Here is a 57671-nt window from a genome sequence, read left to right as displayed (position 1 = left end):
GCCGAATTTGGTCCGGCAAAACGCTGGCCGCATTTTCACTACGCCGCACTGGCAGAACAGTTAATTCGCGAAGGGTTTCAGATCCTGCTGTTCGGTTCAGTAAAAGATGGCCCCACTGGCGAAGAAATCATCGCGTCGCTGCCCGAGAAAAGTCGTAAGCATTGCCGCAATCTGGCAGGTCAAACCCAGCTGGAACAGGCTGTCATTCTGCTGGCCCAGTGCCGGGCGGTAGTGAGCAATGATTCTGGTCTTATGCACATTGCCGCCGCGTTGAACCGCCCACTGGTGGCTTTATATGGTCCCAGTAGCCCGGACTTCACCCCGCCGCTGTCGGATCAGGCGCGTATCATCCGTTTAATCAGCGGTTACCATCGCGTCCGTAAAGGGGATGCTGAGCAGGGCTACCATCAAAGCCTGATTGACATCCAGCCTTCACAAGTCCATGAAACATTACGCAGTTTGTTGCGTGAAGCCCAGGAGAGTTCATGCACGTCCTGATTGTTAAAACCTCGTCAATGGGGGATGTGCTCCATACGTTACCTGCCCTGACTGATGCTATGCATGCCCTTCCCGGTATTCGTTTTGATTGGGTGGTAGAAGAAAATTTTGCCCAGATTCCTGCATGGCATCCCGCCGTTGATAAGGTCCTGCCCGTTGCAATCCGTCGCTGGCGTAAGCACTGGTTCGGCAGCGAGCAGCGTGAAGAACGGGTTCGATTTAAACGCGATTTACAGTCTCGCCACTATGATGTGGTGATTGATGCTCAGGGGCTGATTAAGAGTGCCGCACTCGTGACGCGTCTGGCTAAAGGTGTCAAGCACGGTCTGGACAGCCGCAGTGCGCGTGAACCCTTTGCCAGTTGGTGGTACGACAAAAAGCACGAGGTCAGTAAGCAGCAACACGCAGTAGAGAGGACCCGGGAACTGTTCGCGAAAAGCCTGGGTTATGAGAAGCCGCAAACGCAGGGAGACTATGCTATTGCTGGCCATTTCCGCAATGTGGCATTACAGGGTGAAAACGCTTATCTGGTCTTCCTGCATGCCACGACCCGTGATAACAAGCACTGGCCGGAATCCCACTGGCGCGAGTTAATTGAACGGCTCCAGCCGACAGGTTTGCGCGTAAAACTGCCCTGGGGCGCTGAGCATGAGCATCAGCGTGCGATCCGGCTGGCTGAGGGTTTTGAGCATGTAGAGGTATTGCCCAGGCTCACTCTTGAAGCGGTTGCTCAGCAGCTGGCAGGTGCGAAAGCTGTTGTCTCAGTAGACACAGGTTTGAGCCATATGGCAGCAGCACTGGACAGACCCAATATAACGTTATACGGTCCGACCGATCCCGGCTTGATTGGTGGTTACGGACAAAATCAGCATGTTTTGCGTCCTGCAGAGGGCAGCAAATTGGCAGATATTAGCGCTAAGGACGTGGCAGATATGGTTTTTGAGATTACCGCATGAAGAAACTTCATATCATTAATCTCGGCAAAATGGGTGGCGTTGAGCGTCTTTTCCTACAGTACATCAACGATTTTTCTGACGGGCGTGACGATGTTATTTGCATCAGTAACGAGATCGATGATGACATTCGCCGTCACATCCCTCAACAAAAAATCATCTTCGCCAATCGATGGTTAAATAACCTGAAAATAAAAGTCCCACAATTTCTTCGGAAATATTTGCTACAAAAGCGCGTAGAGTCGAGCGATGCTGATGTAATCGTCGTCTGGGATTTGATTCCGGGATTAAGCGCAAAACCTGAGCGGGCAAGTCTGGTTTATTACGATCATGGCTGCTCATGGCGATATCCCAAAAATAAAAAAACGCTGGGCTTTATGGCCATGCTGGATGGTGTCATTTCTGCTTCTTATGCCTCTAATCGCGTGATGCAGCTTCGTTTTAATCTGCCCTGTCCCCATCACGTAGTGATTAACCGCATCATGGTGCCTCAGGGAATCCATTCTGGCATCCGGACGCTAAATAACCCGATCCGTCTCGGCACTGCTGCTCGTCAGGTTAGCCTGAAGGGTATTAGCGTCGCGCTGTTAGCTTTAAAGGAATTACGCCAGCGCGGCCGGAATGTCGTACTGGAAATTGCGGGAAAAGGGCCCGATCATGATGCTTTTGTTGCACTCGCTAAACGTTTAGATATCAGCGAATTCGTTACTTTCAGCGGTTTTCAGCATGACATTGGTGCATTTTTCAATCGTATTGATATTTATCTCAGCACACCTGTCACTGAACCCTTTGGTCTTTCCTGTATGGAAGCACTCTATTTCGGCGTCCCCGTGATATTCCCGATGATCGATGGACAACCTGAAGTGGTCAGGCATCAACAATGTGGCCTGGGGTTGATTCCTTCAGTAACGATTGATGAACATGAAAAATTAACAGGAATTCATGTGGATTTCCCTTATAAGATTTACGATCCTGTGCGGGATGTAATGCAAGACGCCAAACTGGTTTCTCATATTGATTGCGCCGATGCCGTTGACGTTTTATCTCAGCATGAAACCTATCAGCAATACAGTGACACAGCAAAAAACTGGACAGCAGAACATTTTGATTATGCGCTGTTTAAGACAGAATTTAACGATGCTTTAATGGACGTTATAAGAAAAAAATGAAAACTGACCATTTAATTATTAAAAAAGAGGCCTTATCTCGCACTATAAAAATACTTATTTTTATAGGGTGTATCTTTTCCTTTATTACTTCGCCGTTCGGTGGTTCTCTTGGCAGAAATGCGTTTTATCTGACGAGTTATCTCTCTTTTTTATTGGTCGTTTTCAATCTAAAAACTTATCTCGTTAACAAACGCAACCTAATATTACCTGGGGCATTTTTTGCTGTTGGGATTATCAGCATAATCTGGACAGTAATGTATAAACAGCCCGGTGATTTTATTAGTCTTTATCGACAGTACCAGTCGACAGGGCGACTACAGATTGCTGCCGCATTTATTTTACTTGTGACGCTCAATGAAAAAGCAGCCCTGCAAAAAAATACAATCATTGCTGCCATTCTTTGTGGGCTGGTTGTGAACGGCTATGCGATTTACCAGGGCATTGACATGCATATCCATCGTGTAGAGCTGAATTTCGACAGGGCGACGGTTGCCGCCTATATTATTACGGCGGTTAACCTGGTTTTCATTAAAGCGGTCTTACTCTTAAAATCAAGACACAGAGTCCTGCTTTTCCTTGCTGCCTTTACCTTTAGCTATGCTTCGATCGTGCTGACCGGAACGCGGGCCGCGATGCTTGCTTATCCAGTCCTGACCTTGATCATTGTGCTGATGAGTACTCACATCATCAGCCGCCGACATAAAATCATTCTGTTCACGCTGGTCCCTGTGATGATTGCGCTAAGTGCAGCCATCTTCCATAACGTTATTGCTTTGCGCATTCAACAATTTAATGAAGATATTGCGCATAAGCATGAGCAAAAAGGTGAAAACTCGATTATTTCGCGCTTAAGTATGCAAACTGTGGCATTTCGGACAGGCTCAGAAGCCATTTGGGGAGAGTCCGCTGAGCAAAGAGCGGAGGAAGCAAAAGCCATTGTGGCAAAAGAACCCGCACTTTATGGCGCGCTTACTTATCTCACGGTTCACATGCATAACGAAGTAATGGAAACCTTTTCGATTAAAGGCATTCTGGGCGTGCTGGCGCTGATTGGCCTGTATTTCTGTTTATTATATAATGCTCTGCTGCCTTATCGTAATCCAGCGTTGTTGGCCGTGACCATTTCGCTCATAACCTATGGTCTGAGCGACGTCATCTTTTTCAGTACTGAAGGCACATTGATCTATTGCCTGGCTGTCATCATGAGTATCTTACTCATAAAAACATCCGATGGATTACAGGAAACGGAATGAGTCAACACCGGGACTGGCTATTAAGCATCATCATCCCTCTATATAATAGTCAACAATATATTCATTCTTGCCTGACGTCGCTGTTCATTCAGGCAGGTGAGGATATCCAGGTCATCATTATCGATGATGGTTCGACAGATGACTCTGCGCTGCGTGTTAAAGAATTGCTGAGCACAAATCCACCCTGTTCAGTTGAATTTATCCAGCAAACTAATCAGGGCGTTTCTGCTGCCCGCAATGCAGGCCTTCAGGAAGCCAAAGGTAAATTCATTACCTTTCTGGATGCTGATGATTTGCTCAGCAGGAACTATCTCTCAATTATCCGGCCGCTATTGTTAGCCGATGTGGATGACCTGATTGATTTTAATTATGCCCGATTTGAGCACAGTATTCCGGAAGCCACAGATGACGAACTGCCCCAACGCATCGCGTACGATTTTTCAGGTCAGGGGTTGAATTGCCTGAATTCACTCTTTACCCGATCCATGTGGCACCTGTGGAATCGCATTTACAGACGCACTTTGCTGGAAGGTGAGCGCTTTGAAGTAGGGAGACGTTACGAGGACGTGATGTTCACTCCCTTTCAATACCTGAAAACACAAAAAATCGCTCATCTTGAGAACACACTCTATTACTACCGTGATAACAACCACAGTATTACGCGGAATGTACGCAAGAGTGATATTCAGGATATGCTGTTCGCGATGAACAAAATGTGTAAGATGGCGCAGTCAAATAATGAACTGCGCGATCTTGCGGCGGGCATGATCGTTAATTGCTTTAATGAAGCCAAAAGCATGTCGAAAAAAGTTTATGGCTTTTATCATTATGACAATCAGACTAAACACGCAATCAAGTCTGCGGCACGTCTTTGCAAGGGCAGTTGCAAAACAAAAAAATACATGCAAATGCGCTACCCGGAAGTCGACACGTTTTTTTCATGGCTTCGCTACAAAAGCCAATAGCGGGCCTTTAACGTTCCCCCGGTCATGACACCGGGGAATGTTTTTTCTTTAGGGCGTATTCAGTCAGCGTCATGCCCTGAGTGCGTACCTGAAGCCAGCTAAACAGCTGTTCCAAATCATCATACAGACGGTCTATATCAGCGTGGTTTTTGAAGGTCGGGCTCCCGTCTGGCATAAATTCAGACGAATGCAGCATGAACTCAACATAATCATTGCCCTGCGCCAGGGTTTGTTCAACCACCTGTTTCATTTGTGCCAGATTTCCACCCACGGGCCTCAACCAGTTTACCCTTGCTCCTCTTGATTTACCCCGAACATTATCCCAGGCTTTTTTTAGCGTATTTTTTAATGCGCCATGCCGGTACTGAATGCTCATCGGTAATTCTAATAAGGTCGAGTCGCCAGGTTTCGAAATGTCGTTGATATCGACATAATAAGCCTGGTCAGGGAAACCACTGTAATCGGTACCGCCCGTTCCCTGAGGTGCCCCCAACGAATTGCGCCAGTCAACACGTGGTGTGACGGAGCAGTCCACCAGATAACCATGCTCAATTAGTGCGCGTGCGTATATTTCATTAAAGGCCCAGCGACCGGCCCGATGACTGCGCATTTTTGTCTCAAAGGCGGTCTCAAGCAAATCCGTCATACGGGCGACTTTATCCCGCAGGATGTTTTCAGGATATTCAATCAGGTAAGGTTTATAACGCCAGTCATCTTCAGTCAGCGCATAATCAGGAGGACTATACCAGGCGTGCAGATGCATACCGATTTCACCCTGCCCCCGTGAAAGAAGGTCACGCCCGAATTCAACATAAGCCGGATCGCTAACCATTTCATAGTTGGTAAGCCAGGTAGGTTTGAACGCGTATTTTTCGCACAGAGACTGAAAACGTGGCAAAAACCGAACATTGTGCGTAGTGACATTGCCACTGCGATTGCGCCAGATATTATCGCCTTCAGTATCCAGGGTGATTAAAAACGCGGGTTTGTCCATAACTTATCCAACAAGCGGTAGAGATCATCCTGCTATGTTACGCAGGGCAACCGACGCAAGCAAAACTATAATTGTCCACAGCGCGATCTTTATCCGTGGTCAGCCGCTAAGTGATATCCTAGAATAATGCGTTTAATCAGGATGTCTTCATCGTAAAAATACGGTAGAAGTATGGCGATGTTTTCTTGATATTCAGTGAGATACCTCAGAACAGTCCGGTCCGTTTTTTGGTATCCCTTTTATGACGGGAAATGTCAGCGTTGAGATCATGCATAAATTGTCGGCGTTGATGAGGTGGTAAGTTGTCCAAGCGTATTTTGATGATAATTGATGGGTTACCCGGCGGCGGCGCTGAAAAAGTGGTGCTGACGCTGGCTCAGGGTATGATCAATGAAGGACATCGCGTATCGCTTTTTTCACTGCGGGACGTTTGCGATTATGCCCTTCCGGCAGGGCTTGATTATCAGGTTATTCGCGACACATGTCGTCGCCCCTGGCGGAAGCTCACAGAAACAGCTCGCCGTGCCACTCTGCTGGACAATGCCGTCCGACTCAGCGAGGCCCGGGAGGGCAAATTTGATTTAGTGCTCTCACATCTTCATAAAACTGACCGCATTGTAAGCGCTTCGCGTGCACTTAACGCCCTTAAGACCTGGTACTGCATCCACGGCGTCTTTTCAGCCTCTTATCTGGCGCGCAAATCCGGCTTTTCGTTGTGGCTTAAACGTCAGAAAATCCGTCACGTCTATCGTAATCGCCAGGTGATAGCCGTTTCTCAGTATGCGCTTGATGATCTAATTACACGCGTTGGCGTGAAACCTTCCCGGACCGGTGTGATTTTCAATCCTTTTGATTTTGATGAAATCAGACAACGCGCATCAGAACCGTGCCCACTTGCAGGCACTGAATTTCTTCTACATATCGGGCGCTTTCATGAAACTAAACGCCACGACCGTTTGCTGGATGCTTATGCGCAAAGTGGGATTCACGCACCTTTAGTTCTACTGGGTCAAGGCAACGAAGGGGCAAAAGAAAAGTTATATCGTCTGGCTCAACAATTGAGTATTTCAGACCGCGTACAATTTGCAGGCTTTCAGTCGAATCCTTATCCCTGGCTACGGCATGCGCGAATGCTGATTTTGAGTTCGGACAGTGAAGGATTTGGCAATGTGCTGATTGAAGCCATGAGCTGTGGAACGCCGGTGGTCAGCACGCGATGCCCCGGTGGACCTGCAAGTATTTTAACCGGCGATTTAGCACGCGGTCTTTCTGAAATGAATGCCGCCTCGCTGGCTGAAAAAATGCGTGACATCTACGCTAATCCGCCCGATTTGAACCAGGTGGACTTAAGCATCTATAGTCTTTCCACGATTTGTCACCAATATCTGCAGTTAGCGGAGACCTGAACCCTCGCGCTCGCCGTTACTTAATTTTTTTGCTCGTTAGCCGTTCTGTCATCGCCTTAACAGATGACAGGAACGGCATGTTCGAGAGGGGCTATGTCTTATTCAGGACGTCTGAAAAAAAACAGGCGACTCACAGAAGGTTGACTGCCTGTATTCTCCTTTTTGCGAGATCCCCTCGAGTTCTCGCCAGGCGTGGATAACGTATTCCGGGGTGAAATCATTGCTTTCACCAGAAGGTGACTGCAAAATTTTGTATTCACCTGACCACGGATGCCAGCCAAGGGCATCCGTATCACCAAAAAACACGACCTGTTTTTTGTGCAAACCCGCTGCGATATGCATTTGACCGCCGTCACTACACAAAATCTGATCACAGCAATGAAAACCCGCCATCAGATCACGCACTGACCCTGTAGGATAGGCTGCTATTCGTGAAGAATTAACTAACTGTAGGAGCTTTTCAGCACGCGCGTTATCTCCCATATCCTCAGGCCCCAGCGCACCCTGAGGTGACCAAAACAGTAATACGCGAGCCTTTTCATCCTTTAAGAGGTGATGGATAAACGCAGCATAATTATCTATTGCCCAGCGGCGCTTTGCACAGCGACTGCTGATATGCACGCCATAAGTCTGGCCCTCAACGGGAAACAACGCATGTACACGCGATTCTGCCTCCTCCCGCTCTGACTTTGTCAGATAAACTCTTACGGGGGGAACGTCGGGTAAATGAGCGGTTAACGATGAGAGGTAAGAGTAGGTGTGTTCAACCTGATGATTTCCAGAAAAATCTGCGCTACTGAAACTTCGGGTAAACCCTTGATTAGGCTGGCCCGCGCCAATGATATTTGTTGCTCCCGCTAAACGTGCGAGACGCAGGCTGTACCTGCAGGGCACCGGATTGGCCAGCACTACCGCATCAAAACGAGTCTGACGCAACATCCAGAAAATTTTCAAACGATGCCAGTAGACACCCATTGCGCTCTCGTTTTTACTACGGTGTTTGGCTTTTTTATAGACATGTAGCGAATCAATGTGGGGATTATTCAGCACCACATCCTGCGCGACTTTGTTAACCAATAATGTCAGTTTTGCCTCGGGAAAAACCTTTTTAATACCTTCCAGCAGCGGGGTGGTACACACCATATCCCCGATGTTATCGCGCCTGATGACGAGAATATTTTTCATACTGTGCCCAGGTTAAAACAGTCATAGCCGGGCTTTTGATCACCCGCACGCAAAAGTTGCATAAAAAATAATTTCTGCTACTCGTTTATTTGACCCTAAATGCACAAAAAGTTCTGAATGCTTTCGTAATAATGCGGGCAAAGTTCCGCCTAGATTTCACTAAAATGCATAATGCCGTGATACAGAATTCGCCTTTATTGTCCATTATCACGCCGATGTTTAATGCTGGTGCCGGTTTTGAAAGCTTTATCCAGTCTTTACTGGCGCAGACGCTCACATCACTTGAAATCATCATCGTTGATGATGGTTCCACCGATGACTCCGGTAAACAGGCTGACAACTACGCGCAACGCTATCCTCACATTCGGGTCATTCACCAACCAAACGGTGGCGTATCCCGTGCGCGCAATGCTGGCCTGGCAGTGGCTCGCGGCAAGTACGTGACCTTTCCTGATGCTGATGACACCATGAAGCCCGACATGTACCAGACGCTGACAGATATGGCAGAAGCGGATAATCTGGATGTAGCGCAATGTAACGCTGAATGGTTTTTTCCGGCCGACAATGCGATTCAACCGCTAATACCGCTGGAGCGCCTTTCTGGCACGACAGTTCTCAGCGGCCCAGAGTGGCTTAACAAGGCGCTGAAAACACATCGCTATAAGCATGTTGTCTGGCTGGGCATTTATCGCCGTGAACTGATTGAAAAAACAAAACTGGCGTTCGAACCCGGACTACACCATCAGGACATTCCGTGGACGACAGAACTTATGCTCAATGTGCAGCGCGTGCGCTACACCGACAGACAACTGTACCGTTATCATACGCATGACGCTTCAATCAGTAACCGCAAGCGCACCGGACAGGCCAATGTCGAATATCAGCGCCATTACCTGAAAATTGCCAGAATGCTGGAAGAGATTAATGCGCGCTACCGCGATAAAGTTAAAATATACCCGACGTTCCATTATCAGGTAACGCACGAAGCCCTGAGCGTTTGTCACAGTATTCGACGTGAGCCCGATGAGGCTGCGCGTCAGGCGATGATTGCAGATGTGTTCGCGACCGGGACGCACAAACGTATGTTGCGCAATGCACGTGGTATTAAGCAGTGGTATCACCTGCTGCTGTGGCTGGGACGGATTTATTACTGGCGCAGGAAATAAGCGCCGTCACTTGCTTTAACCCCTAAAGGGTTTGCCCTACAATCAGCTCACTGAATTTTGAGAGCATTTGAGTATGACAAGCCCGATTCCAGTCCAGTTTGCACCGAAAAAAATACTGATAATCAAACTGCGTCATCATGGCGACATGCTGCTGACCACGCCTGTCATCAATGCTTTGCATCGGCATTACCCACAGGCCGTGATTGATGTTCTGCTCTATAAAGAAACCCGTCCTATGCTGGAAGCACATCCTGCCATCCGCCATCTGCATGTCATTGACCGCGGCTGGAAAAAGGAAGGTGGCTGGCAAAAATTCCGCCATGAAATGGCGCTGGTCGCTGCCGTCCGCAACTGTCAGTATGACCTGGTCATTAACCTTGCCGATCAGTGGCGCAGCGCCATTATCACCGGTTTATCTGGTGCACCAGTACGTATTGGCTTTGCCTTCACAAAACGTGACAAGGCCATCTGGCGCTGGTGCCACACGCATTTGGTTACCACTGAAAATCATGAGCAATTACACACAGTGGAACAAAATCTGTCCGCACTTTCTCCATTGACTATTCCAGCGGAAGGCATCGGTGCCTCAATGCATTTCAGCCCCGACGATGCGCAAAAAGTGCAGGACAAGCTCCGTCAGCAGCAGGTTGCCGGGGGCTATATTGTTTTACAGCCCACTTCACGCTGGCAGTTTAAATGTTGGGAAGAGGACAAGGTCGCGGCCACCATCGATCAGTTAGCCCAAGCCGATCGCAAAGTGATACTGACGGCAGGCCCCGATGCAAATGAACGGGAGATGGTCGAACGTATTCTGGCACAATGCCATTCCCCTCACGTTATCTCGTTTGCGGGTCAACTCTCTTTACCTCAGTTGGCGGCGCTTATCGCGGGCGCGCAACTCTTTATCGGTGTCGACTCCGCGCCCATGCATATGGCGGCGGCGCTGGATACACCCTGCATCGCCCTTTTCGGACCGACCAAGCTGCAGCACTGGCGTCCGTGGGGAGATAACAATCGGGTGATCTGGGCGGGCGACTATGGATCTCTGCCCCATCCGGATTCTATTGATACCCGGACCGATCAGCGTTATTTATCGGCCATCCCGGTTGAGGATGTCGTGAATGCCGCAAGGAGCTATCTGAATGCGTAAGTTACGTCTGGCCATTGTCCGGCAAAAATATCGTCCTGATGGCGGCGCAGAACGGTTTATCTCACGCGCGCTGGAAGCGCTGGGAAGTGAGCAACTGGATCTCAATATCATTACCCGCAGCTGGCAGGGCAAACCCAACCCAGACTGGCATCTGCACATCTGTAATCCAGGCAAACTGGGGCGGGTTTCACGCGAGCGAGGATTTGCACAGGCTGCGCGGGCCTGCTGGGAGCGGGAGAAGTTTGATATCGTACAAAGCCATGAGCGCATCGCAGGCTGTGATATTTTTCGGGCCGGCGATGGCGTTCACCGTGTCTGGCTTGAGCAACGTGCCCGCATTGTATCACCACTACAGCGCCTGAGTGCCAGCCTGAGTCCTTACCATCGTTACGTTTTGCGGGCGGAAGCGGACATGTTCCAGTCTCCCTCACTGAAAGCGGTGATCTGCAATTCTGAGATGGTAAAACAAGACATTTTGCGCTGTTTTACGCTGCAGGCAGACAAAATACACGTTATCTACAATGCGATTGATGCCACGCGCTTTCAGCCTGCGACCGAGGCCACGCGCCATGCCATGCGGACCCAACTGAATCTGCCCACCAACGCGACAGTGCTGATTTACGTGGGATCGGGTTTTGAACGCAAAGGCCTGAAAGCGGCCATTGAAGCGCTGGCCAACAGTCATCGTTATCTGATTGTGGTAGGCCAGGACAAACAGGTAAAACGTTATCAGCAGTTGGCTAATCAACTGAACTGCCTTGACCGCTTGCGTTTTGTCGGCGTGCAGCAGGACGTACAGCCTTTCTATCATGCTGCCGATGGTTTGCTGCTGCCGACCTTATATGATCCCTTCCCCAACGTCGTACTGGAGGCGATGGCCTGTGGTTTACCGGTCATTACCAGCACCGGCTGTGGCGGCGCTGAGTTTATTCGCGAAGGCCAGGAAGGATTTGTTCGCGATGCGCTGGATATTAAAGGCCTGAACCAGGCGATAAACGCCCTGTCGAGTCTGACCGTCGACGCGCGAATGGGAGAAGCGGCGCGGCGCAGGGTTGAGCCATACAGCCCACAGCACCTGGCGCATTCCCTTACCTCCCTCTATGAGCAGGTGCTGCGTACCCAATCATGATGTGAGATGAGTGATCATGCTGTTTCTGATAATATGCAGTAATCTGACTTTAAACTGCTTTTTTGACGCCAACGTGTCATAACGGTAACTATGACGACCATTTACACCGCATTGCTCTATTTCATTCAGCCACTCATCTGGCTGCGCCTGTGGCTGCGCGGTCGTAAAGCCCCGGCCTATCGCAAACGCTGGGCAGAGCGTTATGGCTACTGCGCCGGAAAAGTGAAGCCGGACGGCATTGTCCTGCATTCGGTTTCTGTGGGGGAAACGCTGGCGGCGGTGCCGTTGGTACGCGCGCTGCGTCATCGCTATCCTACCCTGCCCATTACCGTGACCACCATGACGCCAACCGGTTCGGAGCGCGCGCAGTCCGCTTTTGGCAAAGATGTACACCATGTCTATTTGCCTTACGACTTACCCGGCGCCATTAATCGTTTTCTTGATACGGTAAATCCACGTTTGGTCATCATTATGGAAACGGAGCTGTGGCCTAATATCATCCGTATTCTGCATCAGCGCCATATTCCGCTGGTGATCGCCAATGCTCGCCTGTCAGAACGCTCAGCCAAAGGCTATCGCAAGCTGGGCAAGTTTATGCGCAATCTCCTGCAGAGCATCACGCTGATCGCTGCGCAAAATGCCGAGGATGGTGAGCGTTTTATCCAGCTTGGGCTGAAACGCTCTCACCTGTCGATCACCGGCAGCCTGAAATTCGATATTTCAGTTACTCCCGAGCTGGCGGCACGCGCCGTCACGCTGCGTCGCCAATGGGCTCCGCGCCGTCCGGTCTGGATCGCGACCAGTACACATGAAGGTGAAGAAGCGATTCTGTTGGATACGCATCGCCGTTTACTGGAGACCTTTCCCGATCTGCTTCTGATTTTGGTACCACGCCATCCTGAGCGCTTCAACGATGCGCGCGAACTTACTCAAAAACGTCACTTCAGCTTTACCTTACGCAGTAGCGGAGAGATCCCCTCCAGTTCAACACAGGTTGTCATTGGTGACTCAATGGGCGAACTGATGCTGCTCTACGGTATAGCCGACCTGGCTTTCGTAGGAGGCAGCCTGGTTGAGCGTGGCGGTCATAATCCGCTGGAACCGGCAGCCCATGCTATCCCGGTACTGATGGGCCCGCATACCTGGAACTTCAAAGATATTTGCAGCAAACTGCAGGAGGCACAGGGATTGATCACTGTGACTGACGCGGCGTCGCTGGAAAAAGAAGTGACGAATTTGCTACAGGATGACGACTATCGTCGTTATTACGGTCGCCACGCCGTCGAGGTGCTGCACCAAAATCAGGGTGCGCTGCAGCGCCTGCTACAGTTACTTGAACCTCATTTACCGCCACGGGCTCATTGATGACCGCTACGCGCCAACGCCTTTCAGTGGTGATGATTGCCAAAAATGAAGCCGCCTTGCTGCCTGACTGTCTTGCCTCAGTCAGCTGGGCCGATGAAATTATCGTGCTGGATTCCGGAAGTACCGATGACACCCTCTCGCTGGCTCAACAGGCCGGCGCACAGGTTTTTCAGGCAACGGAATGGCAGGGTTATGGAAAACAACGCCAGCGGGCGCAAAGTTTTGCCTGTGGCGATATGATTTTGATGATCGATGCCGACGAGCGCGTGACGCCAGAATTGCGTCAGGCGATTGAACAGGTTCTGGAAGCGCCGCCGGGGCCAACCGTTTACAGCCTCAGTCGTAGCAACCTGTTCCTCGGCCGTTTTATGCGTCACAGCGGCTGGTATCCTGACAGAGTGATGCGTCTGTATCCGCGTACACTGGGTTATAACGATAATCAGGTCCATGAGTCACTCAAAACCGAAGGTGCGCCCGTTAAGGTACTGAAAGGGGATTTACAGCATCTGACCTGCCGTGACCTGATGGTTTTCCAGCGAAAACAACTGGCTTATGCTGAAGCCTGGGCGCAGGAAAGATTCCAGCGTGGAAAAACGTGCAGCCTGTTTTCTGTCTTCAGTCATACAGCGGGTGCCTTTGTAAAAACGCTGCTGCTGCGTGCCGGATTCCTTGATGGCAAACAGGGCTGGCTACTGGCAGTCGTTAATGCCCAGTACACATTCAATAAATATGCAGCGCTTTGGGCGCTAAATAAGACTTCGGCGGAAGGGCGCACATGACGACAAAAGCGATTTATCCTGGCACCTTCGATCCCATTACCCTGGGCCATATTGATATCGTCACTCGTGCAGCACAGATGTTCGATCGGCTTGTTGTGGCGATTGCCGCCAGCCCGAGTAAAAAACCGCTGTTTACGCTGGAAGAAAGAGTGGCGCTGGCGCAACAGGCCACTGCACATCTACCCAATGTCGACGTGGTCGGTTTTAGCGATCTGATGGCAAACTTCGCCCGGGCGCAGCAGGCAAATGTGCTGGTTCGTGGATTACGTGCCGTGTCCGATTTTGAATATGAAATGCAGCTCGCGCGTATGAACCGACACCTGTTGCCAACGCTGGAAAGCGTATTTTTAATGCCTTCAGAAGGCTTTTCTTTTATCTCATCGTCACTGGTCAAAGAAGTGGCGCGGCATGGTGGCGATGTCTCTGCCTTCCTGTCCGCACCTGTCCATCAGGCCTTACTCGCAAAGCTGCCTTAATGCTGGCAGTTGGGGCACCAGTAGGTGCTGCGCTGCCCGTGCTTCCCACTCACAATCGGCGTGCCGCATGCCCTGCAGGGTTCGCCAGCCCGGCCGTAAACCTGTAACTCCTGAGCAAAATAGCCTGGCTTGCCATCGCTTTGTAAAAAGTCACGCAATGTCGTTCCACCCTGCTCGATAGAGCGGAGCAGTACCGCTTTAATAGTGTTAGCCAAAAACGCCGCTTCATCGTGAGACAGGCTCATCGCTGCTCGATCAGGCAGGATCCCTGCTGTAAACAGTGACTCGCTCGCATAAATATTGCCCACGCCCACCACGACTTTATTGTCCATCAACCACTGCTTGATCACTGTTCGCTTACCGCGGGATTTTTCAAACAAATAGTCGCCACTGAATATTTCACTCAGTGGTTCTGGACCTAAATGGGCAAGTACGCTGCTTCCGTCCAGATCGCTGCTCCACAACCAGGCACCAAAACGTCGGGGATCGGTGTAGCGCAGGACCTTCCCGTTGCTCATCACCAGGTCAACATGATCGTGTTTGGCGGCAGGCAATTCTTCGGGCAGAACGCGCAGACTGCCAGACATACCAAGATGGATAATGATCCAGCCGTGTGGCAGCTCAAGCAAAAGGTATTTAGCGCGCCGCTGAACACTCAGTACTGGCTGATCGCTTAATGCGAGGATTTCATTGGATACCGGCCAACGCAAGCGTGCGTTGCGAACGACGGCGTGAAGAATTGTTTGACCAACCAGATGTGGCTCAATGCCGCGTCGGCTGGTTTCTACCTCTGGCAACTCTGGCATAACCTCTCCCCTGCGCATTACACAAACAAAAAACCCGGCCGGAGCCGGGTTTTTAGCAGAACACCAAAATTATTTAATTTTGGCTTCTTTGTAGATCACATGCTGACGTACAACCGGATCGAACTTTTTCAGTTCAAGTTTTTCTGGTTTAGTACGTTTGTTCTTCGTGGTGGTATAGAAGTGACCTGTACCAGCAGAGGAAACCAGCTTGATCTTCTCACGAATACCTTTAGCCATGATTCAGTTCCTTAGTACTCTTAGTACTTCTCACCACGGGCACGCATGTCGGCTAACACCGTATCAATGCCCTTTTTATCAATAATACGCATACCTTTTACAGATACACGCAGAGTAACGAAGCGCTTCTCGCTCTCAACCCAAAAACGGTGTGAGTGCAGGTTCGGAAGGAAACGGCGTTTCGTCGCGTTCATTGCGTGGGAACGGTTGTTACCGGTCACCGGACGCTTTCCAGTTACCTGGCAGACTCGTGACATGTCTATTCTCCAAAAATCAAATCAGCTCGAGCTTTAAAAATTAGGTTTTGGCCGCCTCGTCAGGCTTGCAGCCCGCCAGGCGAGTTCCATGGAACCCGCTAAGCTGGCCTAACCGCCAAACCCGAGATTCTCAAAGGTGGCGTAGTATACGCCGCTCGGCCCAAGTGCTCAAGTCCCGAACAGATAAAGATCCCGAATGATCGTGTAAAAAGCCGCCACCTGGACCAGATTTTCAGGCTCAGAGCCATCCGCGTTCGACAAATGAGACAGATTGACCGTGTCCAATCACCAGATGATCAAGCAACCGGATATTCAATAAGCGACAAGCTTCGCAGATTTTTAGTGTAATGTCGCGGTCAGCCCGGCTGGGTTCAGCAATTCCTGACGGATGGTTATGCGCCACGATGAGCGCAGCCGCGTTGATTTTCAGGGCTTCACGCACAATTTCACGAGGATGGACTTCGACGCTGTTGATGGATCCGGAAAACATTTCTCTGGCCATTAATACCCGATGTTGATTATCTAAAAACAGCACGACAAACACCTCACGCTCCTGCCTGGCCAATAATGTCTGCAGGTACTGACGCGTCGCTGCGGGACTGTCAATTGTGCTCTCACGCGCCAGCTGGCTGGCGAAAAACCGTTTGGCCAGTTCTGCCACTGCGCGCATCTGAATCAACTTGATTTCGCCAGCGCCTTTAATGCCCTTAAAGTCTGCAGCCGTCGCATTAACGATATTATAAAGCGACCCCAGCTCCTGCAGCATCTGCTGCGCCAGCATCATGACAGGAACGCCTTTTGAACCTGTTCGTAAGAAAATCGCTAACAGCTCTACGTCACTTAACGCATCCGCACCCCATTGCTGAAGTTTTTCTCGTGGTGGCAAATTTTTCATTGCTGCTCTCCCTGTCGCCCCCTGTATCATCGCGTGCGAACCTATCCGCCACCAGCGCGTGATTGTGATTCTCCGGCATGTCTCGCAAACGCAGCCATTGAAAAGGTGCATGCCACGTTTTGTGATAAAATTCGGCCATTACACCGTCCCTGCGACGGCAATCGAAAATGAGGTCAACAGCATGATGGGATTAGCCGGTAAAAAAGTTCTTCTGGGCGTCAGTGGTGGAATTGCTGCCTATAAAACCCCCGAGCTGGTCCGTCGTCTGCGCGATCGCGGTGCCGATGTCCGCGTGATGATGACCGAGGGCGCAAAGGCTTTTATCACACCACTCAGCCTGCAGGCCGTCTCCGGTTATCCTGTTTTTGATGATCTGCTTGACCCGGCAGCCGAGGCCGCAATGGGACACATTGAGCTGGCCAAATGGGCTGACCTGATCGTGCTGGCCCCGGCCACGGCCGACCTGATTGCGCGCATTACGGCAGGGATGGCCAATGATTTAGTCACCACTGCCGTGCTGGCAACAGCAGCGCCTGTCGCGATTGTGCCGGCGATGAATCAGCAGATGTATCGCGCTGCCGTAACGCAGGAAAACCTGGTCAGGCTTCAGGCGCGCGGCCTGTTAATTTGGGGGCCAGACAGCGGCAGCCAGGCCTGCGGGGATATTGGCCCCGGTCGCATGCTTGACCCTTTAGCTATCGTTGACCACGCCGTACAGTGGGCCGCGCCCGTCAACGACCTGCAACATCTCAATATTATGATTACCGCGGGTCCCACCCGGGAAGCGATCGACCCCGTGCGTTATATCAGCAACCACAGTTCGGGAAAAATGGGGTTTGCGATTGCGGCGGCGGCGGCAAAGCGCGGCGCCCGCGTTACGCTGGTAAGCGGTCCGGTTGCTCTGCCAACGCCCGCCGGCGTTAAACGAGTGGATGTGACCTCGGCCCTGGAAATGCAGGCGGCGGTAATGGGGGAGATAAACGCACAACATATTTTCATTGCAAGCGCAGCCGTGGCAGACTACCGGGCAATTGAGATCGCGGATGAAAAAATAAAGAAACAGGATGACGATGAGAAAGTCAGCCTGCAGCTCATTAAAAATCCCGATATTGTCGCGGGGGTGGCGGCCTTAACGCAGAGCCGGCCATTTGTGGTTGGATTTGCGGCTGAAACCCAGAATGTGGAAGAATACGCCCGAAAAAAACGCGCGCGTAAAAACCTGGACCTGATTTGTGCTAACGATGTGTCAAAAGCAGGCCACGGGTTCAATAGCGACACCAATGCTCTTCACCTTTTTTGGCAGGAAGGAGAAAAAACCTTACCGCTCAGCGATAAGTCACTCCTTGGTCAACTTTTAATAGACGAGATTGTCAGCCGTTATGATGAAAAAAATAGACGTTAAAATTCTTGATGCGCGCGTCGGCAAAGCGTTTCCCTTGCCGACCTATGCGACACCGGGTTCCGCTGGGTTAGACCTTCGTGCCTGTATTGATGATGTGATGGAAATCGCACCCGGCACAACCACATTAATTCCTACCGGTCTGGCTATTCACATCGCCGATCCGAACCTTGCCGCCGTGATTCTTCCGCGCTCTGGCCTGGGCCACAAACATGGTATTGTCCTGGGTAATCTGGTTGGTCTGATTGATGCCGACTATCAGGGACAACTTATGGTATCGGTATGGAATCGCGGGCAGGAAAGCTTTACGCTTCAGCCGGGCGACCGCATGGCCCAGCTGGTTTTTGTCCCTGTCGTCCAGGCCGAATTCAATCTGGTAGACGAGTTTGACGCCAGCTTGCGCGGTGAAGGTGGCTTCGGTCACTCAGGCCGTCAGTAACCAGCACGACCGATTTTCACTTACGCCAATCTTATTATTTCTCATCGCCCCAAGGCTTTCTCTTGTGGCAGATGCGTAGGTGTTGCCTGTATATGGTGAAATTCAGGGGTTTTTAAGGGCATGGCAGAGAAAAAAGTCGTAAAGCGGAATCGCCGCGAGGAGATTTTGCAGGCGCTGGCGCAGATGCTTGAGTCAAGTGATGGCAGCCAACGCATTACTACTGCAAAACTGGCGGCTAACGTCGGTGTATCGGAGGCGGCGCTTTATCGTCACTTTCCCAGTAAAACGCGGATGTTTGACAGCCTGATCGAATTTATTGAAGACAGTCTGATTACCCGCATCAATCTGATCCTGAAAGATGAAAAAGAAACAATGGCGCGCCTGCGTCTTATTGTGCAACTGATTCTGGGATTTGGTGAGCGTAATCCGGGGCTGACGCGGATTTTGACAGGCCACGCGTTAATGTTTGAACAGGACCGTCTGCAGGGGCGCATTAATCAGCTGTTTGAGCGCATTGAAGTGCAGCTACGCCAGGTGATGCGCGAACGCAAAATGCGCGAAGGTGAAGGCTTTCAAACGGATGAAACCTTACTGGCCAGCCAGCTGCTGGCCCTGTGTGAAGGGCTGTTATCGCGGTACGTCCGTTCCGAGTTCCGGTTTAGCCCAACGGCCGACTTTGACACCCGCTGGCCGCTGATTGCGGCACAACTGGTGTAATACAAAGGCGGGCGCAATGCCCGCCAGTTATCAGACGCCGTACGCCTTTTGGTACGCCCGAACCTGCGCTAAATGATCGGCCATGTGCGTTTTTTCAGCCAGGTAATCAATCAGGTCGTTAAGCGTAATTATCGCGGTAACTTTGCAGGAATAATCCCGTTCCACTTCCTGAATAGCGGAGAGTTCACCCCGGCCGCGTTCCTGACGGTCCAGTGAAATCAGCACGCCCGCCAGGCTGGCATCATGTGCATTGATAATATCCATGGATTCGCGAATCGCCGTGCCGGCCGTGATGACATCATCGACCAGCATCACTTTACCCTGCAACGGGCTTCCCACCAGCAAACCGCCCTCACCATGATCTTTCGCTTCTTTACGATTGAAGCAGTAAGGTACGTCACGATCGTGATGATCGGCTAACGCAACGGCTGTGGTGGTGGCGATAGGGATGCCTTTGTAGGCCGGACCAAATAACAAATCAAAATCGATTCCGCTGTCGACTAACGCCTGCGCATAAAACCGTCCCAGCAGCGCTAAATCCCGGCCCGTGTTAAATAAACCGGCATTAAAAAAATAGGGGCTTTTACGACCCGACTTTAATGTGAACTCACCAAATTTGAGCACCTGCTTATTCAGTGCAAATTCAATAAACTGCCGCTGCCAGGCTTTCATGTCTTACTCCTCAGATAAAAAAAAGGCGACTCTGTGGTCGCCTGTTACCTTAACTTTCCAGCGCCGCTTTCTGGGCCTGAATCAATTCTTCAATACCGCCACGCGCTAACGCCAGTAATGCCAGCAGTTCTTCGTGGCTAAAGGGTTCACCTTCAGCGGTGCCCTGCACCTCAATCATGCGGCCATCTTCCATCATGACGACATTCATATCCGTTTCAGCGGCAGAGTCCTCAACATATTCAAGGTCACACAACGCTTCACCATTGACAATCCCCACTGACACGGCGGCAACCATGCCTTTCATCGGATTCGCTTTCAGCTTACCACTCGCGACCAGGGCATTAAGCGCATCTGCCAGGGCTACACAGGCGCCAGTAATGGAAGCCGTACGTGTACCGCCATCGGCCTGAATGACGTCACAATCGAGCGTAATCGTGTATTCACCGAGCATGGTGAGATCGACCGCAGCACGCAGTGAACGGGCGATCAGGCGCTGAATTTCAAGCGTGCGACCACCCTGTTTGCCTTTCGCGGCTTCACGCGCCATACGACTGTGAGTAGAACGCGGCAACATGCCATATTCGGCAGTGACCCAGCCCTGGCCCTGCCCTTTGAGAAAGCGCGGAACTCCTTCATCCACCGTTGCAGTGCAGAGCACTTTGGTTTCACCGAATTCCACCAGAACGGAGCCCTCTGCGTGTTTAGTGTAATTGCGGGTCAATGTGACTGGACGCACCTGATGTGCGCTACGGCCTGCTGGACGCATGGTTATCTCCGGCTTGCTAATGATTGGCTGCGTATTATACGGACTTCCTGGCCTGCTGTCTCTTGCAGTGGTCAGTGCAGCCTGGGATGAAATTCATGCCGGAGTATGGCTAAATGCCTTACCTTTTCCTGCATATCCGCTAACTGACTAAACTATGACCGCTCTTCTTCATTTCCTGCTGGCGCTGGTGGTAATTTTTGCCCTTGCGCTACTGGTCAGTCATGACCGAAAACGCATTCGCCTGCGCTTTATCATTCAACTGATTGTTGTAGAAGCCGCACTGGGCTGGTTCTTTCTTCACTCAGCCAGTGGACTGGCGCTGGTAGGCACGGTGGGGCATTTCTTTGAAACGCTGCTGCGTTTTGCTGCACAGGGCACGGAATTTGTGTTTGGTGGCATGAGTCAGCAGGGACTGGCCTTTATCTTCCTTGGCGTGCTCTGCCCTATTATTTTTATTTCCGCACTGATTGGTATTTTGCAACACTGGCGCATTCTGCCGTTACTGATTCGGGTTGTTGGCACGCTGTTATCAAAAGTTAACGGCATGGGAAAACTGGAGTCTTTTAATGCGGTAAGCACGCTGGTGCTGGGCCAGTCAGAGAACTTCATTGCCTATAAAGGTATTTTGGCCGATATCCCACCACGCCGACTTTACACCATGGCGGCAACCGCGATGTCTACCGTTTCGCTGTCGATTGTTGGTGCGTATATGTCGATGATCGAGGCCAAATATGTCGTTGCGGCTCTCCTGCTTAACATGTTCAGCACGTTTATCATCCTGTCGATTATTAACCCCGGCAAAGGCAGTAATGAGCAGGCTATTCCGCTGGATAAATTACACGAAGATCAGAGTTTCTTTGAAATGCTGGGGGAATACATCCTCGCTGGTTTCAAAGTCGCGATGATTATTCTGGCCATGCTGATTGGTTTTATTGCCTTAATCGCGGCTATCAACGCCCTGTTTGCCACCCTGTTTGGGTACAGTTTCCAGCAGCTTCTTGGCTATGTTTTTTATCCTTTTGCCTGGCTGATTGGCATTCCCGCTACCGATGCATTACAGGCTGGCAGTATTATGGCCACGAAGCTGGTGGCGAATGAATTCGTCGCCATGATTGAACTGAAAAAGATAGCGGCAGGCATGACGCCACGCGGATTGGGCATCCTGTCTGTTTTCCTGGTTTCCTTCGCGAACTTTGCTTCTATTGGAATTGTTGCGGGCGCGATAAAAGGCCTGAACGAACAACAAGGCAATGTCGTCTCAAGGTTTGGCTGGAAACTGGTCTATGGTTCCACCCTGGTCAGCCTGCTTTCCGCTGCATTTGCCGGACTGTTTATCTGATGGACTCAACGGCGGCACTGGCCGCCGTTTGTCCCTAAAAACTAATGCAGGCTGGCGTATCCACGCGCATAACCGATTCCTGACCAAACTGTTTTTTATAGCGAGCACGCAGCGCTTCGACACGACTGTTGCTGTCACTGTCGAACTGATAGATAAGCACTAACGCCTTGCTTTTCTCACGTGCTAACTGACCGTTTTCGCCCAGCCATTGGCCCTGCGCATCATAAACAGACAAGCCAGACCTGAAGCGCGGTGTTACCTCTTTATCGACAAAATTCATCCAGTCCAGTGCGCTCACATTGCCGCCCTGCGGCTTACTGAGACCAAACCACAATGTGGTTTGCATCATGACCTCACCGCCGGCGCACACCGGAACGGGTCGGGTAGAAGGCGGATATGATGGTGATGATGGAGACGGCGACTGACAGCCCACAAGCAGCAGGCTGAGTATGAGTGGAAGAGACGGTACGCGCGACATAAAAAGAGGGCCTCAACGAGTAAACCAGTAATTAGCATAAGTGGCTGTTGAGAAAAGCGGAAACATTTTGTTATCGCATCCTGTACACGCTTACACCTGTTCTGGTCAGCCTTGCCTCGTTATACTGGCCTCAACCTTATTTAAAAAAAGAGTAACGCTTATGATCCGCAGTATGACCGCCTATGCCCGCCGTGAAATTAAGGGCGACTGGGGCAGCGCCGCCTGGGAGTTGCGTTCTGTCAATCAACGTTATCTTGAAACCTATATTCGTCTGCCTGAACAGTTTCGCGGACTGGAACCGATGATCAGGGAGCGCATTCGCCAGCGACTGACGCGTGGAAAAATCGAATGTAATCTGCGCTTCGAGGCCGATCCTGGCGCGCAGGGCGAACTGATGCTCAATGAGTCACTGGCCAAACAACTGGTTCAGGCGGCTAACTGGGTCAAACTGCAGACCGATGAGGGCGTTATCAATCCGCTGGATATTCTGCGCTGGCCGGGCGTCATGGCAGCACCTGAACAGGATTTGGATGCAATTAATACTCAGCTGATTCAGGCGCTGGATGGCGCGCTGGATGATTTCATCGCCGCACGTGAAAGCGAAGGCAGCGCTCTGAAGGCACTGATCGAGCAGCGGCTGGAAGCGGTAACGCATGAGGTCAGCAAAGTCCGCGCTCAACTGCCCGATGTGATTAAGTGGCAGCGGGAGCGCCTGATCGCCAAACTGGAAGATGCTGAGGTGCAGCTTGAAAATAATCGCCTTGAGCAGGAATTGGTGATGATGGCACAACGTGTCGATGTCGCAGAAGAGCTGGATCGTCTGGATGCGCACGTTAAAGAGACCTATAACATTCTGAAGAAAAAAGAGGCGGTAGGCCGTCGTCTTGACTTTATGATGCAGGAGTTCAACCGCGAGTCAAACACACTGGCTTCAAAATCCATTAATGCAGAAATTACGAATTCAGCGATTGAGCTAAAAGTGTTGATTGAACAGATGCGAGAGCAGATTCAGAATATTGAGTAATCAGGCTATCTGTCGTCATTTGGCAACCTTACCAGAAAAAGTCCGCGTAGATGCGGACTTCTTTTATTTTTTCAGCCATTAAACAGGTGTATAACAATAATCGCTTGATTCGGTTAACGTTGTCAGTCTTTATTGAAATTAGCCCGTTTTATAAGGATGGAAAAATTTCCAGTCAGATGATGCCAGGCATTTTTTAACAAAACTACCGAGGCGTTGGTTTTTCTATAGCTGGTTTAAATATTTCACTTTGAAAAAAATAGCAGGCTATATATCTACCCGTTTTCCCCCTCTCCGTCACAGCCTGCTCAGGCAAAGAAAAGATCCAGTCCGTTAAAAAAATAACCGTGCCACTATTTCAGGCGATGCGTGGACGTCTTTCTCAAATCGCGGCGCGATCACAATTGTGAATAAAATAACAACAGAAAGGAAACAAATACACCTATTCGACTAAAGTTTTAATAAGGATTGCCGTTATTTAAGTAACCCCCACCTGAGATCGCCATTATGAAAAAATCAGCCGTTTTACTCGCATTACTCATGCTATCACCCCTTTCATTTGCCACAAGTGGACAAATTAACTTCAGGGGCGCTATTGTCGAAAGTCCTTGCGACACGCTGATTGCGCCCAACCAGATACAGCAAAGCTGCACACGAGGAGGAAAGACCGTTATTAATAAGGTCAGTCTGAACAATGCCCAGCAACCCATGCCTTATAAACTTGGCACGGTGCAGGTCAGGCAAACTGGTAACGTTAAAATGATGACGGTCAGCTACAATTAACGCTGCTTTATCGTTATTTTAATGGGTACGGCTTATCGGCTAAACCCGCCTCTGGATAAGGTCAAATAACATGATTAGGACAGGATGCCTCTCATAAGGTGAGATGACTGGCGCAGAAGCGATTGTCATCTCCGTTATTTTACCTTTTACCAATGACAGCCAAATTCCTGTTCAATTTTTCAACTTTCGCCATAATGGAATGTAAGTTTTTCGAAAAGAGTACATTTTTTATTGCAGAACCGTCCTAATTTTTATTGCTCTCTTTGCATCGCCTGTTAAAAGCATAAAAATACAATCTATTGTTTTATAGATAATTTAAATAAAAAAAGCGCTATCTTTCTTCTGATTATGACGCTGTCAATCCCTCATTTTATTCCTCGCTGTAACTGACGCTTCCTGTGCTTTAAGGCACTTTTTGATAAAGTGTGGGTCGTAGTCAGTACAGCTGTACCGCTTGAGAACTTAAGGAATGGGTCTTTTTGCGCTACATCCATTACTTCCTTAAGGTTCATAATGAAAAACACCAGGCAGTTTAGTCGTTCCCTTTTACATCCCCGCTATTGGTTTACGTGGTTTGGTCTTGGCATTCTTTGGCTGTTGGTTCAACTCCCCTATCCTGTGCTGATGCGACTTGGCGCAGGTGCCGGCCGGCTTTCCCGCCATTTTCTTCAGCGCAGAGAGCGCATTACGCGCCGTAATATTGAACTCTGCTTTCCGGATATCAGTGACGAAGATAAAGAAATCATGATTGCGGGAAATTTTGCCTCTCTCGGCATGGCACTGATGGAAACGGGTATCGCCTGGTTCTGGCCAGACCATGCCGTTAAACGACTGTTCAACGTCTCGGGCCTGTCAAACCTCTACTCAGCCCAGAATGAGCGTCGTGGTGTAATGCTCATCGGCATCCATTTCATGTCGCTGGAGCTGGGTGGTCGCATCAGCGGGTTGTGTCAGCCGATGATGGCAATGTACCGTCCCCATAATAACCACGCGATGGAGTACGTACAGACCAGAGGCCGTATGCGTTCGAATAAAGCGATGATTGACCGTCGCGATCTGAGAGGGATGGTGCAGGCGCTGAAACAAGGTGAATCCGTCTGGTTTGCGCCTGACCAGGATTACGGTCCCAAAGGCAGTACGTTTGCCCCCTTGTTTGCTGTAGAAAAAGCCGCGACGACCAACGGTACCTATGTGTTGTCCCGGTTGGCTAAGCCCGCTATGGTTCCAATTATGCTGATTCGTAATCCTGGCAATGATGGCTATAAGCTGATTATTGAACCGATTCTGGAAAATTACCCGCATGCGGATGAAGCCGCAGCCGCAGCTTATATGAATAAAGTGATTGAGAACCAAATCATGCGAGCGCCTGAGCAATACCTCTGGCTACATCGCCGCTTCAAAACGCGTCCGCCTGGCGAAGCCTCTCTTTACGTATAGACAGACATAAAGCAGGTTTCGGCCTGCTTTTTCGTGTGACAGACCTCTCTGTTAATTTGGAGGCTTCCTTCTGACGGCCTGTTTTCACTATTACCGCGATAATCCTGCCTCCCTGCCACGGGCTCTGTTCGCCTTCTTAGCCCGAACTCAGATCCAGACTGAGCCATAAATCGTACGCATTACAAATATTTTCGCAGTCAACATGCATTAGCAGTATATCGGGTCTGAATGCTTACCCTTCGGTTATTATTTGCCCTTGCTTAAGCATGCTGTATGGGAAAAATCCTGGAGAATGACGGGCGAACCCGTGTATGTACGGCTTATTTAACGTTTTTTTATTTTTTTCATGTATTGCTTCAGTTTCCAGACTTAACGAAAAAAGAAAAAAAGAGAACGCTGTGATAAGGCCTGTGCAAATAATGCTGTAAATGATGAATATTATTTCCTTAGTCAAATCACATATCAGATTTTCCTTATGATGTTAACTTTCATAAAACGCGCTATAAATCATCTGCACACAGCAAAGCTATTCAAAACATAACAGCATGACATTTCCGGCGAACATTATTTCCGCCGGAAAATTTAAGCAATTTAAAATGAACGGATAATAACAATGACAACAGGGGAAATTCATCACCAGGGGAACGTTTATTATTAGCAGTATGCTTTAACACACAGCTCATTATAAAGATAAAAATTTAATTTATTAAATTATAGTAATGCCAGCGCGGTCCTGATGAATACTCATCGGCGCAGCGCCCTACTACTCTGCCCGGCGAGAAAAAAATGACAACACGAAAAATAAATCTGGAAAACGTCAAGTGGCCTTTTCTTTCATCGGTCAAAATGCTGAGTATGGGTGTGTTACAACTTTCAGTATTGGGAAAAGTCCTGCAGGCCGATACCTATAATCTGCTGGCGGTCGTCATTACAGGCTTGATGGTTATTGACACACTGGCCGATCGTGGTTTTTCCAATACGTTGATTCGATATGCACCGCTGCCAGTAAAAACGCTGTCCGTGCTTTACTGGGGCAATATATTCATGGGCCTAGTCATTTTTTCTGCCCTTTTTACTTGCGGTCTTATGCTTGAACATATGTTTGGGCTACCCGAGGTGGCCAGGGTTGTTGAAATCGCATCGGTCATCTTTATTATTATTCCTCAGGGCCAGTCTTATCGCGCCCTGATGCAGCGTGAAAAGCAATTCTCTGATATCGCTTTTTGCGAGATCGCCTCTGTATTTGTCGGCCTGATCATTACACTATTGACCCTATGGCTGGCGCCTTCCGTTTTATGTGCTTTATGGGGCTATCTGGCAATGGCATCAGTGAGAATGCTGACGTATTGCTTTTATGGTCGTAAATGGTTTCGACCCGACTATGACTTCAACCTGAAAGCGTTCTTTCAGCTTCATATGAAGCACTGACAAACCGCTATTGGCTGGAAGCAGCCCGACGGTAAAAGCAGGAAAACGTGCTGTTAACCGGTACGTTTTCCTTAATAAAACCCACCACTTTTCATTTCAGACACCTTCTGTGTGCGTTGTTGTCCTCTTTATCCTTATTCTCACCTTACTTCCCCCCGCATTTAGCCCACGGACAGGTCCCCATGCTCTGCTTTGCGTGGTTTGCTTTCTCTGTCTGTCACCACATAATGTCGCCGACGGGCAAGGGTTCAACGTTGTAAACAGGCTGGCGTCATATCGGCGAAAAGTTCGCATCACGACGTTTTTTAACTCGTCTCCGTGTAAAAACCGATACAGCCTTTTGATAATAAAGGGATTACTCTTGCCCGCATAATTTTTACTAATACTTTAACTCTTAATAACAGAAAAACTCAGTCGCGCCGTTTTTGTCAGTGGCGTAGCCTTGCCGCCGTTTTCCTGGAGCCTGCTATGTTACTTACTGTTCTTTATATTATTGGGATCACCGCCGAGGCGATGACAGGTGCGCTTGCCGCAGGTCGCCGTAAAATGGATCTGTTCGGCGTCATTATCATTGCTTCCGTTACCGCGATAGGCGGAGGCTCCGTGCGCGATATATTGCTGGGGCACTATCCGCTTGGCTGGGTCAAACATCCTGAGTACATCATGATCGTGGCCGCTGCCGCTGTAGTAACGACTTTTTTGGCACCGCTAATGACGCACCTGCGCAAAGTGTTTCTGGTATTGGATGCGCTGGGCCTGGTGGTATTTTCGATTATTGGCGCGCAGGTGGCACTGGACTCAGGCCACGCCATGATCATCGCCGCAATCAGCGCCGTGATCACAGGCGTCTTTGGCGGCGTTTTACGCGATATGTTTTGTAACCGCATCCCACTGGTGTTCCAAAAAGAGCTGTACGCCGGCATCGCTTTTGCAGCGGGCTGGATGTATATCCTGCTCCTGAAAACGCCGCTGCCGCATGAAGCAGTGGTGATTATCACCTTACTCTTCGGCTTCTTTGCGCGTCTGCTGGCGCTGAGATTCCGTCTCGGGCTGCCCATCTTCAATTACCCTCATCCTGAGCACTGATGAAGAAGGAATGCCCTGCTGCTGCAAAAAGTGGATTAACGCTCTGAGCCCGGCATCCTGAAACTGCGACGTAATCTGCTCTGCCCGGCGTGCGCCAACGCCCGGCAGAGATTGCCAGGCCTGTTTATCACGGGCAAGAATGCTTTCCCAGTCGCCGTCGGCCAATGACAGTAGCGCCTTTTGTGGCAACGCCACACCTAACGCGCTAACCCAGCGGCGCAAAGGCTGTTGACGGGTCAAACTGAATTGATGCCAGATTTGCTGCGCTCTTTCGGGTGAAATACTCGCTGCTGTCGCGATCTGTTCGGGGGTTAAGGCAAGCCACGCAAACAGATGTGTAATCAAACCCGTTTCCAGTAACCGTTGCCAGGTGCTGCGTTGCACGCCCGCAATATTCAGCACCGATTTTTGACTCAACCAACTCAGGCGCGCCAGTAACTGACGATGGCACTGCGGTGCTAAAACATAACAACTCAGCGACGTGAAACGATCCGTCTGAGGCGGCTCAGGATAGTCACGTTGCGCAACGCGCCAGATAACGCGATCCAGACGTGGAATGCCTTGGCCGGCAAGGCTGACCGTCACCTGGTCGCCCGCAATAATGTCCCGCTCTCGCCAGCGTTTTAGTGAGCCGATGCTGACTCGCCTGACGATTTTGTCATCCAGTTGAACGGGTTGCAGGTTGAGTACGACCGCGATTTTTCCCGTTCGCCCGATTGAGAAATCAACGGAACGGACCTCAGTGCTGACCTCAGGAGGCGGGTATTTCCAGGCGACAGCCCACTCGCCTTCACCGGGCCGCCAGTGTTTGCCTGCAGGCCGGGCCGTCTGATGCACAACAATGCCATCGGTTACAAAAGGCAGTGGCGCGTGAAACCAGCGCTCGCGCCATTCAGCCGCGTCCTCTTCATCCTGAACAGGCTGACTCCATTGACGGGCAAGGCTAAACCCCCAATCCGATAAACGCGTCAGTCTTTCCCGCATGGCATCAGGTCCGTCAGGCCATCCCCAGATAAAAATGCCCAGTTGTGTCAAAAGCGGTGTGGCGTCATTACGCAACATTGCGCCTGCGACCAGAGCCCTGGCATTCTTCCCGCCGTCAACCGCCTGGTGATGACCGGTCATCTGCAAAAAGAGTTCGCCCTGTAAAACCACGCTCTCTTCATCGCTGTCAATCTCCAGCGGAATAGCAGGGATCAGCCTGGCTTTTTCGACCCACTCCTCACCGTGTAAGCCGTCGCCACGACTGATGAATGACACCAGTTTCCCGTGCCGATAGACCAGCGAAACGGCCACGCCATCGACTTTGGGCTGCACCCAGAGATCCCGGCGTGGCTGCATCCAATAGCCTAAAGCACGCTTATCCCAAACCTTTTTGACACCAGTATGCGCAACGGGATGCCAGCGCGTGCCATCGTTGGGCAATACCGGTACATCCTCTTTCTCACCCGTCCTGAAGCAGCGTTGCCAGTGATTGAGCCGCGTCTGCAGGCTATCGTAGTCGGCATCGGCCACGGGTGAATGGCCTTGCTGATAATACGCCGCGTCCCACTGCCGGAGCTGTTGTTGTAAATGGTCAATCTCCTTTGCCGCTCGACCCGGCGTCCAGGTCGGGCACAGCGCCCCAAACGCGGAAAATGTGCTGGCTGTTATGAGCAGCCCGGCGGCTAAGCATCCTTTCATCCCTGACCTCCTGATGTTTAGGATATTCAACCGCCAAAACAGCCGGTTCAGCCAGCCCCGCTTCCCGGTTCTGGAACGCCTCCTGGAAAATGAATACCTATTTACAGCCTGCGAAACAGTGGTTGCGGCGCACCCCGCATAAACTTTTCGTGATGAGGGCGGTGCAAACGCTGCGTGGCGCGGGGAAGCCGTGTATACTGTGCAGGAAATCGACTCCGCAATTAATCAATTCAAGAACATCATGGCCCAAGGTACGCTCTATATTGTTTCTGCTCCTAGCGGCGCAGGAAAATCCAGCCTTATTCAGGCACTGTTAAAAACGCAGCCGCTGTACGATACGCAAGTGTCTGTTTCGCACACCACTCGCGGCATGCGCCCCGGTGAAGCGCACGGTGAGCATTACTTCTTTGTGCAAAAGCATGAGTTTGAAAAAATGATTGCGGAAGATGCTTTCCTTGAACACGCGAAAGTTTTCGATAACTACTACGGCACGTCGCGCAAGGCGATCGAACAGGTGCTGGCAACCGGCGTCGATGTTTTCCTTGATATAGACTGGCAGGGCGCACAGCAAATTCGCGCTAAAATGCCCGACGCGCGCAGTATATTTGTCCTGCCTCCTTCTAAAGAAGAGCTGGATCGTCGCCTGCGCGGCCGCGGTCAGGACAGCGAAGAGGTGATTGCCCGTCGTATGGCGCAAGCCGTGGCCGAAATGAGCCACTATGGCGAATACGATTATTTAATTGTGAATGATGATTTTGATCTGGCGTTATCCGATCTGAAGACCATTATTCGTGCAGAACGTCTGCGCATGGCCCGCCAGAAAGCGCGCCATGATGCTTTAATCAGCAAACTGTTGGCAGTCTGAACCCAGTTTCAGTATGATGCCGAGTCATTTCTTCATCTGTGGAGTAGCACACCTATGGCACGCGTAACCGTTCAGGACGCAGTAGAAAAAGTTGGTAATCGTTTTGACCTGGTGTTGGTCGCTGCACGTCGTGCACGTCAGATGCAGGTAGGCGGCAAAGATCCGCTGGTTCCGGAAGAGAACGATAAACCGACCGTTATCGCATTGCGCGAAATCGAAGAAGGTCTGGTCACCAATCAGATTTTAGATGTGCGTGATCGTCAGGAGCAGCAAGAGCAGGAAGCCGCTGAGTTACAGGCCGTTACCGCTATCGCTGAAGGTCGTCGTTAACCGCGAACTGCAGGTCAACCTTGTATCTGTTTGAAAGTCTCAATCAACTGATTGAACAATACTTGCCTGAGGACCAGATCAAGCGCCTCAAGCAAGCCTATCTCGTATCACGTGATGCCCACGAGGGACAGACACGCTCCAGCGGTGAGCCTTACATTACCCATCCTGTTGCGGTGGCGTGCATTCTGGCGGAAATGAAGCTCGACCATGAAACCCTCATGGCCGCGCTTTTGCACGACGTCATTGAAGATACGCCAGCGACCTATCAGGATATGGAACAACTGTTTGGCAAAAGCGTAGCTGAACTGGTTGAAGGCGTTTCGAAGCTGGATAAGCTGAAGTTCCGTGATAAAAAAGAGGCGCAGGCAGAAAACTTCCGCAAGATGATTATGGCGATGGTGCAGGACATCCGCGTTATTCTCATCAAGCTGGCTGACCGCACCCACAACATGCGTACGCTCGGGTCCTTACGCCCTGATAAACGTCGTCGCATCGCGCTGGAAACGCTGGAAATATACAGCCCACTGGCGCACCGCCTGGGTATTCATCACCTTAAAACGGAACTGGAAGAGCTGGGTTTTGAAGCGCTCTATCCGAACCGTTTTCGGGTAATTAAAGAGGTCGTGAAAGCGGCCCGCGGCAACCGTAAAGAGATGATTCAAAAAATCCTCTCCGAAATCGACGGCCGTTTGCAGGAAGCCGGTATTCCCTGCCGGGTAAGTGGTCGCGAAAAGCACCTTTACTCGATTTACCGCAAAATGACGCTGAAAGAGCAGCGTTTTCACTCGATCATGGATATCTATGCCTTTCGCGTCATCGTGAAAGATCTGGATACCTGTTATCGCGTACTGGGCCAGATGCACAGCTTATATAAGCCGCGTCCGGGCCGGGTCAAAGATTACATTGCTATCCCCAAGGCTAACGGCTATCAATCGCTGCATACCTCTATGATCGGGCCGCATGGCGTGCCGGTTGAGGTGCAAATCCGTACCGAAGATATGGATCAGATGGCCGAAATGGGGGTGGCGGCACACTGGGCCTATAAACAGGCCGGTGAAAGCGGCACAACCGCGCAGGTGCGTGCGCAACGCTGGCTGCAAAGCCTGCTGGAGCTGCAACAAAGTGCCGGTAGCTCATTTGAATTCATCGAAAGCGTCAAATCCGATCTCTTCCCGGATGAAATCTATGTCTTTACACCGGAAGGCCGTATCGTCGAGCTGCCTACCGGGGCAACGCCTGTCGATTTTGCCTACGCGGTCCATACCGATATTGGTCATGCCTGCGTTGGCGCGCGCGTTGATCGCCAGCCTTATCCGCTGTCGCAGCCGCTTACCAGCGGCCAGACCATCGAGATCATCACAGCGCCTGGTGCGCGTCCTAACGCGGCCTGGCTTAACTTTGTCGTCAGTTCCAAAGCCCGCGCGAAGATTCGTCAGTTGCTGAAAAACCTGAAGCGCGAAGACTCGGTGAATCTGGGGCGTCGCCTGCTCAGCCATGCGTTGGGTGGCAGTCGTAAACTGGCGGAGGTGCCAGCCGAAAACATCAAGCAGGAGCTTGATCGGATGAAGCTGACCTCACTGGACGATCTGTTAGCCGAAATCGGCCTGGGTAATGCCATGAGCGTGGTCGTCGCCAAGAATCTGTTGCAGACCGACACCAGCGCGCTCAACAACAAAAAACAAGGCAAGCTGCCGATTAAAGGGGCAGACGGCGTCCTCATTACTTTTGCAAAATGCTGTCGCCCCATTCCAGGCGATCCTATCGTTGCCCACGTCAGCCCGGGCAAGGGCCTGGTCGTTCACCATGAGTCCTGTCGCAATATTCGTGGCTATCAAAAAGAGCCCGAAAAATTCATGCCTGTGGAGTGGGATAAAGTTACAGAGCAGGAGTTTGTCGCAGAGATAAAGGTGGATATGTTTAACCACCAGGGCGCACTGGCCAACCTGACGGCCGCCATCAATACGGCGGGCTCCAATATTCAGAGCCTGAATACGGAAGAACGCGATGGCCGTGTTTACAGTGCTTTTATTCGTCTGACCGCACGCGATCGCGTCCACCTGGCCAATATCATGCGTAAAATCCGTGTGATGCCGGATGTGATTAAAGTTCACCGCAACCGTAACTAGTGCATGAATCCTCAACGTTTTGCCCGAATTCAGGAAATGCTGGCCTTGCGCCAGCACGACCTTACCGTCTGCATGGAGCAGGTACATAAGCCGCACAATGTTTCTGCTGTCATTCGCACCGCGGATGCTGTCGGTATCCATGAAGTCCATGCCGTATGGCCAGGCCAACGCATGCGAACGCAGGCCTCAGCCTCGGCTGGCAGCAACAGTTGGGTAAACGTAGTAACGCACCGCTCAATCAGCGACGCGATTAGCCACCTCAAAATGCAAGACATGCAGATACTGGCGACGAACCTGTCGGCGGATGCTGTGGATTTTCGTGAGATTGACTACACCAAACCTACCTGCATTTTGATGGGTCAGGAAAAAACGGGCATTACCGATGAAGCCCTGGCGCTGGCCGACCACCATATCATTATCCCGATGGTGGGTATGGTCCAGTCGCTTAACGTTTCCGTTGCCTCTGCCCTGATTCTGTATGAAGCCCAGCGCCAGCGGCAGAATGCTGGCATGTACCGTCGTCAGTCCAGCCTCCTGGCAGAGAAAGAGCAACAGCGTCTGCTGTTTGAGGGCGGCTATCCCGTTCTGGCGCGCGTGGCAAAACATAAGCGGATGCCTTATCCCCATATTAACGCGCAGGGTGACATTGAAGCCGATGAGAGTTGGTGGGCCGCCATGCAGTCAACGGGCAGACGTCAGAAATGAAAGGCCGTCTGCTGGATGCCATCCCGCTCAGTACCCTGACCGGCGTCGGCGCCAGTCAGGCAGCAAAGCTGGCTAAAATCGGCCTGCACACCATTCAGGATTTACTGCTTCACCTTCCTCTGCGTTATGAAGATCGTACGCAGTTATATGCCATTAACGACCTGTTGCCCGGCATTTGGGCGACCGTGGAAGGCGAAGTCCTGCATACCGATATCACTTTTGGCCGTCGGCGCATGATGGTCTGTCAGATCGGGGATGGCAGTGGCGTTTTAACGCTGCGCTTTTTCAACTTCAATGCCGGCATGAAAAACAGCCTCGCGCCGGGCCGACGTGTCACCGCTTACGGCGAAATCAAACGCGGTCAGCGCGGCGCAGAAATCATCCATCCGGAATACCGCGTACAGGGCGAGCACAGCCATGTCACGCTGGAAGAAACGCTGACACCCGTCTATTCCACGACCGAGGGCATTCGTCAGGCGACCCTGCGCAGCCTGACCGATCAGGCTTTAACCCTGCTGGATAGCTGTGCCATCACAGAACTTTTGCCGCAGGCGTTAAGCGACGGGCTGTTAAGCCTGCCTGAAGCCCTTCGCACGCTGCACCGCCCGCCGCCGGACCTCAAACTCAGCGAGCTCGAGAGTGGGCAGCATCCCGCACAGCGCAGGCTGATTCTGGAAGAACTGCTGGCGCATAACCTCAGTATGCTGGCCGTCAGGGCCGGCGCACAGCGCCATTACGCCCTGCCGATGCCTGCCCGGCATACATTGAGTGACCGGTTACTGGCCGCCCTGCCGTTTTCCCCCACGGCAGCCCAAAAACGCGTTGTCGCAGAGATCGAAAAAGACTTAGAGAATGACTTCCCCATGCTGCGCCTGGTACAGGGAGACGTCGGTTCAGGTAAAACCCTGGTTGCCGCGCTCGCCGCGCTGAACGTTATCGCCCACGGTAAGCAGGTGGCCCTGATGGCACCTACAGAGTTACTGGCTGAACAACACGCCAATAATTTTCGCCAGTGGCTGGCACCGCTTGGCCTTGAGGTCGGCTGGCTGGCGGGCAAACAAAAGGGCAAAGCGCGACAGGCCCAGCAAGAGGCGATTGCCAGCGGGCAGGTTGCGATGGTGGTCGGCACGCATGCCCTGTTCCAGGAGCAGGTGAAGTTTAACGGGCTGGCGCTGGTCATCATTGATGAGCAACACCGCTTTGGCGTGCATCAGCGACTGGCATTATGGGAAAAAGGAGAAGAGCAGGGTTTTCATCCCCACCAGCTCATCATGACAGCGACGCCGATCCCGCGCACGCTGGCCATGACCGCCTACGCCGATCTTGATACCTCAACCATTGATGAGCTGCCGCCAGGCAGAACACCGGTGACCACCGTAGCGATCCCTGACAGTCGTCGTAATGAGATCATTGAGCGTGTGCAAAAGGCCTGTCACGAGGGCCGTCAGGCTTACTGGGTCTGTACGTTAATTGAAGAGTCAGACCTGCTGGAAGCTCAGGCTGCGGAAGCCACATGGGAAGAACTCAAAGTGGCGCTGCCTGATTTGCAGGTCGGGCTGGTTCATGGCCGTATGAAGCCAGCGGAGAAGCTGGCGGTCATGCAGGCTTTCAAAGCCAACGAAATCCAGCTGTTAGTTGCTACAACCGTCATCGAAGTCGGTGTGGACGTGCCGAACGCCAGCCTGATGATTATTGAAAATCCGGAACGACTTGGCCTGGCGCAACTGCACCAGCTACGTGGTCGCGTAGGACGTGGCGCGGTCGCCTCTCATTGTGTTCTGCTGTACAAAGCGCCGCTGAGCAAGACGGCCCAGAAGCGTTTGCAGATGTTGCGTGACAGCAATGACGGTTTCGTGATTGCTCAGCATGATTTAGAGATTCGTGGCCCGGGGGAGCTACTGGGAACACGCCAGACCGGTAATGCGGAGTTTAAAGTTGCCGATCTGCTGCGCGATCAGGCCATGATCCCTGAAGTCCAGCGCGTCGCTCGTCATATTCACGAACATTATCCTGAGCAGGCGCAGGCGCTGATTGAGCGTTGGCTGCCCGAAACCGGCCGCTACAGCAACGCCTGACCTTTTTTTGCAACCGTGAGCAAACGTTTGCTTTTGATCCGGGGACGATTACAATCGCCTCACTTTTTTTGGGAACCATGACGATGTCGACCACACAGCAACCAGCCCCCACCACCGCCAGTAAAAGTGAACTGATCTATCGCCTGGAAGATCGTCCGCCGCTAACGCAAACCTTGTTTGCAGCCGGACAACACCTTCTGGCGATGTTTGTTGCGGTGATCACGCCCGCGCTGCTCATCTGCCAGGCGCTCGGTTTACCGGCGCAGGATACACAGCACATTATCAGCATGTCCCTGTTCGCGTCCGGTGTGGCATCGGTACTGCAAATCAAAACCTGGGGACCGATCGGTTCAGGGTTACTCTCCATTCAGGGCACCAGCTTTAACTTTGTCACACCGCTGATTATGGGGGGAATGGCGCTGAAAAATGGCGGCGCGGACGTACCCACAATGATGGCGGCGCTGTTTGGTACATTGATGGTAGCCTCCTGTACGGAAATGGTGCTGTCGCGCGTGCTGCATCTGGCACGCCGCATCATCACGCCGTTAGTCTCAGGTATTGTGGTGATGATTATCGGCTTATCCCTGATTCAGGTCGGCCTTACCTCTATCGGCGGCGGGTTTGCTGCGATGAACGATCACAGCTTCGGCGCGCCGAAAAACCTGCTGTTAGCCGGTGCCGTGCTGGTGGTGATTATCCTGCTGAATCGCCAGAAAAACCCCTATCTTCGCGTTGCGTCGCTGGTGATTGCGATGGCGGTGGGCTACCTGCTGGCCTGGGCAATGGGCATGCTACCCACCCTCAGCACGCCTGCCGGACAGCCGATCGTAGCGTTCCCCACTCCGCTCTATTACGGCCTGGGATTTGACTGGAATCTGCTAATCCCGCTGATGCTGGTCTTTATGGTGACCTCGCTGGAAACCATTGGGGACATCACCGCCACTTCGGATGTCTCTGAACAGCCGGTCAGCGGCCCGTTATACATGAAGCGCCTGAAAGGCGGTGTGCTGGCAAACGGCCTGAACTCTTTTGTATCTGCCCTGTTTAATACCTTTCCTAACTCCTGCTTTGGCCAGAATAATGGCGTGATTCAGCTGACTGGCGTTGCCAGCCGCTACGTGGGATTTGTTGTCGCGCTGATGCTGATCCTGTTGGGACTGTTCCCGGCAGTGAGCGGACTGGTACAGCACATTCCTGAGCCCGTGCTGGGCGGCGCTACGATTGTGATGTTTGGCACAATCGCCGCATCCGGTGTCCGTATCGTTTCCCGGGAGCCGCTGAATCGCCGGGCTATCATGATTATCGCGCTGTCGCTGGCGGCAGGACTCGGTGTTTCCCAGCAGCCCCTGATTCTGCAATTTGCACCCGACTGGCTGAAAACGTTACTCTCTTCCGGTATCGCTGCGGGTGGGATTACCGCGATTGTGCTGAATCTTATCTTCCCACCCGAAAAGTAGCGTTCAAGGCAGGCGGCAACCCGCCTGCTATTTCGGCTGATTTACATCCAGGCGGTTGAGCTATAACGATAATTCAGGCATAACAACCTTTCAGCGGACTGAACCCGGGAAGGATACGATGAAATTTATAGGAAAGTTTTTCCTCACCTTATTGTTACTGCTGCTGTTTGCGCTGATCGTCGTCTATGTTCTGCTGCAAACTCAGTGGGGCGCGGGCTGGTTTAGCCGTTGGGTGAGTGATAAAACAGAATGGCATCTGTCGCTGAGCAAAATTGAGCACAATTTTTCTTCACCTACGCACATTATTCTGGATGACTTCAGCTTTGGTCATGACGGCCAGCCTGCCGTACTGGTGGCCAAACGCGTCGACCTTGGCATCGCCCTGTTACAGTTCAGCGATCCGTTTCATTTTGCCAGCATAGAATTACGTGACGGCGAGGTAAACCTTGCTAACCTGGCGAACAAAAGCGCACTGCCCATGCAGGCAAACCGCCTGCAGTTAAACAACATGCGCATCGACAGCCCTGCCTCAGCGCTACCGCTGGCGGCACAGCAGGTGAATGGCGGCATTGTGCCCTGGCATCCGCAGGCCGGTGATTTGCTGGGTCGTGATGCGCAATTCCAGATGAGCGCGGCCAGGATGACGCTCAACAGCGTTGACGGTGAAAACGTGCTGATTCAGGGTAATGTGTCCCAGGGCCGCATGGTATTTAGCAACATTGGGGCGGACTTAGCACGCGGTTCAATGACCGGTAACGGTGAGCGCGACGCGCAGGGTAACTGGAAGATTAATCAACTGCGTCTGAACGATATCCGTCTGCAAACGGCGCATACGCTTGTCGATTTCCTGAAACCGTTTGAAGAAGTACCCTCAGTTACGCTCAACCGGGTTGATATTACCGATGCCCGGCTCCAGGGCCCTGACTGGGCGGTGACCGATCTCGATCTGACGCTGAAAAATCTGAGCTGGAAGGGCCGGGACTGGCAGAGCCAGGACGGATCGCTGGCCATGAATGCCGGTAACTTTATTAACGGGCGCTTCGAACTTAACGATCCCATCATCAACATGGATTTCTCGCCTCAGGGGATTGCCCTGACGCAGTTCAGCTCGCGCTGGGCCAATGGCGTTATCCGGGCTGACGGCAACTGGTCACGTCAGGATAAACGGTTAACGCTGAATAATCTGGCGGTGGCCGGGCTGGAATATACCTTGCCTCAGAACTGGCGGGCGTTATGGCAGGATGCCCTGCCTGACTGGCTGGATGCCGTAACCGTGACGCGCTTTACCTCGAACCGCAATTTACTGATCGATATTAATCCGGCCTTCCCTTTCCAGCTCACTTCACTGGATGGCAGCGGCGAAAATCTGCAGCTGGCCCGTCAGCATCAATGGGGAATCTGGTCAGGTAAGCTGAGTCTGAACGCGGCGGAGTCGACCTTCAATCGTACGGATTTACGTCATCCTTCTGTCGCACTGGAGGCTGATGAACAACAAATTAAGGTGACAGAGCTCAGTGCGTTTAGTGGTAAAGGGTTGCTGGAAGGCACGGCGACCATAGGGCAGCAGGCTGATCGACCTGTCAGCCTGAACCTGACGGGACGCGGCGTGCCCGTTAATGTTCTGCAAAACTGGGGCTGGCCGGCGCTTCCCTTGCAGGGTGACAGCAATTTGCAGCTGCGCCTGAACGCCTCACTGAAAGCGAATCAGCCGCTGGCCCCGTCGGTTAACGCGACACTGTCCGTAACCACAGACAGCCAGCAGCTACAGCAGAGCATGCAGGCCGGACAGGTCCGCTAACGCACACAGGGCCGCAATAGCGGCCCTGTGATTTAATTGATACGCGCGCCGGAGCCGCCCTCTTCCAGTGGTCCGTCGGGATCCACCGGCAACACGATGTAAACCGCTTCAAATACCGCGCCACACTCATCATCGCCAAACAGCTGCACTTCAAGCTGAACACGGGCTTTGCGTCCGCGCGCCAGGCGATCAAGATCGCCACTCAGTGAGCCAAGATCGGCAATAGCACCGGGTTTACCGGTAATCGGACGACTGTAGCGTATGTGCGCGTCGGCCAGAATAATGGTGCCGCCCAGATGGCGCTCCCGCAGTAACAGCCAGATCAGCCCCCAGCCGGTGAGCGTAGCCAGTGAAAACAGGCTTCCGGCAAACAACGTATGGTGCGGATTTTGGTTGCCGGTTTCCGGCATGGTGGTAATAAACTTCTGCCCGGTATATTGCAGGATGCGCACGCCCATTTTTTCACTCAGAGGAATGTGCTCATACCAGGCCTGTTGTAACTGCCCGCACCAGTCCGCACGGTGCAGAATATCGTCCAGTGTGACGACCGGCTTGATCATCAGAAAGTGGCGCACCGGCGTCGTCTGCGGTGCGGTAATCTCGCCCTGATTCAGGTAGCCAAGTTTAGCGAAGAACGCCACCGCATCTTCTCGTGCGCTACAGGTCACGCGCTTCACGCCTTCCTGACGCGCAACGGACTCCAGCGTCATCGCCACCAGCGTGCCGAGGCCTTTGCCCTGTACGGTGGGATGAACGGCCAAAAAACGAATAGCCGCTTCGTTATCAGCATTGATATAGAGCCGCCCTACCGCAACCGGCTTGCCCTGTTCATCCACCACCATTTGATGATGCGCTAATGCATCCCAGGCATCGCGTTCAGAACCCTGAGGCTGATGCAGCGGCTTTCGTAACATTTCCCAGCGGAACTGATAATACATATCCAGCTCTTCCGCCGTTTGTGGCACACGAAGATGATACATAAAATGGTTCTCTCGTTCTGAGGCGGGGTTGCCGAGGCTAAGCCGTGCGAAATGAGGCGTCATACCTGTAACCAGAACGTCACCGGACCGTCGTTGACCAGAGCAACCTGCATATCGGCAGCAAAACGGCCATTGGCGGTCGTGACATCATGACGGCGACAACACGCGCTGAAATACTCATATAACCGCTCCGCTTCCTGCGGCGCGGCGCCACCGGAAAAAGAGGGCCGCATGCCCTTTTGCGTATCGGCAGCCAGGGTGAACTGTGATACCACCAGCACGCTTCCGCCAGCCTGTTTGACGTTCAGGTTCATTTTGCCCTGTTCATCGCTAAAAATACGGTAGCCCAGTACGCGCTCCGCCAGTCGTTCAGCGCGCTTTTCGTCATCACCTTTTTCAACGCCTAACAGAATCAATAATCCCTGCCCGATCTCACCCACGACCGCATGATCAATGCTGACGCTGGCACGCTGAACGCGTTGAATTAAAGCAATCATCCGTCCTCTCGTTCTTTTTCTCTTTCCTGCCGTTTGAACTGGCGATAGTCATCTAAGGTAACCGTAATTTCGGCACCGAGCAAAACGATGCACCAGGTCCAGTACACCCACAGGAAAAGAATGGGGATCACCGCCAGCACGCCATAGATTAACTGATACGTCGGGAACATCGTAACATACAGCGCAAACCCCTTTTTCCCCAGTTCAAACAGCAACCCGGCGACCAGCGCCCCCGTCAGCGCATCGCGAGAAGGCACCCGCTGCGTCGGGACAATACTGTACAGCAACCAAAATGACAGCCACGACAGAAGCAAGGGAAAGAAACGCAGCGTCTGATCGACCAGGCTGGTCACCCCCGTCACGTTTATCCATTTCAGCGACAGCAGGTAAGAGCTGATGGCTAAACTGGCACCAGCCAGCAACGGCCCAAGCGTCAATATCATCCAGTAGACGGCAAAGGAATAGACCAGCGGGCGCTTTTTATGACTGCGCCAGATAGCATTCAGAGCCGAATCGACAGAATGCATCAACAGCAGCGCCGTGACAATCAGCCCCACGGCGCCCACGGCGGTCATGCGGTGCACGTTAGCCACAAACTGCTCAAGGTAACGCTGCAACGTGTTCCCCGCAGCAGGCATAAAGTTGGCAAAAATAAAGTTTTTAAGCTGGACGCTGATATCAGAAAACACAGGAAACGCGGCAAACAGCGCAAAAACTACGGCGATCAGCGGCACCAGCGCCAGTAGCGACACAAAGGCCAGATTGCCCGCCTGTGTCGTCATGGCATCATTATCAATGCGCTTCCAGAGCAGCTTAAGCCACAGCCAGAAGGCATGAAACCTGGGGCGAAAACGATGTAACTTCATGGCTTAAGGCTGACCCGCGAACCAGTCGGGCACGGTTTTACTGTCGGTCACCAGCACGCTGGTAATGCCTAATGCGCGCGCACCTTCAATATTGGCGGCATTGTCGTCGAAGAAGACGGCCTGATCGGCACTGAATCCTTCCGCATCCAGTACGTGCTGATAAATGCGGGCTTCAGGTTTACGCATGCCCAGTTCCTGGGACAGATAAATCTTGTCAGCCGCCTGCTGCACATCAGGATACTGGGTCGGCCAGAAGGTGCAATGCAGTGCATTGGTGTTCGACAATATCACCACCCGATGTCCCGCCTGGCGTAGCTGATTCATCAGCGCCAGCGTATCCGGACGCACCCCCACAAAGATAGCCTGCCAGCCCGCAGCAAACTGTTCATAGCTCAGCGCAATCTCCAGTTTTTCACATAAGGCTTCTGCAAAGGCTTCATCGCTGATTTCACCGCGCTCATGCTGCTCAAAAGCCGCATCCATTTGAAAATGACTTTGAAGCGATGCCAGCGGTACGCGGCTGAGGTCACTCCAGACGCCCAACACGCGGTTAAAGTCGATATCGATAATCACATTGCCCAAATCAAAGATATACAGCATGGTGCCTCCTTTGGTTCCCTGGATCATTCACTCTAGCGGTAAAAGTGCGGCCTGAACAGGCGGCCCGGACGAGAAAATTACACACTTTAAATTAAGGTACGACAGGACAAAGTGGGAAGGGGACAAAGAAGAAGTTACAGGCTGGTTTAGACTGGATTTAACTGAACTGGTAAAAACCCCGGACAAAAAAAAGCCCCGTTAAAACGGGGCGTTATTATTACGCGATTAGGCGTCTTTACCGCCGCGTGAAGCACGCTTACGGTCGTTCTCAGTCAGGTGACGTTTACGGATACGCACTGACAGAGGCGTAACTTCGACCAGTTCGTCATCATCAATGAACTCGATCGCCTGTTCCAGCGTCATTTTCTGCGGTGGAACCAGTGTGGTGGCTTCGTCAGTACCGGAAGCACGCATGTTAGTCAGCTTCTTACCGGTCAGGCAGTTCACGGTCAGGTCGTTAGAACGGCTGTGAATACCGATGATCTGGCCTTCATAAACTTCCGCACCATGGCCCAGGAACAGCTTACCGCGATCCTGCAGACCGAACAGGGCGAACGCTACCGCTTTACCCTGGCCGTTAGAGATCAGAACGCCATTCTGACGCTGACCCACTTCGCCCGGACGAATATCGTCGTAGTGGCTGAAGGTGGAGTACAGCAGACCCGTACCTGATGTCATGGTCATAAATTCGTTACGGAAACCGATCAGACCACGGCTTGGGATGACGTAGTCAAGACGTACGCGGCCTTTGCCATCTGGATCCATATTTTTCAGGTCGCCTTTACGCTCGCCCATGGCCTGCATAACGGAACCCTGATGCGTTTCTTCGATATCCAGCGTCACGTTCTCGAATGGCTCTTGTTTACGGCCTTCGAATTCGCGGAAGATAACTTTCGGACGGGATACCGCCAGTTCGAAACCTTCACGACGCATGTTCTCGATCAGTACAGACAGGTGCAGCTCACCACGGCCCGATACGCGGAACGCGTCAGCATCTTCGGTCTCTTCCACACGCAGTGCCACGTTGTGAACCAGTTCTTTGTTCAGACGCTCAAGGATCTGACGTGAGGTCACGTACTTACCTTCTTTACCGCAGAACGGTGAGGTGTTGACGTTGAAGAACATGGTTACCGTTGGCTCATCCACGCTCAGGGCTGGCAGCGCCTGCACATTCTGCGGATCGCAAATGGTGTCAGAAATGTTCAGTTCACCCAGACCGGTGATCGCAATGATGTCGCCCGCTTCTGCCAGGTCGCTGTCAATACGCTCCAGCCCCAGGTGAGTCAGCACTTTACCCACTTTACCGTTACGGGTTTTGCCTTCGCTGTCTACGATGGTGACTTGCTGGTTAGGCTTCACTTTACCGCGCTTGATGCGGCCGATACCGATCACACCCAGATAGTTGTTGTAGTCCAGCTGAGAGATTTGCATCTGCAGCGGTGCTTCGACTTCAACCTGTGGAGGTGAAACGTGGTCAACGATTGCCTGATACAGCGGGGTCATATCGTCAGCCATGTCGGTGTGATCCAGACCGGCAATACCATTCAGCGCAGAGGCGAAAATGATAGGGAAATCGAGCTGCTCGTCCGTTGCATCCAGGTTAACGAACAGGTCAAACACCTGATCAACAACCCAGTCAGGACGTGCGCCAGGGCGGTCAACTTTGTTGATAACCACAATCGGCTTCAAACCATGCGCGAACGCTTTTTTGGTAACGAAGCGGGTTTGCGGCATAGGGCCATCCATCGCATCTACAACCAACAGTACCGAATCCACCATAGACATTACGCGTTCAACTTCACCACCGAAGTCGGCGTGTCCTGGGGTATCAACGATGTTGATACGGTAGTCGTTCCATTTAATGGCGGTATTTTTTGCGAGGATGGTAATCCCACGCTCTTTCTCCAAATCATTGGAGTCCATCACGCGCTCGGTGGCTTCAGTACGGGCATCAAAAGTACCAGACTGTTGCAGCAGCTTATCAACCAGGGTGGTCTTTCCATGGTCAACGTGCGCGATGATGGCGATGTTACGCAAATTTTCGATCACAGCTTTTTTGCCTCAGGCATTAGAAATAACGCGGTATTGTACACGGATTAAGCGGGAGACTGAACACGATCACACTTTTCACTGAAAGTTTATTGCATTGTCGCAAAATCGCACTAATAGCCGTGCAAAAATTGCACTGCAATGATGTTTTGCACCACAATGGTGCTCATTTTCAACGCCAACGCACATAAAAAGTGCAGTGCAACTATCATGGTGCACGTCTTTTATGACAAAAAGGTGCATGACAGCGCGATTTTGTGCAAAGAAATAAAGTTGGCACAGAATTCGCTTTGTATTATCCAGATGAAAACGACGTAAGACAACGGTTGCAGAGCTGGTCGGGATCAGACTGAGGTATGGCTGACACATGTCGCACATTTCCTCACCCGGTTCTCACCATGTAGACAATGACCATTTCCAGGAGAGTTGAGTATGTCCGCTGAACACGTTCTCTCGATGATGAACGAGCACGAAGTTAAGTTTGTTGACCTGCGTTTTACCGATACCAAAGGTAAAGAACAGCACGTTACTATTCCGGCTCACCAGGTTAACGCTGACTTCTTCGAAGAAGGCAAAATGTTCGATGGCTCTTCCATCGGCGGCTGGAAAGGCATTAACGAATCAGACATGGTACTGATGCCGGATGCAACCACGGCAGTTATGGATCCGTTCTTTGAAGATTCAACACTGATCATTCGCTGTGACATCCTTGAGCCTGGCACCATGCAAGGCTATGACCGCGATCCACGCTCTATCGCAAAGCGCGCTGAAGACTATCTGCGTTCTTCAGGCATCGCTGATACCGTTCTGTTTGGACCCGAGCCAGAATTCTTCCTGTTCGACGATATCCGTTTCGGTTCGTCAACCTCTGGTTCACACGTCGCTATCGATGATATCGAAGCGGCCTGGAACACCGGCAAAGAATACGAAGGCGGTAACAAAGGTCACCGTCCAGGTCTGAAAGGCGGCTACTTCCCGGTTCCACCGGTCGATTCATCACAGGACATCCGTTCTGCTATGTGTCTGACAATGGAGCAAATGGGTCTGGTTGTTGAAGCTCATCACCACGAAGTTGCGACAGCGGGTCAGAACGAAGTGGCAACCCGCTTCAATACCATGACCAAAAAAGCTGACGAAATTCAGATCTACAAATATGTTGTGCACAACGTGGCGCATGCTTACGGCAAAACGGCAACCTTTATGCCGAAGCCAATGTTTGGTGACAACGGTTCAGGTATGCACTGCCACATGTCTCTGTCTAAAGGCGGACAAAACCTGTTCTCTGGTGACAAATACGGCGGCCTGTCTGAAACCGCGCTGTTCTACATCGGCGGTATCATCAAGCACGCAAAAGCAATCAACGCCCTGGCCAACCCAACCACCAACTCTTACAAGCGTCTGGTTCCGGGTTATGAAGCACCGGTTATGCTGGCTTACTCTGCCCGTAACCGTTCTGCATCAATCCGTATCCCGGTTGTTGCCAGCCCGAAAGCACGTCGTATTGAAGCGCGCTTCCCGGACCCAGCGGCTAACCCGTACCTGGCGTTTACTGCACTGCTGATGGCTGGCCTGGATGGCATCATCAACAAAATCCATCCTGGTGATGCGATGGATAAAAACCTGTATGACCTGCCACCGGAAGAAGAAGCTGAGATTCCAAAAGTTGCAGGTTCACTGGAAGAAGCGCTGAATGCACTGAACGAAGACCGCGAGTTCCTGACCCGTGGCGGCGTCTTCACTGACGACGCGATCGATGCTTACATCGAGCTGCGTAAATCAGAGAACGACCGTGTGCGCATGACGCCACACCCGGTTGAGTTCGAACTGTACTACAGCGTCTAATTTCAGAGTCAGCAAAATGGGTGCCGCATTGAAAGATTGCAATTGCGGCACGCTTAACCTGAAACGTTTTTTTGTTGCCGTGGAAACTTTAGCCCATCTTCGGATGGGCTTTTTTCTCCGCGAATTCATCGTTCATTCGCTTTAATTCCGGCTTAAAGACTACAATGCACTAAATTAGTGCAGAGGAACGCTGTATGGCAACTGCCTCCCTGCCCGACGCCGGGCAGATTCTCAATACCTTAATCAACAGTATTTTGTTGGTGGATACCGATTTGGCGATCCATTATGCCAACCCGGCGGCACAGCAATTACTGGCGCAAAGCTCACGTAAATTGTTCGGCACGCCGTTACCTGAATTAACCGGCTACTTTTCGCTGAATGTCGAGGTCATGCGCGAGAGTCTTGAGGCGGGCCAGGGCTTTACTGACAGCGAAGTTACTCTGGTCGTGGATGGCCGGGCGCACATTATGTCGCTCACGGCACAGCGCCTGCCTGATGGGTTGATTCTGCTGGAAATGGCACCGATGGATAATCAGCGTCGCCTGAGTCAGGAACAGCTGCAGCATGCTCAGCAGGTGGCCGCACGCGATCTGGTCCGCGGGCTGGCCCATGAGATTAAAAACCCGCTAGGTGGATTGCGCGGCGCGGCGCAGCTTTTGTCACGCGCCCTGCCGGACCCTGCCCTGAATGAATATACCAAAGTCATTATTGAACAGGCAGACCGCCTGCGAAATCTGGTTGATCGCTTACTGGGGCCGCAACAGCCCGGTATGCATATTACCCAGAGTATTCATCAGGTAGCGGAACGTGTCGTTAACCTGGTTTCGATGGAGCTGCCAGAAAACGTATCGCTGGTTCGCGATTACGATCCCAGCCTGCCGGAATTACCGCACGATCCCGATCAGATTGAGCAGGTTTTGCTGAACGTCGTGCGCAATGCGCTGCAGGCGTTAGGCGAAGACGGCGGCACAATCGTGATTCGAACCCGTACAGCCTTCCAGTTAACACTGCATGGCACACGTTATCGTCTGGTTGCCCGCATTGATATCGAAGATGACGGCCCCGGTATTCCAGCCCAGCTACAGGATACGCTGTTCTATCCAATGGTAAGCGGACGGGAAGGCGGTACCGGCTTAGGCCTTTCTATTGCCCGTAGCCTGATTGATCAGCATTCGGGAAAAATTGAGTTCAACAGTTGGCCGGGTCATACCGAGTTTTCGGTTTACCTGCCTATTCGCCAGTGAGGTTTCTATGCAACGAGGGATAGTCTGGATCGTCGATGACGATAGCTCCATCCGCTGGGTGCTTGAACGCGCGCTCACTGGAGCCGGTTTAAGCTGTGCCACTTTTGACAGCGCGAACGACGTGCTCAATGCACTCGCAACAAAAACCCCGGACGTTTTATTGTCTGATATCCGTATGCCGGGTATGGACGGGCTGGCTCTGCTAAAACAAATCAAACAGCGCCATCCCATGCTTCCGGTTATCATCATGACAGCGCATTCCGACCTGGATGCCGCGGTAAGCGCCTATCAGCAAGGCGCGTTCGATTACCTGCCCAAACCGTTCGATATCGACGAAGCGGTCGCGCTGGTTGAACGTGCCATCAGTCACTATCAGGAGCAACAGCAGCCACGTAATCAACCGGTAAGCGGCCCCACCACCGATATTATCGGTGAAGCGCCCGCCATGCAGGACGTGTTCCGTATTATTGGCCGTCTCTCCCGTTCGTCGATTAGCGTGCTGATCAACGGGGAATCGGGTACAGGTAAAGAGTTGGTAGCGCACGCACTGCACCGCCACAGTCCTCGCAGTAAAGCGCCGTTTATTGCCCTCAACATGGCGGCGATCCCTAAGGATTTAATTGAGTCGGAACTGTTTGGCCATGAAAAAGGGGCCTTTACCGGTGCGAATCAGATTCGTCAGGGACGTTTTGAACAGGCCGACGGCGGGACGCTGTTTTTAGATGAAATTGGTGATATGCCGCTGGATGTTCAGACGCGCCTGCTGCGCGTACTGGCAGACGGGCAGTTTTACCGCGTCGGTGGCTATGCACCGGTCAAAGTGGACGTGCGCATCATTGCCGCTACGCACCAGAACCTTGAACTGCGGGTACAGGAAGGCAAGTTCCGTGAAGACTTGTTTCACCGCCTGAATGTCATCCGCGTGCATTTGCCGCCGCTGCGTGAGCGTCGTGAAGATATTCCCCGTCTGGCCCGTTATTTCCTGCAGGTGGCCGCACGCGAGCTTGGTGTGGAAGCCAAGATCCTGCATGCGGAGACCGAGACCGCACTGACCCGTTTGCACTGGTCGGGTAACGTGCGTCAGCTGGAGAATACCTGCCGTTGGTTAACGGTGATGGCCGCCGGTCAGGAAGTGCTGATTCAGGATTTACCACCGGAGTTATTCGAATCCAGTACGCCGGAAAGCCCCACGCAGTCGCTTCCCGACAGCTGGGCAACCCTGCTGGCACAATGGGCCGATCGTGCCTTGCGTTCCGGTCATCAAAACCTGCTGTCAGAAGCACAGCCGGAAATGGAACGCACGCTTCTGACGACTGCACTGCGCCACACGCAGGGTCACAAACAGGAAGCCGCGCGTTTGCTGGGTTGGGGAAGGAATACGCTGACGCGTAAGCTGAAAGAGCTGGGCATGGAATAAGCCATTCCGCCGGAACAGCCAGTGCTGTTCCGGCGGTTAAATCACACGCGAATAAAGCTGTGGTTGCGTCTTTTGTCGCAGATAAGCATCAAAACACATACAAATATGGCGAATCAGCAGTCGTCCTGTTCCTGTCACCTTCAGGCCTGTCGCGTTTTGCACCACCAGCCCATCCGCAATCAGCGGTTTTAACCGCGCCAGCTCTTCGGCAAAATAGCTGTCGAAGGTGATATTCCACTGCGTTTCTGTCGCGCTGAAATCGAGCGCAAAGTTGCAGATAAGCGTTTTGATCACATCGCGGCGCAGGCAATCGTCCTGACTGAGCGTGAATCCCCGCCATAAGGCATGGCCCTGTTTTTCAACCTGGCTGTACCAGTCATTCAGGCTTTTCTGGTTTTGCGCGTAGCGATCGCCGATCATGCTAATGGCGGAGACGCCCAGACCGAGTAAATCGCAGTCGCCCTGGGTGGTATAACCCTGAAAATTGCGGTGCAGGTTCCCCTCGCGCTGAGCCACCGCCAGCTCGTCCTGCGGTTTAGCAAAGTGGTCCATACCGATGAACTGGTAGCCATGCCGGGTCAGCGTTGTAATGCTCTGCTGCAGGATGGCCAGCTTCTGTTGCGCCGAGGGCAGTTCATTTTCTTTAATTTTTCGCTGTGCGGCAAAGAGTGACGGAAGATGCGCATAGTTAAAAACGCTCAGTCGATCGGGATCCAGCGCGATAACCCGCTGCAGCGTAAAAGCAAAGCTTTCCGGCGTTTGCAGCGGCAGTCCGTAAATCAGGTCGATGCTGGTTGAACGAAACCCCTGCTCACGTGCCCGTGCCATCAGGGCAAAAATCACGTCCTCATCCTGCACCCGGTTAACTCGTTCCTGTACCGCCTTGTTAAAGTCCTGTACGCCCATGCTCAGGCGATTAAAACCGCACGTCCGGAGATGATCGATCATCTCCAGTTCAATTTCACGCGGATCGACCTCGATCGACATCTCCGCGTCATCCTCGAAGGTGAAATGCTGTTTCAGCAGCGCCACCAGCCGGCTAACCTGCTGCTTATTCAAAAATGTTGGCGTGCCGCCGCCCCAGTGCAGTTGAGTGACGCGACGATCACGAAACAGTGGCGCGCGGGCGACAATCTCCTGTTCCAGCGCGTTCAGATAGCGGTCGGCTTTATGTAAGTGACGCGTGACAACCTTATTGCAGCCACAGAAATAGCACAGGCGATGACAGAACGGGATATGAACATAGAGCGACAGCGCGCGTTGCGGATAACGTTCAGTGGCACGGTGAAAATCAGCGTCTGTAAAGGTCTCGCTGAACGCTAGCGCGGTGGGATAAGAGGTATAGCGCGGACCCGCCGCATTGTATTTTTCAATTAATGCCTGGTCCCAGTCGATTTGTGTCGCTGACATGCTGACTCCTTCCGTTTACCTCGCTGTGGGAAAGGCCGCGATGCAGAAGGAAAGAGAGGAGTGCGGGAGGAAACCCGCCGTAAACGCTGCTTCAGACGCGACAGTCGTTGTAGTTTAAACAATAACCACAGGAGATAACATGTCATCAAAAGCACGAAAATTGATCCAGGCCAAAACATTGTCGTTTACCTGTTAATCCAGGCATGCGCATTTACGCATGCCGATCAAAGACGGCTTAATTCCCTTTAAGCAGGCGGTACATATCTTCTTCCGCCTCCGGATCGTCTTCCTCGTCCATCGCGATGCCGAGCTGTTCCATCAGTTCATCAATGCGATCCAGCGTGACATCAAGCCAGCCCTGATCCTCAGATGACAGCGTTTCGCCTTTCTCAAGGCGGTCCAGTAGCGCATCAAGACGCTCGCTGTTCTCTAACTGCGCCAGCTCTTCTTCCGGTGTCAGCACCACTTTCTGCTTCGCCGGTTTTGCCGTCACTTTTTTGGTTTTTGCGGGTGCAGCGTTGTCGTCAACGATTAACGACACCGGCTTTTTACTGCCGATACGCGGATCTTTTGCCGGGGCCGCTTGCTTACCGTTGCTGCTCTGCGCTTGCGGGTTAGCACGGCTGCCTGACGCATGGCCACGATGCTTTTTATCGCGTTTACGATCGCGCGCTTCGTTATTGATCTCTTCACGCGATTTACGTTTTGCTTTGGCGACAGGCTTGCCCTTCGCCGCGCTTGCAGGTTGCTTCATAATCTTGGGTTCCGGTGTTTTTTATTCAGTATAGAATTGCGGCGAAATCTAGCAGAAACCAGACAAAGAAAAAAGGCGACAGCTCAAGCTGTCGCCTTATTTCATACCTTCGGCAGAAGGAATCATGTTTCAAATCCGTTTCGGCTCACAACATCCCGGTTAATCCTGCGCCTGCTCAACTCCGGAGCTCATCCTTTTCCTTTTCTGGTCCGCAATCCCTGACCATTTCCTTTCCTGTCGCTCTTCGTTATCCCAACGTTCCTGAGCGCATCATCCTGATGAATGCTGTCCTGCACTGCTGAATAATGTAGACCAATTGGTAAAAGGCTCAAGTAATACTTGTATGGTGTTTGAGCGAAAAACCTGTACTTTAGTATAATGCACTGAATTTTAATCATTTATTTTTTTAATTTTTTAATTAAAAAGCGACATAACCTGCAAGATTTATGGCAAATGTCTTACAGCGAGCCCTGAACAATGGTATTGAGCACTTTCCCGCCATAATGCGTATAATCAGCGCCATTGCCCTAATGCGTTTCTGGAGTACTACCTTGTCTGAACTGAATTACCATGTCACCCGCTTCATCCTTAGCGCGCCTGATATCCGCCATTTACCTTCTGATACCGGCATTGAAGTGGCGTTCGCTGGCCGTTCTAATGCGGGGAAATCCAGCGCTTTAAACACGTTAACCAACCAAAAAAGCCTGGCGCGTACCAGTAAAACGCCCGGTCGTACGCAGTTGATTAACCTGTTTGAGGTGGCCGAAGGTAAGCGCCTCGTCGATCTACCCGGTTATGGCTATGCCGAAGTACCGGAAGAGATGAAACTCAAGTGGCAGCGGGCACTGGGAGAATATCTGCAAAAACGCCAGGCATTAAAAGGCCTGGTGGTACTGATGGATATTCGTCACCCTCTTAAAGATTTGGATCAGCAAATGATTCAGTGGGCCGTTGACAGCGGTATTCCTGTTTTGCTGCTGCTGACGAAAGCCGACAAGCTCGCATCTGGCGCACGTAAGGCCCAGCTTAATATGGTGAAGGAAGCCTCGCTGGCTTTCATGGGAGATGTGCAGGTGGAAGTTTTCTCATCGCTGAAAAAGATTGGCGTTGATAAAGTGCGCCACAAGCTGAATAGCTGGTTTAGTGAACTGGAACCCGCAGTGGACGATCAGGACAGTGACGCGTAAGGCCGGGCAAAAAGCCCAATAAAAAACGCCCCAGTCACAGAATGACTGGGGCGGCTAAATTCAGCCAAATCCGATTACGTGAAGTAAAAGGTCTGAAAGATAGAACATCTTACCTCTGTACCCTACGCCTCGAACTTTACCTGATTTTTTGTGAGCAACAAAGGTTTTTTTGTTACTCCCATTCATTTTCCGCCACTTTTTTTACTATGCTCGTCACAAAAATGAAGATGACATGTAGTTAAATTATCAAAAAAATGGTGGAGGCAGAGTCAGTCATTCCTTCATGATGCTGAGAAAACCTGAATGGTTGAACGGGCCACGTTTCTCACCGGGCGCTAACGTATCACGTCAGCGCCGGTTGCTTACCTAGTGTGCCTGCTCCCAGTTATCCCCTACCCCAACTTCAACCAGTAAGGGCACATCCAGCGCCATACTGCCTTCCATTAGCGTACGAATCTGCTTACTGGCCGCTTCAACGGCCTCCTCTTTGATTTCGAACACCAGTTCATCGTGCACCTGCATAATCATCTTCACTGCATCGCTTCGCTGTTCCTGTAACCAGTTATCAACCGCGATCATCGCGCGTTTAATGATATCGGCCGCCGTTCCTTGCATGGGGGCATTGATTGCGGCGCGTTCTGCCGCTTTACGTCGTATCGCATTGCTGGACTTGATGTCAGGCAACCACAGGCGACGCCCGTCCAGCGTTTCGACATAACCGTTACTCGCGGCGAGCTGACGGGTATTTTCCATGTAGCGCAGGACGCCTGGATAGCGCTCGAAGTACAGATCCATATATTTCTTCGCCTCACCTGCACCGATATTCAGCTGGCGGGATAAGCCAAATGCACTCATACCGTAGATGAGACCAAAATTGATGGCCTTCGCGCTGCGACGTTGTTCACCCGTCACCTTACTGAGCGGTACGCCAAACACTTCCGCTGCGGTAGCCCGGTGGATATCTTCTCCCTGCGAGAACGCGTCCAGCAGGCCTTTATCCTGCGACAGATGGGCCATGATACGCAGTTCAATCTGCGAGTAGTCCGCCGCGACGATGCGGTTGCCTTTGCCTGCTACGAAGGCCTGGCGAATGCGCCGTCCTTCGTCATTCCGCACCGGGATGTTTTGCAGATTAGGATCGGTAGATGATAAACGTCCGGTCGCGGTGACGGCCTGATGGTAAGACGTATGCACACGGCCGGTTACAGGATTGATCATCAACGGCAGCTTATCGGTGTACGTGGACTTGAGTTTTGACAGCCCACGGTGCTCCAGAATGACTTTCGGTAATGGATAGTCCAGCGCCAGCTCTGCAAGCACTTCTTCGCTGGTCGACGGCGCACCACCCGGCGTTTTCTTGGTGGGCTTGATGCCCTGCTTTTCAAACAGGATGACCTGCAGCTGCTTCGTGGAAGAGAGATTAAACGGCTCGCCCGCCAGTTCATGCGCTTCACGTTCCAGTTCAGCCAGGCGCGCTGTCAGCTCTTTTGAGTGCTGCGCTAAGATGGCCTGATCGATCAACACACCATTACGCTCAATGCGCGAAATGACCCTGAGCAACGGCATCTCGATCTGTTCGAACACCTTTTTCGGGCCGGCTTCTTTTTCAAGCTCAGGCCACATCTTCAGGTGCAACTGCAACGTGACGTCAGCATCTTCTGCCGCATAATGCGCAGCCTGCTCAAGGGCAATCTGATTAAACGTAAGCTGATTTTTACCCTTACCGGCGATCTCTTCGAAGGTGACCGTTTTATGATTCAACCAGCGTGCCGACAGGCTGTCCATATCATGCTTGCCCACCACACTGTTCAGGATGTACGACTCAAGCATGGTGTCATATTTAATGCCTGCTAACTCAATATCGTAGTTCTTAAGGACACCGCGATCGTACTTGAGGTTTTGCCCCACTTTGCTCACATCAGGATCTTCCAGCAGCGGTTTGAGCTGTGCGAGCACCGCATCGCGATCAAGCTGTTCGGGCGCATCAAGATAATCATGCGCGACAGGAAGATAAGCCGCTTCGCCTGGCGCGATGGCGAAACTGAGACCCACAATGTTGGCTGTTAACGTGTCCAGCGCATCGGTTTCAAGGTCAAACGCGAAAACGTCGCTTTTTTTCAGTTTCTCAACCCAGTTGTCCAGCGTTTGCTGATCCAGGATGGTGACATAACCCTCGGCAGACAAGACGCTTGAGGCTTCCGCCTTTACAGGCTCATCGACAAGAACCTGTTGGGCCTGTCGGTTGCTTTTCTTACCCTGTAGCCATTTTCCCTCTTGCAGGTCGGTCAACCAGCGCCTGAACTCGTAACGGCTAAACAGCGCCTGCAAGGCCTGAATATCCGGTTCACCGACGGTAAGCGCCTCACAAGGCTGATCCAGCGCCACATCCGTTTTAATGGTCGCAAGTTGATAGGAGAGAAACGCCACCTCGCGGTTTTGTTCCAGCTTTGTGGCCATAGTTTTGGCACCACGGAATGAAAGATCGGCAACTTTATCGAGATTATCGTAGATCGACTGCATCCCTCCCAGTCCCTGTAGCAGGGCCTGAGCCGTTTTTTCACCCACGCCTGGTACGCCTGGAATGTTATCTGAGCTGTCGCCCATCATCGCCAGAAAATCGATGATCAAGGCGGGTGGCACACCATACTTTTGCTCAACTTCTTCCGGCCCAAGAATGGTGTTAGTCATCGTATTGATTAACGTTATCGCTGGCGTCACCAGCTGCGCCATATCTTTGTCGCCCGTACTGATAAGGACAGAGTAACCCTTTTTTTCCGCTTCTAACGCCAGCGTACCAATCACATCATCCGCTTCGACACCGCTGACGGCCAGCAGAGGCAATCCCATCGCACGCACCATTTCGTGTAACGGCTCAATCTGTGACCGCAGATCGTCGGGCATGGGCGGGCGATGAGATTTGTAATGTTCAAACAGCTCATCCCTGAAGGTTTTGCCTTTAGCATCAAACACCACAGCAACATGTGTAGGGCTGTATTGAACCAACAGGCTTTTAAGCATGTTCAGCACGCCATACATAGCACCGGTAGGCTCTCCTGCACTGTTCGTCAGCGGCGGGAAAGCGTGGTACGCGCGATAAAGATAGGATGAGCCATCAACCAAAATCAGGGGGTTTTCTGCTATTTGCGCCATATGTCTGTGTATTCTTCGTTGCCATGGATTGGTCTATAAGGATGCCACACCTTGGCGAAAAGGGTTAATCAAGACAAACGGGAAATTGTCTTTTTGGTGCTGTAGCCTTTTAGATCGTAACGATCTTCCTGTGGATAACTTTGTGCGTAAAAATCATATCAATCATTTATTTATATCATAGCGATCCCGGCCAGCAATGATACTTCTTTAAAATTAGTAACTTAAAACAAAACCGTGATGTGATCGTGATTTTTGACGGCATGTCTGCTTGTGTGGATAGAAAAACTGTGCTTCTCCAGTCCAGCAGAGATAAGGTGAGTGATGGCAAAAGAAAACGCCAGCGAATGCTGGCGTTTTGCGGAAGATGATAGCAAAAAACGCTTATTTCTTTTCGACCAGGAATTTAACAACGTTGGCATAATCCGCCACGAAGTTTTCCATTGAGCTCGTATCCAGTCCACCATTATTAACCATGTATTTGCCGTTAATAAAGATAGCGGGAACACCGCGCAGATCCACATCAGCGGCCGCTTTTTGCTGCTGGGCAACCAGCGCTTTTACTGCAAAGCTGTTCCAGGCCGAATCATATTGCTCAGAGGTAATGCCTGCGGCTTTGATGAAAACGTCTTTCAGACTGGCGGGATCGGTAATGGTCTGGGTTTTCTGAATACCGTCGAAAATAGGTGCCGTGACTTTATCTTCAACCCCCAGCGCCATGGCCACAGCCCATGCGTGCGTGACAACCGGCCCCAGCTCGCCGCCCAGGAAATCAACATGGTATTTAACCATTTTGGTATCCGCTGACAGGTTCTTTTTCACCGCATCACTGACATGATAGATTTCTTCAAACTGGTAGCAGTGAGGACAGAAAAATGAGAAAAACTCCATGACCTGCGGTTCACCGGCAACCGGCTTAGGCAGGCTGACATATTGTTTACCTTCAGAGAATTGTGCAGCAGATGCGCTGAAGGCCAGCACCAAACCCATCAGTGCAAAAAATATTTTCTTCATTGGGGAAAACTCTCCTGACTTGTCATTAAAATTGCGGGGTCAGCTGCAACGGGGGTTCCCGCAACACCTTTTCCTGCTCGATAAACTGCAAAATTTGCCTGCGCCAAAAATCCTCATCGGTCATCCAGGGAAACGCGCGCGGAAAGGCGGGGTCCTGCCAGCGGCGAACAACCCAGGCCAGATAATAAATCATGCGCATCGCACGTAAAGGTTCAATCAGTGACAATTCGTTAATATCGAAATCACTGAATTCACTATAGGCTTCCAGCAGAATATCCCACTGGATCCGCTGCTCCTGCTTATCGCCGCTGATCAACATCCACAGATCCTGAACGGCCGGGCCATTGCGGGCATCGTCGAGATCGACAAACAGGGGGCCATCCCGCCACAGGATATTGCCTGGGTGGCAATCACCATGTAATCGTAACGGCTGCCAGTTGTCGTGCCAGCATTGACGGAGTGTCATACCCAGCTTATCGACGGCCTCTGACAATGCACTGCGCAGCGACGCGGGCACAAGTTCAGCGTTTGCCAGCACATCCCGGGGCTGATCCAGATATTCATCAAGTCCCATTGAGGGGCGATGCCGGAACAGATTTTTTCGGCCAGTTTGATGCATGCGGCCCAGGAAGCGCCCAACCCATTCCATCTGATCGTCGTTATCGGTTTCATATTGTCGGCCCCCGAGGCTGGGGAAAACCGCAAAGTAAAAACCCGCATGCTGTTGCAACGTATTACCCTTAAGAACCAGGGGCGCAGCAATGGGCACTTCATCGCCGAGTAAATCGTGAGAGAACTGATGCTCCTCAGTAATCTGCTCAGCAGACCAACGCTGTGGTCGGTAAAACTTGGCCACATAGCGCTGCCTGTTATCATCGCTAAACTGATAAACGCGGTTTTCGTAGCTGTTCAGGGCAGTAAGACCGGAGTCTACCCGAATACCTGTTTCCCAAAGCGCATCAAGCAGGACATCTGGATTGAGCGTTTGAAAATTAAAGGCGGCATCACTCATGGTTATCCCTGTGCTTATCTTTACTGTGAACGGCTAAGGATAACACTACTCATCATTTTTAATGACTCCACGTGCACGCAGCAGCGCCGTTTTAAAATCAACTTCATAGTCTTTTTTCAGTCCGGGAATCTGATCATGGCTGGCAGAATCACGCATTTTTAGATGATAAATCAATATGTCATCGCTTAATTCACTTAATGGGCCAACGAAACCGGACGCCTGGGCCAGTTTTTGTAAAAATGCCAGCAGGTTAAGATCAGGTTCTTTTTCCCAGGCAGGTTGCAGGAGTTCGAGCAGTTCACTCAGCCGATGCGTTTTCATGATGATTCCTTTATGCAGGTGGTCCGCTGCCGCAATGTGAGTAT

General features: G+C 51.8%; 54 protein-coding genes (1 of these 54 running past the window's edge). 32 read left to right on the top strand and 22 right to left on the bottom strand.

Annotated elements, in window-relative coordinates; genetic code table 11:
* The 5 genes in view from rfaF to G5574_RS14160 are tightly spaced (each overlapping or abutting the next) and all read left to right on the top strand, a layout consistent with a single transcriptional unit that may run on beyond the window.
* On the top strand, positions 1 to 498 hold the 3' portion of the coding sequence (gene rfaF / locus G5574_RS14180; protein WP_164482767.1) for an ADP-heptose--LPS heptosyltransferase RfaF. The gene continues 561 nt to the left of window position 1, outside the view; the window shows 498 of its 1059 coding nt (coding positions 562-1059); its start codon lies off the left edge, out of view; it ends in the stop codon at positions 496 to 498.
* Positions 486 to 1454 (top strand): lipopolysaccharide heptosyltransferase RfaC, encoded by a 969-nt coding sequence (gene rfaC / locus G5574_RS14175; protein WP_054632875.1) that lies wholly within the window; start codon positions 486 to 488, stop codon positions 1452 to 1454. The genes rfaF and rfaC overlap by 13 nt, the downstream gene beginning before the upstream one ends.
* Positions 1451 to 2620 (top strand): glycosyltransferase, encoded by a 1170-nt coding sequence (locus G5574_RS14170; protein WP_054632874.1) that lies wholly within the window; start codon positions 1451 to 1453, stop codon positions 2618 to 2620. The genes rfaC and G5574_RS14170 overlap by 4 nt, the downstream gene beginning before the upstream one ends.
* A complete protein-coding gene (locus tag G5574_RS14165; RefSeq protein ID WP_164482766.1) occupies positions 2617 to 3873 on the top strand; it encodes an O-antigen ligase family protein in 1257 nt (418 codons plus the stop codon). Before G5574_RS14170 ends, G5574_RS14165 begins: the two co-directional genes overlap by 4 nt.
* Positions 3870 to 4838: a glycosyltransferase family 2 protein gene (locus G5574_RS14160; RefSeq protein ID WP_164483238.1), complete on the top strand. Its 969-nt coding sequence runs from the start codon at positions 3870 to 3872 to the stop codon at positions 4836 to 4838. The genes G5574_RS14165 and G5574_RS14160 overlap by 4 nt, the downstream gene beginning before the upstream one ends.
* A gap of 22 nt (positions 4839 to 4860) precedes the next feature.
* Here G5574_RS14160 and G5574_RS14155 read toward each other — a convergent pair whose 3' ends face one another.
* Positions 4861 to 5832, bottom strand: a complete 972-nt coding sequence (locus G5574_RS14155) for a polysaccharide deacetylase family protein (RefSeq protein WP_054632871.1) — start codon at positions 5830 to 5832, stop codon at positions 4861 to 4863.
* A gap of 320 nt (positions 5833 to 6152) precedes the next feature.
* On the opposite strand from G5574_RS14155, the gene G5574_RS14150 reads away from it, so the two are divergent.
* On the top strand, positions 6153 to 7238 hold the full coding sequence (locus G5574_RS14150; protein WP_033738067.1) for a glycosyltransferase: 1086 nt from the start codon (positions 6153 to 6155) through the stop codon (positions 7236 to 7238).
* A 102-nt stretch (positions 7239 to 7340) separates the two neighbouring features.
* On the opposite strand, the gene G5574_RS14145 is transcribed toward G5574_RS14150, so the two are convergent.
* The gene (locus G5574_RS14145) at positions 7341 to 8423 is read right to left on the bottom strand and encodes a glycosyltransferase family 9 protein (RefSeq protein WP_054632869.1); all 1083 of its coding nucleotides are present in this window, start codon (positions 8421 to 8423) and stop codon (positions 7341 to 7343) included.
* 164 nt (positions 8424 to 8587) lie between these two features.
* Here G5574_RS14145 and G5574_RS14140 point away from each other — a divergent pair, with 164 nt between their 5' ends.
* From G5574_RS14140 to coaD, 6 genes are all read left to right on the top strand, one after another.
* Positions 8588 to 9589, top strand: a complete 1002-nt coding sequence (locus G5574_RS14140; RefSeq protein ID WP_164482765.1) for a glycosyltransferase — start codon at positions 8588 to 8590, stop codon at positions 9587 to 9589.
* 73 nt (positions 9590 to 9662) lie between these two features.
* Positions 9663 to 10739: a putative lipopolysaccharide heptosyltransferase III gene (gene rfaQ, locus G5574_RS14135; protein ID WP_033738063.1), complete on the top strand. Its 1077-nt coding sequence runs from the start codon at positions 9663 to 9665 to the stop codon at positions 10737 to 10739.
* Positions 10732 to 11868: a glycosyltransferase family 4 protein gene (locus G5574_RS14130; protein WP_058701566.1), complete on the top strand. Its 1137-nt coding sequence runs from the start codon at positions 10732 to 10734 to the stop codon at positions 11866 to 11868. Before rfaQ ends, G5574_RS14130 begins: the two co-directional genes overlap by 8 nt.
* Before the next feature lie 90 nt (positions 11869 to 11958).
* On the top strand, positions 11959 to 13233 hold the full coding sequence (waaA, locus tag G5574_RS14125; protein WP_039342468.1) for a lipid IV(A) 3-deoxy-D-manno-octulosonic acid transferase: 1275 nt from the start codon (positions 11959 to 11961) through the stop codon (positions 13231 to 13233).
* Positions 13233 to 14012: a glycosyltransferase family 2 protein gene (locus G5574_RS14120; RefSeq protein ID WP_164482764.1), complete on the top strand. Its 780-nt coding sequence runs from the start codon at positions 13233 to 13235 to the stop codon at positions 14010 to 14012. The genes waaA and G5574_RS14120 overlap by 1 nt, the downstream gene beginning before the upstream one ends.
* Positions 14009 to 14488 (top strand): pantetheine-phosphate adenylyltransferase, encoded by a 480-nt coding sequence (gene coaD / locus G5574_RS14115; RefSeq protein WP_164482763.1) that lies wholly within the window; start codon positions 14009 to 14011, stop codon positions 14486 to 14488. Before G5574_RS14120 ends, coaD begins: the two co-directional genes overlap by 4 nt.
* On the opposite strand, the gene mutM is transcribed toward coaD, so the two are convergent.
* From mutM to radC, 4 genes are all read right to left on the bottom strand, one after another.
* A complete protein-coding gene (gene mutM / locus G5574_RS14110) occupies positions 14485 to 15294 on the bottom strand; it encodes a bifunctional DNA-formamidopyrimidine glycosylase/DNA-(apurinic or apyrimidinic site) lyase (RefSeq protein ID WP_033738058.1) in 810 nt (269 codons plus the stop codon). The genes coaD and mutM overlap by 4 nt on opposite strands.
* A gap of 69 nt (positions 15295 to 15363) precedes the next feature.
* Positions 15364 to 15531: a 50S ribosomal protein L33 gene (rpmG, locus tag G5574_RS14105; RefSeq protein ID WP_001051798.1), complete on the bottom strand. Its 168-nt coding sequence runs from the start codon at positions 15529 to 15531 to the stop codon at positions 15364 to 15366.
* A 20-nt stretch (positions 15532 to 15551) separates the two neighbouring features.
* Positions 15552 to 15788 carry a 50S ribosomal protein L28 gene (gene rpmB / locus G5574_RS14100; protein ID WP_006121249.1) on the bottom strand — a complete coding sequence of 79 codons (237 nt, stop codon included), beginning with the start codon at positions 15786 to 15788 and terminating at the stop codon, positions 15552 to 15554.
* Positions 15789 to 16026: 238 nt separating this feature from the next.
* Positions 16027 to 16683, bottom strand: coding sequence for a RadC family protein (gene radC / locus G5574_RS14095; protein ID WP_164482762.1), 657 nt, complete (start codon positions 16681 to 16683; stop codon positions 16027 to 16029).
* Between the two features lie 181 nt (positions 16684 to 16864).
* Between radC and coaBC the strand changes: the two genes are divergently transcribed.
* From coaBC to slmA, 3 genes are all read left to right on the top strand, one after another.
* Positions 16865 to 18085: a bifunctional phosphopantothenoylcysteine decarboxylase/phosphopantothenate--cysteine ligase CoaBC gene (gene coaBC, locus G5574_RS14090; protein WP_058701585.1), complete on the top strand. Its 1221-nt coding sequence runs from the start codon at positions 16865 to 16867 to the stop codon at positions 18083 to 18085.
* Entirely contained in the window at positions 18063 to 18521 is a 459-nt protein-coding gene (gene dut / locus G5574_RS14085; protein WP_033738053.1) for a dUTP diphosphatase, read from the top strand. The genes coaBC and dut overlap by 23 nt, the downstream gene beginning before the upstream one ends.
* A gap of 120 nt (positions 18522 to 18641) precedes the next feature.
* The gene (gene slmA / locus G5574_RS14080; RefSeq protein ID WP_006121245.1) at positions 18642 to 19238 is read left to right on the top strand and encodes a nucleoid occlusion factor SlmA; all 597 of its coding nucleotides are present in this window, start codon (positions 18642 to 18644) and stop codon (positions 19236 to 19238) included.
* Positions 19239 to 19268: 30 nt separating this feature from the next.
* Here the strand turns inward: slmA and pyrE are convergent, their stop codons facing one another.
* Together pyrE and rph are read right to left on the bottom strand one after the other, a co-directional pair.
* On the bottom strand, positions 19269 to 19910 hold the full coding sequence (pyrE, locus tag G5574_RS14075; RefSeq protein ID WP_006121244.1) for an orotate phosphoribosyltransferase: 642 nt from the start codon (positions 19908 to 19910) through the stop codon (positions 19269 to 19271).
* A gap of 49 nt (positions 19911 to 19959) precedes the next feature.
* The gene (rph, locus tag G5574_RS14070; RefSeq protein WP_033738052.1) at positions 19960 to 20676 is read right to left on the bottom strand and encodes a ribonuclease PH; all 717 of its coding nucleotides are present in this window, start codon (positions 20674 to 20676) and stop codon (positions 19960 to 19962) included.
* Positions 20677 to 20830: 154 nt separating this feature from the next.
* Here rph and G5574_RS14065 point away from each other — a divergent pair, with 154 nt between their 5' ends.
* Positions 20831 to 22015, top strand: coding sequence for a NupC/NupG family nucleoside CNT transporter (locus G5574_RS14065; RefSeq protein WP_039342462.1), 1185 nt, complete (start codon positions 20831 to 20833; stop codon positions 22013 to 22015).
* A gap of 34 nt (positions 22016 to 22049) precedes the next feature.
* Here G5574_RS14065 and G5574_RS14060 read toward each other — a convergent pair whose 3' ends face one another.
* Positions 22050 to 22493: a DUF3574 domain-containing protein gene (locus G5574_RS14060; protein WP_164482761.1), complete on the bottom strand. Its 444-nt coding sequence runs from the start codon at positions 22491 to 22493 to the stop codon at positions 22050 to 22052.
* A 160-nt stretch (positions 22494 to 22653) separates the two neighbouring features.
* Here G5574_RS14060 and G5574_RS14055 point away from each other — a divergent pair, with 160 nt between their 5' ends.
* From G5574_RS14055 to G5574_RS14035, 5 genes are all read left to right on the top strand, one after another.
* On the top strand, positions 22654 to 23517 hold the full coding sequence (locus tag G5574_RS14055; protein ID WP_033738048.1) for a YicC/YloC family endoribonuclease: 864 nt from the start codon (positions 22654 to 22656) through the stop codon (positions 23515 to 23517).
* Between the two features lie 504 nt (positions 23518 to 24021).
* Positions 24022 to 24297, top strand: coding sequence for a hypothetical protein (locus G5574_RS14050; RefSeq protein ID WP_033738047.1), 276 nt, complete (start codon positions 24022 to 24024; stop codon positions 24295 to 24297).
* Between the two features lie 513 nt (positions 24298 to 24810).
* Entirely contained in the window at positions 24811 to 25734 is a 924-nt protein-coding gene (gene lpxP / locus G5574_RS14045) for a kdo(2)-lipid IV(A) palmitoleoyltransferase (RefSeq protein ID WP_033738046.1), read from the top strand.
* A gap of 786 nt (positions 25735 to 26520) precedes the next feature.
* Entirely contained in the window at positions 26521 to 27162 is a 642-nt protein-coding gene (locus tag G5574_RS14040; RefSeq protein WP_033738045.1) for an oligosaccharide flippase family protein, read from the top strand.
* Between the two features lie 468 nt (positions 27163 to 27630).
* Entirely contained in the window at positions 27631 to 28248 is a 618-nt protein-coding gene (locus G5574_RS14035) for a trimeric intracellular cation channel family protein (protein WP_006121350.1), read from the top strand.
* On the opposite strand, the gene ligB is transcribed toward G5574_RS14035, so the two are convergent.
* The gene (gene ligB, locus G5574_RS14030) at positions 28162 to 29931 is read right to left on the bottom strand and encodes an NAD-dependent DNA ligase LigB (RefSeq protein WP_164482760.1); all 1770 of its coding nucleotides are present in this window, start codon (positions 29929 to 29931) and stop codon (positions 28162 to 28164) included. The genes G5574_RS14035 and ligB overlap by 87 nt on opposite strands.
* Before the next feature lie 241 nt (positions 29932 to 30172).
* Here ligB and gmk point away from each other — a divergent pair, with 241 nt between their 5' ends.
* From gmk to G5574_RS13995, 7 genes are all read left to right on the top strand, one after another.
* Positions 30173 to 30796: a guanylate kinase gene (gmk, locus tag G5574_RS14025; protein WP_006121348.1), complete on the top strand. Its 624-nt coding sequence runs from the start codon at positions 30173 to 30175 to the stop codon at positions 30794 to 30796.
* A 54-nt stretch (positions 30797 to 30850) separates the two neighbouring features.
* Positions 30851 to 31126, top strand: coding sequence for a DNA-directed RNA polymerase subunit omega (gene rpoZ, locus G5574_RS14020; RefSeq protein WP_003851346.1), 276 nt, complete (start codon positions 30851 to 30853; stop codon positions 31124 to 31126).
* 20 nt (positions 31127 to 31146) lie between these two features.
* Complete coding sequence (gene spoT / locus G5574_RS14015; protein WP_006121343.1) at positions 31147 to 33252, top strand: bifunctional GTP diphosphokinase/guanosine-3',5'-bis pyrophosphate 3'-pyrophosphohydrolase; 2106 nt, start codon at positions 31147 to 31149, stop codon at positions 33250 to 33252.
* Between the two features lie 3 nt (positions 33253 to 33255).
* Positions 33256 to 33957 carry a tRNA (guanosine(18)-2'-O)-methyltransferase TrmH gene (trmH, locus tag G5574_RS14010; RefSeq protein ID WP_164482759.1) on the top strand — a complete coding sequence of 234 codons (702 nt, stop codon included), beginning with the start codon at positions 33256 to 33258 and terminating at the stop codon, positions 33955 to 33957.
* Positions 33954 to 36032, top strand: coding sequence for an ATP-dependent DNA helicase RecG (gene recG, locus G5574_RS14005; protein WP_164482758.1), 2079 nt, complete (start codon positions 33954 to 33956; stop codon positions 36030 to 36032). Before trmH ends, recG begins: the two co-directional genes overlap by 4 nt.
* 83 nt (positions 36033 to 36115) lie before the next feature.
* Entirely contained in the window at positions 36116 to 37489 is a 1374-nt protein-coding gene (locus G5574_RS14000) for a nucleobase:cation symporter-2 family protein (protein ID WP_006121340.1), read from the top strand.
* Positions 37490 to 37607: 118 nt separating this feature from the next.
* Positions 37608 to 39287: an AsmA family protein gene (locus tag G5574_RS13995; RefSeq protein WP_033738039.1), complete on the top strand. Its 1680-nt coding sequence runs from the start codon at positions 37608 to 37610 to the stop codon at positions 39285 to 39287.
* A 32-nt stretch (positions 39288 to 39319) separates the two neighbouring features.
* On the opposite strand, the gene fabY is transcribed toward G5574_RS13995, so the two are convergent.
* The 5 genes from fabY to typA form a co-directional block, all read right to left on the bottom strand.
* Positions 39320 to 40267 (bottom strand): fatty acid biosynthesis protein FabY, encoded by a 948-nt coding sequence (gene fabY / locus G5574_RS13990; RefSeq protein ID WP_033738037.1) that lies wholly within the window; start codon positions 40265 to 40267, stop codon positions 39320 to 39322.
* A 59-nt stretch (positions 40268 to 40326) separates the two neighbouring features.
* The gene (gene dtd / locus G5574_RS13985) at positions 40327 to 40764 is read right to left on the bottom strand and encodes a D-aminoacyl-tRNA deacylase (RefSeq protein WP_006121336.1); all 438 of its coding nucleotides are present in this window, start codon (positions 40762 to 40764) and stop codon (positions 40327 to 40329) included.
* Positions 40761 to 41630, bottom strand: coding sequence for a virulence factor BrkB family protein (locus tag G5574_RS13980; protein ID WP_033738033.1), 870 nt, complete (start codon positions 41628 to 41630; stop codon positions 40761 to 40763). The genes dtd and G5574_RS13980 overlap by 4 nt, the downstream gene beginning before the upstream one ends.
* Before the next feature lie 3 nt (positions 41631 to 41633).
* On the bottom strand, positions 41634 to 42230 hold the full coding sequence (gene yihX / locus G5574_RS13975; RefSeq protein WP_006121333.1) for a glucose-1-phosphatase: 597 nt from the start codon (positions 42228 to 42230) through the stop codon (positions 41634 to 41636).
* 225 nt (positions 42231 to 42455) lie between these two features.
* Complete coding sequence (typA, locus tag G5574_RS13970) at positions 42456 to 44279, bottom strand: ribosome-dependent GTPase TypA (protein WP_006121332.1); 1824 nt, start codon at positions 44277 to 44279, stop codon at positions 42456 to 42458.
* Positions 44280 to 44711: 432 nt separating this feature from the next.
* On the opposite strand from typA, the gene glnA reads away from it, so the two are divergent.
* The 3 genes from glnA to glnG all read left to right on the top strand — a co-directional run bounded on the left by glnA (position 44712) and on the right by glnG (position 48782).
* A complete protein-coding gene (gene glnA / locus G5574_RS13965; protein ID WP_006121331.1) occupies positions 44712 to 46121 on the top strand; it encodes a glutamate--ammonia ligase in 1410 nt (469 codons plus the stop codon).
* A gap of 194 nt (positions 46122 to 46315) precedes the next feature.
* Positions 46316 to 47365 (top strand): nitrogen regulation protein NR(II), encoded by a 1050-nt coding sequence (gene glnL, locus G5574_RS13960; RefSeq protein WP_033738029.1) that lies wholly within the window; start codon positions 46316 to 46318, stop codon positions 47363 to 47365.
* Positions 47366 to 47372: 7 nt separating this feature from the next.
* A complete protein-coding gene (gene glnG, locus G5574_RS13955; RefSeq protein ID WP_006121329.1) occupies positions 47373 to 48782 on the top strand; it encodes a nitrogen regulation protein NR(I) in 1410 nt (469 codons plus the stop codon).
* A gap of 36 nt (positions 48783 to 48818) precedes the next feature.
* Here the strand turns inward: glnG and hemN are convergent, their stop codons facing one another.
* Positions 48819 to 50192: an oxygen-independent coproporphyrinogen III oxidase gene (gene hemN, locus G5574_RS13950; RefSeq protein WP_164482757.1), complete on the bottom strand. Its 1374-nt coding sequence runs from the start codon at positions 50190 to 50192 to the stop codon at positions 48819 to 48821.
* A 235-nt stretch (positions 50193 to 50427) separates the two neighbouring features.
* A complete protein-coding gene (gene yihI / locus G5574_RS13945) occupies positions 50428 to 50946 on the bottom strand; it encodes a Der GTPase-activating protein YihI (protein WP_039342410.1) in 519 nt (172 codons plus the stop codon).
* 551 nt (positions 50947 to 51497) lie between these two features.
* On the opposite strand from yihI, the gene yihA reads away from it, so the two are divergent.
* Positions 51498 to 52133, top strand: a complete 636-nt coding sequence (gene yihA / locus G5574_RS13940; protein ID WP_006121326.1) for a ribosome biogenesis GTP-binding protein YihA/YsxC — start codon at positions 51498 to 51500, stop codon at positions 52131 to 52133.
* Positions 52134 to 52193: 60 nt separating this feature from the next.
* Here yihA and spfP read toward each other — a convergent pair whose 3' ends face one another.
* From spfP to G5574_RS13920, 5 genes are all read right to left on the bottom strand, one after another.
* A complete protein-coding gene (spfP, locus tag G5574_RS24075) occupies positions 52194 to 52241 on the bottom strand; it encodes a small protein SpfP (RefSeq protein ID WP_071892919.1) in 48 nt (15 codons plus the stop codon).
* Between the two features lie 258 nt (positions 52242 to 52499).
* Entirely contained in the window at positions 52500 to 55283 is a 2784-nt protein-coding gene (polA, locus tag G5574_RS13935) for a DNA polymerase I (protein WP_162286826.1), read from the bottom strand.
* A gap of 381 nt (positions 55284 to 55664) precedes the next feature.
* Positions 55665 to 56294, bottom strand: coding sequence for a thiol:disulfide interchange protein DsbA (dsbA, locus tag G5574_RS13930; RefSeq protein ID WP_164482756.1), 630 nt, complete (start codon positions 56292 to 56294; stop codon positions 55665 to 55667).
* Positions 56295 to 56319: 25 nt separating this feature from the next.
* Positions 56320 to 57306, bottom strand: a complete 987-nt coding sequence (locus G5574_RS13925; protein ID WP_006121320.1) for a serine/threonine protein kinase — start codon at positions 57304 to 57306, stop codon at positions 56320 to 56322.
* 45 nt (positions 57307 to 57351) lie between these two features.
* Positions 57352 to 57627, bottom strand: coding sequence for a YihD family protein (locus tag G5574_RS13920; protein ID WP_006121318.1), 276 nt, complete (start codon positions 57625 to 57627; stop codon positions 57352 to 57354).
* Positions 57628 to 57671: the final 44 nt, after the last annotated feature.

Source organism: Pantoea stewartii (genome assembly GCF_011044475.1).
Classification (GTDB): domain Bacteria; phylum Pseudomonadota; class Gammaproteobacteria; order Enterobacterales; family Enterobacteriaceae; genus Pantoea; species Pantoea stewartii.
This window is presented reverse-complemented; position numbering and strand designations above follow the sequence as displayed.

Bases quoted from the DNA above. Each gene is read 5' to 3' on its own strand.
- G5574_RS14145 (WP_054632869.1), bottom strand. From the start codon at position 8,423: ATGAAAAATATTCTCGTCATCAGGCGCGATAACATCGGGGATATGGTG.
- G5574_RS13980 (WP_033738033.1), bottom strand. From the start codon at position 41,630: ATGAAGTTACATCGTTTTCGCCCCAGGTTTCATGCCTTCTGGCTGTGG.
- dsbA (WP_164482756.1), bottom strand. From the start codon at position 56,294: ATGAAGAAAATATTTTTTGCACTGATGGGTTTGGTGCTGGCCTTCAGC.
- G5574_RS14120 (WP_164482764.1), top strand. From the start codon at position 13,233: ATGACCGCTACGCGCCAACGCCTTTCAGTGGTGATGATTGCCAAAAAT.
- yihX (WP_006121333.1), bottom strand. From the start codon at position 42,230: ATGCTGTATATCTTTGATTTGGGCAATGTGATTATCGATATCGACTTT.
- lpxP (WP_033738046.1), top strand. From the start codon at position 24,811: ATGAAAAACACCAGGCAGTTTAGTCGTTCCCTTTTACATCCCCGCTAT.
- G5574_RS14055 (WP_033738048.1), top strand. From the start codon at position 22,654: ATGATCCGCAGTATGACCGCCTATGCCCGCCGTGAAATTAAGGGCGAC.
- hemN (WP_164482757.1), bottom strand. From the start codon at position 50,192: ATGTCAGCGACACAAATCGACTGGGACCAGGCATTAATTGAAAAATAC.
- rph (WP_033738052.1), bottom strand. From the start codon at position 20,676: ATGCGTCCAGCAGGCCGTAGCGCACATCAGGTGCGTCCAGTCACATTG.
- G5574_RS14000 (WP_006121340.1), top strand. From the start codon at position 36,116: ATGTCGACCACACAGCAACCAGCCCCCACCACCGCCAGTAAAAGTGAA.
- rfaQ (WP_033738063.1), top strand. From the start codon at position 9,663: ATGACAAGCCCGATTCCAGTCCAGTTTGCACCGAAAAAAATACTGATA.
- rpmB (WP_006121249.1), bottom strand. From the start codon at position 15,788: ATGTCACGAGTCTGCCAGGTAACTGGAAAGCGTCCGGTGACCGGTAAC.
- G5574_RS14060 (WP_164482761.1), bottom strand. From the start codon at position 22,493: ATGTCGCGCGTACCGTCTCTTCCACTCATACTCAGCCTGCTGCTTGTG.
- G5574_RS14040 (WP_033738045.1), top strand. From the start codon at position 26,521: ATGACAACACGAAAAATAAATCTGGAAAACGTCAAGTGGCCTTTTCTT.
- glnG (WP_006121329.1), top strand. From the start codon at position 47,373: ATGCAACGAGGGATAGTCTGGATCGTCGATGACGATAGCTCCATCCGC.
- G5574_RS13995 (WP_033738039.1), top strand. From the start codon at position 37,608: ATGAAATTTATAGGAAAGTTTTTCCTCACCTTATTGTTACTGCTGCTG.
- rpoZ (WP_003851346.1), top strand. From the start codon at position 30,851: ATGGCACGCGTAACCGTTCAGGACGCAGTAGAAAAAGTTGGTAATCGT.
- polA (WP_162286826.1), bottom strand. From the start codon at position 55,283: ATGGCGCAAATAGCAGAAAACCCCCTGATTTTGGTTGATGGCTCATCC.
- waaA (WP_039342468.1), top strand. From the start codon at position 11,959: ATGACGACCATTTACACCGCATTGCTCTATTTCATTCAGCCACTCATC.
- G5574_RS14065 (WP_039342462.1), top strand. From the start codon at position 20,831: ATGACCGCTCTTCTTCATTTCCTGCTGGCGCTGGTGGTAATTTTTGCC.
- ligB (WP_164482760.1), bottom strand. From the start codon at position 29,931: ATGAAAGGATGCTTAGCCGCCGGGCTGCTCATAACAGCCAGCACATTT.
- G5574_RS14140 (WP_164482765.1), top strand. From the start codon at position 8,588: ATGCATAATGCCGTGATACAGAATTCGCCTTTATTGTCCATTATCACG.
- radC (WP_164482762.1), bottom strand. From the start codon at position 16,683: ATGAAAAATTTGCCACCACGAGAAAAACTTCAGCAATGGGGTGCGGAT.
- G5574_RS14160 (WP_164483238.1), top strand. From the start codon at position 3,870: ATGAGTCAACACCGGGACTGGCTATTAAGCATCATCATCCCTCTATAT.
- G5574_RS14150 (WP_033738067.1), top strand. From the start codon at position 6,153: ATGATAATTGATGGGTTACCCGGCGGCGGCGCTGAAAAAGTGGTGCTG.
- G5574_RS14050 (WP_033738047.1), top strand. From the start codon at position 24,022: ATGAAAAAATCAGCCGTTTTACTCGCATTACTCATGCTATCACCCCTT.
- mutM (WP_033738058.1), bottom strand. From the start codon at position 15,294: ATGCCAGAGTTGCCAGAGGTAGAAACCAGCCGACGCGGCATTGAGCCA.
- coaBC (WP_058701585.1), top strand. From the start codon at position 16,865: ATGATGGGATTAGCCGGTAAAAAAGTTCTTCTGGGCGTCAGTGGTGGA.
- glnA (WP_006121331.1), top strand. From the start codon at position 44,712: ATGTCCGCTGAACACGTTCTCTCGATGATGAACGAGCACGAAGTTAAG.
- G5574_RS14130 (WP_058701566.1), top strand. From the start codon at position 10,732: ATGCGTAAGTTACGTCTGGCCATTGTCCGGCAAAAATATCGTCCTGAT.
- dut (WP_033738053.1), top strand. From the start codon at position 18,063: ATGATGAAAAAAATAGACGTTAAAATTCTTGATGCGCGCGTCGGCAAA.
- G5574_RS14170 (WP_054632874.1), top strand. From the start codon at position 1,451: ATGAAGAAACTTCATATCATTAATCTCGGCAAAATGGGTGGCGTTGAG.
- yihI (WP_039342410.1), bottom strand. From the start codon at position 50,946: ATGAAGCAACCTGCAAGCGCGGCGAAGGGCAAGCCTGTCGCCAAAGCA.
- dtd (WP_006121336.1), bottom strand. From the start codon at position 40,764: ATGATTGCTTTAATTCAACGCGTTCAGCGTGCCAGCGTCAGCATTGAT.
- recG (WP_164482758.1), top strand. From the start codon at position 33,954: ATGAAAGGCCGTCTGCTGGATGCCATCCCGCTCAGTACCCTGACCGGC.
- G5574_RS13925 (WP_006121320.1), bottom strand. From the start codon at position 57,306: ATGAGTGATGCCGCCTTTAATTTTCAAACGCTCAATCCAGATGTCCTG.
- pyrE (WP_006121244.1), bottom strand. From the start codon at position 19,910: ATGAAAGCCTGGCAGCGGCAGTTTATTGAATTTGCACTGAATAAGCAG.
- trmH (WP_164482759.1), top strand. From the start codon at position 33,256: ATGAATCCTCAACGTTTTGCCCGAATTCAGGAAATGCTGGCCTTGCGC.
- rpmG (WP_001051798.1), bottom strand. From the start codon at position 15,531: ATGGCTAAAGGTATTCGTGAGAAGATCAAGCTGGTTTCCTCTGCTGGT.
- coaD (WP_164482763.1), top strand. From the start codon at position 14,009: ATGACGACAAAAGCGATTTATCCTGGCACCTTCGATCCCATTACCCTG.
- gmk (WP_006121348.1), top strand. From the start codon at position 30,173: ATGGCCCAAGGTACGCTCTATATTGTTTCTGCTCCTAGCGGCGCAGGA.
- slmA (WP_006121245.1), top strand. From the start codon at position 18,642: ATGGCAGAGAAAAAAGTCGTAAAGCGGAATCGCCGCGAGGAGATTTTG.
- G5574_RS14035 (WP_006121350.1), top strand. From the start codon at position 27,631: ATGTTACTTACTGTTCTTTATATTATTGGGATCACCGCCGAGGCGATG.
- G5574_RS14155 (WP_054632871.1), bottom strand. From the start codon at position 5,832: ATGGACAAACCCGCGTTTTTAATCACCCTGGATACTGAAGGCGATAAT.
- fabY (WP_033738037.1), bottom strand. From the start codon at position 40,267: ATGTATCATCTTCGTGTGCCACAAACGGCGGAAGAGCTGGATATGTAT.
- G5574_RS14165 (WP_164482766.1), top strand. From the start codon at position 2,617: ATGAAAACTGACCATTTAATTATTAAAAAAGAGGCCTTATCTCGCACT.
- G5574_RS13920 (WP_006121318.1), bottom strand. From the start codon at position 57,627: ATGAAAACGCATCGGCTGAGTGAACTGCTCGAACTCCTGCAACCTGCC.
- rfaC (WP_054632875.1), top strand. From the start codon at position 486: ATGCACGTCCTGATTGTTAAAACCTCGTCAATGGGGGATGTGCTCCAT.
- glnL (WP_033738029.1), top strand. From the start codon at position 46,316: ATGGCAACTGCCTCCCTGCCCGACGCCGGGCAGATTCTCAATACCTTA.